The organism is Curtobacterium sp. PhB142 (assembly GCF_004341255.1).
In the GTDB taxonomy this organism is placed as follows: Bacteria; Actinomycetota; Actinomycetes; order Actinomycetales; family Microbacteriaceae; genus Curtobacterium.
Map to the genome: position 1 here is coordinate 226,534 of NZ_SLUT01000007.1, position 41,488 is coordinate 268,021.

Annotated in this window: 39 protein-coding genes (1 of these 39 cut by a window edge); 23 read left to right on the forward strand and 16 right to left on the reverse strand. The window is 69.4% G+C overall.

Annotated features, from left to right (window positions below; genetic code table 11):
• Both EDF31_RS15255 and EDF31_RS15260 read right to left on the reverse strand, forming a co-directional pair.
• On the reverse strand, window positions 1–1,786 hold the 5' portion of the coding sequence (locus EDF31_RS15255) for an MMPL family transporter (protein WP_131846732.1). The gene continues 911 nt to the left of window position 1, outside the view; 1,786 of the gene's 2,697 nt are visible here — the first part of the coding sequence; the start codon lies at window positions 1,784–1,786; the stop codon falls past the left edge of the window.
• A 75-nt stretch (window positions 1,787–1,861) separates the two neighbouring features.
• Entirely contained in the window at window positions 1,862–2,500 is a 639-nt protein-coding gene (locus tag EDF31_RS15260; protein ID WP_165901448.1) for a TetR/AcrR family transcriptional regulator, read from the reverse strand.
• Between the two features lie 196 nt (window positions 2,501–2,696).
• Here EDF31_RS15260 and EDF31_RS15265 point away from each other — a divergent pair, with 196 nt between their 5' ends.
• The 7 genes from EDF31_RS15265 to EDF31_RS20050 all read left to right on the forward strand — a co-directional run bounded on the left by EDF31_RS15265 (window position 2,697) and on the right by EDF31_RS20050 (window position 8,127).
• Window positions 2,697–4,178 (forward strand): mannitol dehydrogenase family protein, encoded by a 1,482-nt coding sequence (locus tag EDF31_RS15265; protein WP_131846776.1) that lies wholly within the window; start codon window positions 2,697–2,699, stop codon window positions 4,176–4,178.
• A gap of 96 nt (window positions 4,179–4,274) precedes the next feature.
• On the forward strand, window positions 4,275–4,775 hold the full coding sequence (locus EDF31_RS15270; RefSeq protein WP_131846733.1) for an AAA family ATPase: 501 nt from the start codon (window positions 4,275–4,277) through the stop codon (window positions 4,773–4,775).
• Window positions 4,772–5,479, forward strand: a complete 708-nt coding sequence (locus tag EDF31_RS15275) for a YafY family protein (RefSeq protein WP_131846734.1) — start codon at window positions 4,772–4,774, stop codon at window positions 5,477–5,479. The genes EDF31_RS15270 and EDF31_RS15275 overlap by 4 nt, the downstream gene beginning before the upstream one ends.
• Before the next feature lie 107 nt (window positions 5,480–5,586).
• The gene (locus EDF31_RS15280; RefSeq protein ID WP_131846735.1) at window positions 5,587–5,958 is read left to right on the forward strand and encodes a VOC family protein; all 372 of its coding nucleotides are present in this window, start codon (window positions 5,587–5,589) and stop codon (window positions 5,956–5,958) included.
• A gap of 38 nt (window positions 5,959–5,996) precedes the next feature.
• Window positions 5,997–6,725 (forward strand): alpha/beta fold hydrolase, encoded by a 729-nt coding sequence (locus EDF31_RS15285; protein ID WP_131846736.1) that lies wholly within the window; start codon window positions 5,997–5,999, stop codon window positions 6,723–6,725.
• The gene (locus EDF31_RS15290; protein WP_131846737.1) at window positions 6,722–7,573 is read left to right on the forward strand and encodes an MBL fold metallo-hydrolase; all 852 of its coding nucleotides are present in this window, start codon (window positions 6,722–6,724) and stop codon (window positions 7,571–7,573) included. The genes EDF31_RS15285 and EDF31_RS15290 overlap by 4 nt, the downstream gene beginning before the upstream one ends.
• Window positions 7,570–8,127, forward strand: a complete 558-nt coding sequence (locus tag EDF31_RS20050) for a TetR family transcriptional regulator (RefSeq protein WP_165901449.1) — start codon at window positions 7,570–7,572, stop codon at window positions 8,125–8,127. Before EDF31_RS15290 ends, EDF31_RS20050 begins: the two co-directional genes overlap by 4 nt.
• Before the next feature lie 180 nt (window positions 8,128–8,307).
• Here EDF31_RS20050 and EDF31_RS15300 read toward each other — a convergent pair whose 3' ends face one another.
• Together EDF31_RS15300 and EDF31_RS15305 are read right to left on the reverse strand one after the other, a co-directional pair.
• On the reverse strand, window positions 8,308–8,874 hold the full coding sequence (locus EDF31_RS15300; protein WP_131846739.1) for a GNAT family N-acetyltransferase: 567 nt from the start codon (window positions 8,872–8,874) through the stop codon (window positions 8,308–8,310).
• 9 nt (window positions 8,875–8,883) lie between these two features.
• Complete coding sequence (locus tag EDF31_RS15305; RefSeq protein WP_131846740.1) at window positions 8,884–9,879, reverse strand: alpha/beta hydrolase; 996 nt, start codon at window positions 9,877–9,879, stop codon at window positions 8,884–8,886.
• Window positions 9,880–9,992: 113 nt separating this feature from the next.
• On the opposite strand from EDF31_RS15305, the gene EDF31_RS15310 reads away from it, so the two are divergent.
• From EDF31_RS15310 to EDF31_RS15325, 4 genes are read left to right on the forward strand one after another with little or no spacing between them, the layout of a single operon-like run.
• Window positions 9,993–10,904 (forward strand): ABC transporter ATP-binding protein, encoded by a 912-nt coding sequence (locus EDF31_RS15310; protein WP_131846741.1) that lies wholly within the window; start codon window positions 9,993–9,995, stop codon window positions 10,902–10,904.
• Window positions 10,901–11,752, forward strand: coding sequence for an ABC transporter permease subunit (locus EDF31_RS15315; RefSeq protein ID WP_131846742.1), 852 nt, complete (start codon window positions 10,901–10,903; stop codon window positions 11,750–11,752). Before EDF31_RS15310 ends, EDF31_RS15315 begins: the two co-directional genes overlap by 4 nt.
• Complete coding sequence (locus tag EDF31_RS15320; protein WP_159572310.1) at window positions 11,749–13,035, forward strand: histidine kinase; 1,287 nt, start codon at window positions 11,749–11,751, stop codon at window positions 13,033–13,035. The genes EDF31_RS15315 and EDF31_RS15320 overlap by 4 nt, the downstream gene beginning before the upstream one ends.
• Window positions 13,032–13,688: a response regulator transcription factor gene (locus EDF31_RS15325; RefSeq protein ID WP_131846744.1), complete on the forward strand. Its 657-nt coding sequence runs from the start codon at window positions 13,032–13,034 to the stop codon at window positions 13,686–13,688. The genes EDF31_RS15320 and EDF31_RS15325 overlap by 4 nt, the downstream gene beginning before the upstream one ends.
• Here EDF31_RS15325 and EDF31_RS15330 read toward each other — a convergent pair.
• Window positions 13,685–13,876: a hypothetical protein gene (locus EDF31_RS15330; protein WP_123938330.1), complete on the reverse strand. Its 192-nt coding sequence runs from the start codon at window positions 13,874–13,876 to the stop codon at window positions 13,685–13,687. The genes EDF31_RS15325 and EDF31_RS15330 overlap by 4 nt on opposite strands.
• A 224-nt stretch (window positions 13,877–14,100) precedes the next feature.
• On the opposite strand from EDF31_RS15330, the gene EDF31_RS15335 reads away from it, so the two are divergent.
• On the forward strand, window positions 14,101–14,967 hold the full coding sequence (locus EDF31_RS15335; protein ID WP_131846745.1) for a pentapeptide repeat-containing protein: 867 nt from the start codon (window positions 14,101–14,103) through the stop codon (window positions 14,965–14,967).
• Between the two features lie 6 nt (window positions 14,968–14,973).
• On the opposite strand, the gene EDF31_RS15340 is transcribed toward EDF31_RS15335, so the two are convergent.
• Window positions 14,974–15,903 (reverse strand): NADP-dependent oxidoreductase, encoded by a 930-nt coding sequence (locus EDF31_RS15340; protein ID WP_207896241.1) that lies wholly within the window; start codon window positions 15,901–15,903, stop codon window positions 14,974–14,976.
• 92 nt (window positions 15,904–15,995) lie between these two features.
• On the opposite strand from EDF31_RS15340, the gene EDF31_RS15345 reads away from it, so the two are divergent.
• On the forward strand, window positions 15,996–16,502 hold the full coding sequence (locus EDF31_RS15345) for a MarR family transcriptional regulator (protein ID WP_131846746.1): 507 nt from the start codon (window positions 15,996–15,998) through the stop codon (window positions 16,500–16,502).
• The gene (locus EDF31_RS15350) at window positions 16,499–16,747 is read left to right on the forward strand and encodes a hypothetical protein (protein ID WP_131846747.1); all 249 of its coding nucleotides are present in this window, start codon (window positions 16,499–16,501) and stop codon (window positions 16,745–16,747) included. The genes EDF31_RS15345 and EDF31_RS15350 overlap by 4 nt, the downstream gene beginning before the upstream one ends.
• 4 nt (window positions 16,748–16,751) lie before the next feature.
• Here the strand turns inward: EDF31_RS15350 and EDF31_RS15355 are convergent, their stop codons facing one another.
• Window positions 16,752–16,991 carry a hypothetical protein gene (locus EDF31_RS15355; RefSeq protein WP_123938326.1) on the reverse strand — a complete coding sequence of 80 codons (240 nt, stop codon included), beginning with the start codon at window positions 16,989–16,991 and terminating at the stop codon, window positions 16,752–16,754.
• A gap of 62 nt (window positions 16,992–17,053) precedes the next feature.
• On the opposite strand from EDF31_RS15355, the gene EDF31_RS15360 reads away from it, so the two are divergent.
• Complete coding sequence (locus EDF31_RS15360) at window positions 17,054–18,010, forward strand: phosphotransferase (protein ID WP_131846748.1); 957 nt, start codon at window positions 17,054–17,056, stop codon at window positions 18,008–18,010.
• Here EDF31_RS15360 and EDF31_RS15365 read toward each other — a convergent pair.
• Window positions 18,007–18,237 (reverse strand): hypothetical protein, encoded by a 231-nt coding sequence (locus EDF31_RS15365; RefSeq protein ID WP_131846749.1) that lies wholly within the window; start codon window positions 18,235–18,237, stop codon window positions 18,007–18,009. The two genes, EDF31_RS15360 and EDF31_RS15365, sit on opposite strands and share 4 nt — an antisense overlap.
• A gap of 42 nt (window positions 18,238–18,279) precedes the next feature.
• Between EDF31_RS15365 and EDF31_RS15370 the strand changes: the two genes are divergently transcribed.
• The 3 genes from EDF31_RS15370 to EDF31_RS15380 all read left to right on the forward strand — a co-directional run bounded on the left by EDF31_RS15370 (window position 18,280) and on the right by EDF31_RS15380 (window position 25,884).
• Window positions 18,280–18,717 (forward strand): NUDIX domain-containing protein, encoded by a 438-nt coding sequence (locus EDF31_RS15370; protein WP_131846750.1) that lies wholly within the window; start codon window positions 18,280–18,282, stop codon window positions 18,715–18,717.
• A gap of 406 nt (window positions 18,718–19,123) precedes the next feature.
• Window positions 19,124–22,600, forward strand: coding sequence for an RHS repeat-associated core domain-containing protein (locus EDF31_RS15375; RefSeq protein ID WP_165901450.1), 3,477 nt, complete (start codon window positions 19,124–19,126; stop codon window positions 22,598–22,600).
• Between the two features lie 1,229 nt (window positions 22,601–23,829).
• Complete coding sequence (locus EDF31_RS15380; RefSeq protein ID WP_243650086.1) at window positions 23,830–25,884, forward strand: transglycosylase domain-containing protein; 2,055 nt, start codon at window positions 23,830–23,832, stop codon at window positions 25,882–25,884.
• 99 nt (window positions 25,885–25,983) lie between these two features.
• Here EDF31_RS15380 and EDF31_RS15385 read toward each other — a convergent pair whose 3' ends face one another.
• From EDF31_RS15385 to EDF31_RS15400, 4 genes are read right to left on the reverse strand one after another with little or no spacing between them, the layout of a single operon-like run.
• On the reverse strand, window positions 25,984–26,994 hold the full coding sequence (locus tag EDF31_RS15385; RefSeq protein WP_131846752.1) for an ABC transporter substrate-binding protein: 1,011 nt from the start codon (window positions 26,992–26,994) through the stop codon (window positions 25,984–25,986).
• An 11-nt stretch (window positions 26,995–27,005) separates the two neighbouring features.
• The gene (locus EDF31_RS15390; RefSeq protein ID WP_131846753.1) at window positions 27,006–27,875 is read right to left on the reverse strand and encodes an ABC transporter ATP-binding protein; all 870 of its coding nucleotides are present in this window, start codon (window positions 27,873–27,875) and stop codon (window positions 27,006–27,008) included.
• Complete coding sequence (locus EDF31_RS15395) at window positions 27,872–28,948, reverse strand: iron chelate uptake ABC transporter family permease subunit (protein ID WP_243650087.1); 1,077 nt, start codon at window positions 28,946–28,948, stop codon at window positions 27,872–27,874. Before EDF31_RS15395 ends, EDF31_RS15390 begins: the two co-directional genes overlap by 4 nt.
• Complete coding sequence (locus tag EDF31_RS15400) at window positions 28,945–30,024, reverse strand: iron ABC transporter permease (RefSeq protein ID WP_243650088.1); 1,080 nt, start codon at window positions 30,022–30,024, stop codon at window positions 28,945–28,947. Before EDF31_RS15400 ends, EDF31_RS15395 begins: the two co-directional genes overlap by 4 nt.
• 28 nt (window positions 30,025–30,052) lie before the next feature.
• Between EDF31_RS15400 and EDF31_RS15405 the strand changes: the two genes are divergently transcribed.
• The gene (locus tag EDF31_RS15405) at window positions 30,053–30,892 is read left to right on the forward strand and encodes a siderophore-interacting protein (protein WP_131846755.1); all 840 of its coding nucleotides are present in this window, start codon (window positions 30,053–30,055) and stop codon (window positions 30,890–30,892) included.
• A gap of 183 nt (window positions 30,893–31,075) precedes the next feature.
• On the opposite strand, the gene EDF31_RS15410 is transcribed toward EDF31_RS15405, so the two are convergent.
• From EDF31_RS15410 to EDF31_RS15420, 3 genes are all read right to left on the reverse strand, one after another.
• Window positions 31,076–31,990, reverse strand: coding sequence for a carbohydrate ABC transporter permease (locus EDF31_RS15410; protein WP_123938319.1), 915 nt, complete (start codon window positions 31,988–31,990; stop codon window positions 31,076–31,078).
• 1 nt (window position 31,991) lies between these two features.
• Window positions 31,992–32,963 carry a sugar ABC transporter permease gene (locus tag EDF31_RS15415; protein ID WP_111086244.1) on the reverse strand — a complete coding sequence of 324 codons (972 nt, stop codon included), beginning with the start codon at window positions 32,961–32,963 and terminating at the stop codon, window positions 31,992–31,994.
• An 84-nt stretch (window positions 32,964–33,047) separates the two neighbouring features.
• Entirely contained in the window at window positions 33,048–34,403 is a 1,356-nt protein-coding gene (locus EDF31_RS15420; protein ID WP_111086245.1) for an extracellular solute-binding protein, read from the reverse strand.
• Window positions 34,404–34,711: 308 nt separating this feature from the next.
• Between EDF31_RS15420 and EDF31_RS15425 the strand changes: the two genes are divergently transcribed.
• The gene (locus tag EDF31_RS15425) at window positions 34,712–36,217 is read left to right on the forward strand and encodes an alpha-N-arabinofuranosidase (protein WP_131846756.1); all 1,506 of its coding nucleotides are present in this window, start codon (window positions 34,712–34,714) and stop codon (window positions 36,215–36,217) included.
• Between the two features lie 505 nt (window positions 36,218–36,722).
• Here EDF31_RS15425 and EDF31_RS15430 read toward each other — a convergent pair.
• Window positions 36,723–37,757, reverse strand: coding sequence for a LacI family DNA-binding transcriptional regulator (locus EDF31_RS15430; protein ID WP_131846780.1), 1,035 nt, complete (start codon window positions 37,755–37,757; stop codon window positions 36,723–36,725).
• Window positions 37,758–37,948: 191 nt separating this feature from the next.
• On the opposite strand from EDF31_RS15430, the gene EDF31_RS15435 reads away from it, so the two are divergent.
• The 3 genes from EDF31_RS15435 to EDF31_RS15445 all read left to right on the forward strand — a co-directional run bounded on the left by EDF31_RS15435 (window position 37,949) and on the right by EDF31_RS15445 (window position 41,316).
• Complete coding sequence (locus EDF31_RS15435) at window positions 37,949–38,896, forward strand: sugar ABC transporter permease (protein ID WP_131846757.1); 948 nt, start codon at window positions 37,949–37,951, stop codon at window positions 38,894–38,896.
• Window positions 38,893–39,882: a carbohydrate ABC transporter permease gene (locus tag EDF31_RS15440; protein WP_207896243.1), complete on the forward strand. Its 990-nt coding sequence runs from the start codon at window positions 38,893–38,895 to the stop codon at window positions 39,880–39,882. Before EDF31_RS15435 ends, EDF31_RS15440 begins: the two co-directional genes overlap by 4 nt.
• Window positions 39,883–39,981: 99 nt before the next feature.
• On the forward strand, window positions 39,982–41,316 hold the full coding sequence (locus EDF31_RS15445) for a sugar ABC transporter substrate-binding protein (RefSeq protein ID WP_207896245.1): 1,335 nt from the start codon (window positions 39,982–39,984) through the stop codon (window positions 41,314–41,316).
• Window positions 41,317–41,488: the final 172 nt, after the last annotated feature.

The following is a 41,488-nucleotide window of genomic DNA, read 5'->3' on the forward strand; positions in this document are numbered from 1 at the left end:
TGATGTCGCGGTCCGACGAGGTACCGATCGGCAGGACGGCCTTGACGTCGTCGTTCTTCGCCAGGGCCTCGCCGATGGTGACCTCGGTCGCGGTGACGTCGGACTTGCTGATCGACTCCGGCAGGGTCGCGACGACGAGCAGCGGGCCGTTCTGGCCGGCGCCGAACTCCTCGTCGAGGGCCTTGTACGCCTTGTACTGGCTCGAGTCGACGGACTCGGACGCACCGGTCGGCAGGCCGAGGCGCATCTGCGTCGCCGGGAGTGCGATGACACCGAGCACGGCGACACCGGCGACGAGCGTGACGATCGCGCGCCAGGTCTTCATCGGCTTGTTCGGCACCCGGGTCGAGCCGGTGTTGCCGATCTTCGCGCGCTCCTTCTTCCGCAGGATCCGCATCCCGATCAGGGACAGCAGCGCCGGGGTGAACGAGGTGGCGATGAGGATCGCGAAGAACACCGCGACCGCACCGACCGTGCCCATGAGCCCGAGGAACGGGATGCCGGTGATGTTCAGCGCGAGCAGCGCGACGATGACGGTCGCACCGGCGAACACCACGGCGTTGCCCGAGGTGCCGTTCGCGAGGCCGATGGACTCGTGCACCTGCATGCCCTGCTTCAGCTGGGTGCGGTGTCGGTTCAGGATGAAGAGCGAGTAGTCGATGCCGACCGCCAGGCCCAACATCACCCCCAGCACCGGCGTGACCGAGATGAACTCGACCAGGCCGGAGAACGACAGCGAGGCAAGTGACGCCACGCCAACGCCGAGCACGGCGCTGACGAGCGGGATCGCCGCACCGATGATGGTGCGGAGCATCAGGAAGAGCACGAGCGCGGCGATGATGACGCCGACGATCTCGCCCGGGCCGAGGATCGACGGCACGCCCTGCGCGATGTCGTTCGACACGTAGACGTTCACGCCGCTGATGTCGGCCGAGTCGGCGTCGTCCGCGATGGCGGTCTTCGTGTCGGCGGGGACCTCGTAGGTCGACTTCGTGAACTGGACCGTGCCGATGGCGGCGCTGCCGTTCGACGACACGAAGCGGACGTCCTTCGACAGGTCGAGGAGCTTCGAGCCCTGCTCCAGCTCGTCGGCGCTGTCGTCGAGCTTCTTCGTGTTGGCGTCGATCGTCTTCTGCGCGTCGGCGATCTGCTGCTCACCGGCGTCGATCTGCGCCTGCTGGGCGTCGATCTGGGCCTGCGCCTGCTGGAGCTGCGCCGCCGCGGCCTGCGCCTGCGCTGCCGGGACCGCTGCGGAGCCGGCTGCCTGCGCCTGGGCCTTCTGCGCGTCCAGCTGCGCCTGCGCGTCGGCGATCTGCTGCTTGCCGGACGTCAGCTGCGCCTTCTGAGCGTCGAGCTGGTCCTGTCCGGTCTCGAGCTTCGCGCGGCCGTCGGTGATCTCCTTGCGGCCGTCGACGATCTTCTGGCGCTGCTCGTCGAGCTGGTCCTGGGTGTCGAACCCGCTCGTCGCGCCCTTGACGCCGTCGAGCTTCTCGACCTTGGTCAGGAAGTCCGCGACCTCCGACTTCTGCGCGTCGGTGAACGCCTTGCCGTTCTTCGTCTCGAAGACGATCGTGCCGTTGCCGCCGTTCGCGGACGGGAACTTGTCGGCGAGCTCGTCCTGCACCTGACTGGTCTTGGTGTTCGGGATCGAGATCGCCGACGAGATCGTGCCCGAGAACAGGCTGTAGGTGACGCCGGCGACGGCCATGATCACCACCCAGGTGATGATCACGAGCCAGTGGCGTCGTGCGGAGAACCGTCCGAGACGGTAGAGGAGACCGGCCATGCGGTTGCCCCGTTCCTTTCGTTGCAGGTGCTGTGTGGAGCGGGGTGCGCCGGTGGACCCCTGGGGAGGGAAGCGTCAGTCGGTGGGCATGTAGCCGCTGCGGACGCTGTGCACGAGTCGTGCCAGCAGGGCGTCCCAGTCGGCGACGGACTGCTCGTCGATCGCGGGGCCGGAGGTGGCCAGCCAGTGTTCCGCGATCACGACGATGCCGCTCATGAGCGACTCGACGAGCAGGGCGGCGTCGAGGGGATCCGCCGCCGGGTAGCGGCGTGCCACCTCGTCGCGGAGTCGTTCGGTGACCCGGGAGAACGCCGTCTGGGTGAGGACCGCGGCCTTCGGGTCGTCCTTGCCCGGGTCGCCGAGGATCCGGTACATGCTCGAGATCGCGGCTGCCAGGTCGGCTCCGCGTGCGGCGGACTCGAGCTCGTCGAACATCGAGGCCCGGCTGCCGTCGCCGACCGGGGTGCGTGCCATGTCGGCGAGGAACCGGTCGATGATCACGGACAGCTCCTGCTCGCACACGGCCAGCAGGACCTCGTCGAGCGACGCGAAGTGGTTGAACACCGTCCGCCGCGCGATGTCGGCCCGTGCTGCCAGGTCGTCGACGCTGAACTCACGGCCGCCGCGTTCATCGACCAAATCACGTGCGGCCTGCAGGATCGCCGCACGGTGCTTCGCCTTGAGGGCGGCGCGGCGGTCGGTCGTGAGGGTCACGAATGAGAACACTAGGTGCATCGATGCACTCGGTGCAACAACTACGAGTGCATCCTCAGGTTCGTACCCCGCGGTGGAAACTCGGTTCTGAACAGATGTGCGCATGGTTGACTGCACCCAGCACGACCGCCGGTGCGACCGCCGGCAAGACCGCCAGAACGACCGCCAGAACGACCGCCGTACGAAGGAGTACCCGATGCCCGTCCGCCTGTCCCCGGAGACCCTCGACGAGATCGCCGCGAGCGGTGTCGCCGTTCCGACCTACGACCGCAGCGGGATCACCGCCGGCATCGTGCACTTCGGCGTCGGCGGCTTCCACCGCGCGCACCAGGCGATGGTGATCGACCGGTTGCTCCAGCAGGGCGAGGCGCGCGAGTACGGCATCTGCGGCGTCGGTGTCCTCGAGCAGGACCGCCGGATGGCCACGGCGATGGCGGAGCAGGGCGGCCTCTACACGCTCGTCCTCAAGCACCCCGACGGCACCCGCGAGTCCCGTGTCGTCGGCAGCATCGTCGACTACCTGCTCGCCGTCGACGACCCGGACGCCGTCGTCGAGAAGATGGCGCACCCGGACACCAGGATCGTCAGCCTGACCATCACCGAGGGCGGCTACAACTTCGACCACGTCACCGGCGAGTTCGTCGCGGACGAGCCCGGCGTCGCGGCCGACCTGCGCGGCGACGGACCACCCCGCACCGTGTTCGGCCTGGTCGTGGCAGCGCTGCAGCGGCGCCGGGAGCGCGGGCTGGAACCGTTCACCGTGATGTCGTGCGACAACATCCAGGGCAACGGCCACGTCGCCCGCGACATGTTCACCGCCTACGCACGCCTGCAGGACCCGGCGTTCGCCGACTGGATGGACGAGCACGTGTCGTTCCCGAACTCGATGGTCGACCGCATCACGCCGGTCACCGCCGACGAGGACCGCGCCTGGGTCCGCGACGAGCTCGGCATCGAGGACGCCTGGCCCGTCGTCGCCGAACCGTTCTTCCAGTGGGTGCTCGAGGACGACCACCCCGCCGGACGTCCGCCGTACCAGGACGCCGACGTGCAGATCGTCGAGGACGTCGAGCCGTACGAGCTGATGAAGCTCCGGTTGCTCAACGCCTCGCACCAGGGCCTGTGCTACTTCGGGTACCTGTCCGGGTACCGCTACGCGCACGAGGCCACGCAGGACCCCGCGATCGCCACGTTCCTGCGTCGCTACATGGACGAAGAGGGCTCGCCGACCCTGCACCCCGTGCCCGGCATCGACCTCGAGGACTACAAGTCCACCCTCATCGAGCGCTTCCAGAACCCCGAGGTCCGCGACACCCTGGCCCGGCTCTGTGCCGAGTCGAGCGACCGGATCCCGAAGTGGCTGCTACCGGTTGTCCGCGACAACCTCGCCGCCGGCCGGCCCGTCACGTTGTCCGCCGGCATCGTCGCGTCGTGGGCGCGCTACGACGAGGGCACGGACGAGTCCGGCGAGCCGATCCAGATCGTCGACCGGCTGGCCGAACCGCTGCACCGCATCGCCCTCACCCAGCGCGACGACCGGCTCGCCTTCATCGCGAACCGGCAGGTCTTCGGCGACCTGATCGACGACGAACGGTTCGTCGCGGCGTACCGCGACGCCCTCGACGGGCTCATCGCCGACGGCGCCCACGCGACGGTCGAACGCTTGTCGCGTTCCTGACGCGGGTCGCGCCCTGCGCGTGACCGGACGGCGGACGGGAGGCCCGGTGCGAGCTGGCGCCGCGCCTCCCGTCCGGTGCCCGGTAGCGTCGAGACCATGGCGACGATCGCGCTCATCAGTGGCGCTCCCGGGAGTGGCAAGACGACGCTCGCGTCGGCGCTCGCCGCCGAACTCGGCTGGCCGTGCGTCGACCGCGATCAGCTGTACGCCGGGTTGATGGCCGGTGCCGACCTCGGTCGCGACGAGGTCGTGCCGCACGGCGTCCGGTTGTTCTGGACTGTGACGGCGCACCTCGCGGCAGCCGGGTGCAGCGTCATCGCCGACGCGACGCTGTACCGCGGTCAGTCCGAGGCTGACGTGCGCTCTGCCCTGGTGTCGGTCGGGGACGTGCGGAACCTGCACTGCCGATCCGCGCTGGCGTTCGACCGGTTCGTCGCCCGCGGTCACCCACAGGAGCTGAACGACCGGGTCGCACGCAACGCGCCGGTCGTCACCGAGCCGCTCGACCTCGGGGTCCCACGCCTCGACGTGGACACGACCGACGGCTACGACCCAGAGCTCCCGCGGGTCGTCGACTGGTTGCGTGCTCCGTCGTGAACCGGACCGACCGCCTGTACGCGCTCGTCGAGGAGCTCCGCGCCGCGGCACCCGCGCTGCGGAGCGCGCGCCGACTCGCCGAGCGGTTCGGGGTCAGTGTGCGCACGGTGGAGCGGGACCTGCTCTCCCTGCAGCAGGCCGGCGTGCCGATCTGGGCCGAGCCAGGGCGGACCGGCGGGTACACGATCGACGCCCGTGCGACGCTCCCGCCGCTCGGGCTGACCGTCGACGAAGCGCTCGCGGTGGCGATCGGCCTCGGCACGCTCGGCTCCAGCCCGTTCCGCGACGCGGCGCGCAGCGCTGCCCGCAAGGTCACCGCGGTGCTCGCCGAGGACGACGCCCGACGGGCAGTGCGACTCGCGAGCCGCGTGCACCTGCTGGAGTCGGGGGAGCGCACGCCTGCTCCCACGGCGCTCGCCGGTGCGCTGGCGGGTGGGCGCGTCGTCCGGATGCGGTACCGCGACGCAGCGGGCGCGGAGACCGACCGCATGGTCGAACCGCTCGGGTACATCGGGAAGGGCGAGGACTGGTACCTCGTCGCGTGGTGCCGGTTGCGCGATGGCGTCCGTGCCTTCCGCGGAGACCGGGTGCTGGCGGTCGAGGAGACCGACGAACAGGCCCCGCCCCGGGTGGTCCACCTCGACGAACTCGACATCCCGCACGGCGTCCTGCGCCCCGTGCTCGGGGACCTGCTCGGGGACTGAACCGCCAGATCCGCTTGCTCATTGGCCGAAACACCGACAGGACGGTGTCGCGGTGGTCGCGCATGCTCGACGAGTCCGGTCACGGTGGCCGGCCAGGAGGGCTTCCCATGCAGTTCGCATCCATCCGGATCATCACCGACGACCTCGACGGGATGGTGCGGTTCTACGAACGCGTCACCGGGACCGAGGCGCGGCGGCCCGCACCCGTCTTCGCCGAGATCGTGACCGGCGGCGCCGTGCTCGCCCTCGCGACCCCGGCGACCGTGGCGATGCTCGGACCGGCCGCGCCCGAGCCCCGCACGAACGGCAGCGTGTTCCTCGAGTTCGTGGTGGACGACGTCGATGCCGCGTTCGCGGGGTTGCGTGGTGCCCTCGACGACGTGGTGCTGCCGCCGACGACGATGCCCTGGGGGAATCGATCGGCGCTGTTCCGCGACCCCGACGGCAACCTCGTGAACCTCTTCAGCCGCCCTGCCTGAGCATGTATTCTGTCAGTCACTGACAGAATCGAGTGCACATGCAGCTCCACGTCGAAACCCACGGACACGGCCCGGTCCGGGTCGGACTCGTGCACGGCATCCTCGGATCGGCGCTGGTGTGGCGCGACCTCGTGTCCCACGCCGATCCGGACCGGTACACGTTCCTCGTGCCGGACCTGCGGGGTCACGGCGAGAGCGACCGCGCGGCGTCGTACACACTCGCCGCGTTCGCCGACGACCTCGCCGAGACGCTGCCGCAAGGGCTCGACGCCGTCGTCGGACACTCGCTCGGCGGGCGGGTGCTGTTCGACGCCGTCGACCGGTTGCGCCCGGCCCGCGCGGTGTACCTCGACCCCGGCTTCCACCTGCGGGCACCGGGGCGGAGCGTGCTCGGGCGGGCGTTCTGGGCGCTGCCCGGGCTGCAGCCGCTGCTCGTGCAGGCGTACGACCGCACCGATCCGCGGTGGGGGCCGGCGAACGTCGCCCGGGCCGAGGAGAGTCACCGGCACTGGGACCGCACGATGCTGCGCGACGTCCTGCGAGCGGTCGCGACGACACCGGTCGCTCCGGCGGCCCCGTTCGTGCCGTCGACGCTCGTGCTCACCGACGACGGTCGACACGTCGTGCCGGCGGCCGAGGTACCGGTCTACGAGCGCCTCGGGTGGGACGTCGAACGGGTGCGCGGCGTGCACCACGACCTCGCGATGGAGGACGCCGCGCGCACGATGCGCCTGCTCGACGACGTGCTCGGCGGGGCGCACGCATGAGCGTCACCACGGTGTTCGGTGGGGTGTCCAACGTCCTCGTCTCCGACGGCACGACGTCACTGCTCGTGGACGGCTTCTTCAGTCGTCCCTCGTTCCCGCGGCTGATGCTCGGCCGGCTCCGACCGGACGTCACCCGGATCGAGGGCGCCCTCGCACGGTTCGACGTCGACCACCTCGATGCCGTGCTCGTCTCGCACTCGCACGCCGACCACGCCCTCGACGCGCCCGTGGTCGCGGACCGGACCGGGGCGGAACTCGGCGGCTCGGCGTCCACCCGGATGATCGCCACCGGGTACGGGCTCGACCGCGTGCCCTTCCGGGAGCTCCACGACCGCGAGTCGTTCGCGGTGGGGGCCTTCACGGTCACGCCGCTGCACGCGCTGCACAGTGACGGCGATGCGGTGCCGGGCGAGATCACCGAGCCGGTCACCCTGCCGGCCCGGATGCGCGACTTCCGGACCGGCGGGTGCTCCTCGTTCCTGTTCGAGCACCCGGACGGATCGGTGCTGGTCCACCCGACGGCGAACTTCATCCCGGGATCCTTCGCGGGACTCCTCGCCGACACCGTCTACCTGGGTGCGGGCGCCGCCGGTGCGAAGCCGACGGCCTGGATCGATCAGTACTGGCAGGAGACCGTCGGCGCCCTGCACCCGAGCGTCGTCCGGCCGGTGCACTGGGACGCGTTCTGGCGTCCGTTGACCCGTCCGCTCAGGCCGCTGCCGAAGAAGCTCGACCGCCTCGACGTCACGATGCGCGCGTTCACACGCCTGGCGGACGCCGACGGTGTCGACCTCCGGCTGCCCGAGCTCTGGCGGCGCGAGACCGTCTCCACGCGGTCCGCGCCGTGACCGGGGTCCGGGCGCAGAACCGGCGGGCGACGGAGTGTGCCGTCGAGGACGCCGCGGTCGCGCTGGTCGGAGCGCGCGGGTTCGACGTCGTCACCGGGGCCGAGATCGCGACCGCGGCCGGCATCACCGAGCGCACGTTCTTCCGGTACTGCGCCGCGAAGGTGGACGCGTTCCTGTTCGTCTCGCGCGACGTGCACGACGCCGTCACTGCCGCGGTGACCGCCCCGGTGCCGTTCGATGCGCTGACCGAGGTGATCGCCGGGGTGCTCGTGACGTTCGAACGCGACCGCCCCGACGACCTCGACCGCCTGGTCCGGGTGCGCGCGCTGCTCGTTGCCGATCCGGCGCTGCTGTCCGCCGTGCTCGAGCGGGACGCCGCGCAGACGCTGGAGCTGCAGTCGGCGTGGCAGGGCGCCGACCGGTTCGCGGTGCCGTTGGCCCTGCTCGCGCTGCGCGCCGCGTTCGACGAGTGGGCGGAGCGCCCCGCGGGGGAGTCGCTCAGCGCGGCGTTCCGGCGGACGTGCGCCGCGCTGCGGACGGCCACCGGCGGCTGATCGCGCGCGTCACGCCCTGGACGCAGCCACCAGCCCCAGCGGAAGAGCCGTGGCGGGCGCCACCCGGGCCTCCCGTCCGCTCTGGATCGCGACCCGGGTCGCGCCGCGCCGGCGCGGGGCGTTCGTCTCGTGTGGTGACGGTTCTGGTTCACGTTCCCCGTGGATCACGAACCAGAACCGTCAGTCGTCAGGAAGCACGTCGTCTTCCCACGGCACCGGCGTCGTCTCGCCCGTCTCCCAGTCGTGGCGCAGGATCCCGTACCCGACCGACGCGACCGCGCGGCCGCCCTCGATCGGCCACCCCTCGCGGTAGTGCGCTTCCTTGACCCACCCGGCACGCACGAAGACCCGGCGCATGGCCGTGTTGTCCTCGCGGGTCTGGCCCTCGAAGCGGGTCACCGACGGCAGGGTGCCGAAGACGTGGTCAGTGACCGCGCGCAGTGTCGGGACGCCGAGGCCGCGACCGCGGAACGCGCCGGCGATGCGCAGGTCGAACAGCGGGACCGGGTCTTCCAGGTCCTCGAGCCGGACGAACCCGATGCGGCCGTGCTCCGTGTGGTCGACCCAGTACGAGTCGTGCTCGTCGTCGCGGTAGGAGCCGGAGTCCACGGCCTGGACGGCCTCTGCACGGCTCCACGTCCGCCGCACGTGGAACGGGAACTCCTCGGTCGACAGGAAGTCGACGAGGGCGTCGTGGTCGATCCCGATCGGGTCGAGCCGGGTCAGCCGGACGGAGTGCTCGGTCATGCCGTCACGCTAGCGGGGGCGCAGCGTGGTGGCCCAGCGTCCGATCGTGTCGTACGCCTGCTCCCGCACGTCGGGCGCGGACAGCACCACGTCGTGCACGGCTCCGGGCAGCCGCCGGACCGTCACCTCGTTGCCGAGCGACAGGGCTCGGTGGGCCACCGTGTCGACGTTCAACGCGACGTCGGCGTGTGCCATGCCGGGATCCCACCGGGGTTGCAACATGCTCTTGTCGCTGAGCATGACGAGGACGGGGACCTGGATGTCGAGCCCGTGCTCGACCGTCTCCTGCCCCGCGAAGACCGCCGCGAGCCAACCGGGGTGCAGGGGGAACCCGCGTTCCGGTCGCCACTGCTGGTCGTACGTCCACGAGCCCTCGCCCGCGGCCGACACGGTGCGCGTGTAGAAGCCGGGGTCGACGGCGGGCATCGGGGCGAGGGGGTTCCGCTTGGCGCCGAGCTTGATGACGGGCGCGACGATCGCCCGGCCCACGGCGGTCGCCTGGAACTCGAGCCACGGACTGTTGAGGACGACGCCGTCGACGAGTTCGGGGTGGCGCGCAGCCCACAGCGACAGCGTCAGACCGCCGGTGGAGTGCCCCATCAGCACGAGCCGCCGCTCGCCGGGGCCGGGGTGCTCGGCGGACACCGCGTCGAGCGCCGCGGCGATGTCCTCGTCGTACACCGCCAGGTCGTCGACGTTCCCCGGGGTCTGCTGGGGGCGGAGGCTCCGGCCGTACTTCCGCAGGTCCAGTGCGTGGAAGCGGGCACCGAGCCGTTCGATCCGCTCCGCCAGCTCGGTCTGGAAGAAGTAGTCCGACCACCCGTGCACGTACAGCACGTCGGTGCCGTGCAGTGGCCCGCGCCCGTGCAGCAGCAGGTCCGTCGGGGTGTGCCGACGACGGACGAGGGTGGCGACGACCGGCCCCTCGGAGTCGGTGCCGAGCGGCAGTTCGAGTCGCTCGTAGGGCGCTCCGAGGACGTCCTCGTGCCACCGCTGGACGACCATGACCCCACCGTATCCGGCACCGCTGCGGGTGGTACCGGGGTACCACGGTCGCTCCGCGGAGATCGTCTGCGACGGCGATGTGGTGGACCTGGTCGTCTCCGTACCGTTGCCGCATGATCGAGATCCAGAACCTCTCCAAGCGCTACGGCGAGAAGGTCGCCGTCGACGACGTGTCCTTCACGGTGCGCCCCGGCGTCGTCACCGGCTTCCTCGGTCCGAACGGCGCGGGCAAGTCCACCACGATGCGCGCCGTCGTCGGACTCGACCGGCCGACCTCGGGCACCGCCCACGTCGACGGACGCCCCTACCGCGAGCTGCGCGACCCGCTGCGTCGCATCGGCGCACTGCTCGAGGCCAAAGCGGTCCACAAGGGACGCAGCGCCTTCGACCACCTGTCGGCGCTCGCCGCGACGCACCGGATCCCGACGGCCCGGGTGCACGAGGTCATCGGGATGACCGGCCTCGAGAACGTCGCGAAGAAGCGCGTCGGCGGGTTCTCGCTCGGCATGGGGCAGCGGCTCGGGATCGCGGCGGCACTGCTCGGTGATCCGCAGACGCTGATCCTCGACGAGCCGGTCAACGGCCTCGACCCCGAGGGCGTCGTGTGGGTGCGTCGACTCGCCCGCAGCCTGGCCGCCGAGGGACGTGCGGTGTTCATCTCGAGCCACCTGATGAGCGAGATGGCCCTGACCGCTGACCGCATCGTCGTGATGGGTCGCGGCCGGGTGCTCGCGGACATGGACATCGCGGACCTGGTCGCCGCCGCCACGGAGCGGTCGGTCACCGTGCGGACGCCGGAGCCCGAGCGGCTCCTCGACGCGATCGCCGGACCGGACGTCACCATCGGCTACGAGGGCGACGGGTCGCTGCAGGTCCGTGGCCTCGGCGCCGAGCAGATCGGCGAGGCAGCGGGTGCCGCGGGCATCGTCCTGCACCAGCTGGCCACCACCGAGGCGAGCCTGGAGCAGGCCTACCTCGAACTCACGCACGACCAGGTCGAGTACCGATCGGAGGTGGCCCGATGAGCGCGGTCACGAGCAACGCCGTGCCTCGGCACGAAGCGTCCGGCGTCCACTTCTCCGGCGTCCTGCGCTCGGAGTGGATCAAGCTCCGCTCGCTGCGGTCGACGGCGTGGAGCTTCCTGCTGGTGCTCGTCCTGCCGATCGGCATCGGTGTGCTCCTGGCGGCCTTCGCGGACAACGGCGGTCAGGGGCTCACGGGTGATGCGGCTCGGAACGCGCTCGTCCTCTACAGCACGAGCGGCACGATGCTCTCGTCGCTGATCGTCGCGGTGATCGGCGCCCTCGTCGTCACCGGCGAGTACGGCACCGGCATGATCCGCTCCTCGTTCGCGGCGGTCCCACGGCGGTCGGTCGCACTGGCGGCGAAGGCGATCGTCCTCGCCGTGGCCGTCTTCGTCACGAGTGCCGTGAGCGTCTGGGCCACCGCCTTCATCAGCCTGCCCATCGCCGCGGGACGGAACGTCGAGGCGTCGTTGGACGCGAGCGTCGCGATGCCGTTGCTCGGCGCCTCCGTCTACCTGACGCTCATCGCGCTGCTGGCCTTCGCGGTCGGTGTGGTCCTGCGCTCCACAGCTGGCGCGATCGCCGGGGTCCTCGGCCTGATGCTGGTCGCTCCGGTCGTCGTGCAGCTGGTGCAGTCGTTCACCGGAGCGGACTGGCTCGGCACGCTGACGAACCTGCTGCCGCAGAACGCCGGGCAGCCGCTCATGCAGTTCGGCACCGAGGTGACGTCGGGGTGGCACGACGGCGTCCTAGCCTTGGGGGGATGGAGCGGATTCGCGGTACTGCTGGCCTGGGTGGTCGTCGCATCGGTGACGGCGCTCGCCCTGGTCGAGAAGCGGGACGCGTGACCCCTGCCGACCTCGCCCCCGGTGCCGTCCAGGACGGTGCCGGGGGCATCGCCCTGCCCGACGCACCCGGCCGGCTCCGGCGGTTCTGGGCGCGCCACCCGGTCATGACCGACGCGCTGCTCATGGTCTTCTGGGGTGCGATCGAGGTCGTCGTCGCGTTCCGGAGTGCGTGGCAGGTCGACGGGAGCCCCGCCGCGCGGGTCACGGTCGTCGTCCTCGTGGTCATCGCCGTCTCCGGCATCCCGCTCCGGCGCACGCACCCCGCGGTGACGGCGGTGCTCGGGCTCGCGTCCGTCGTCGCGATGACGTGGACGGAAGCGGGGTACTCGCCGGTGCTCTTCACCGTGTACGCCGCGACCGTGTGGTGGTCGCGTGCCGCCGGGTGGTGGACGGCCGCGGTCGCCGTCGTGCTGGCCGCGGGGGCGACGGCGCTGCGCGTCTTCGTGGTCGCGCCGGGGTCCGGAGGACTCGCGGACGTCCTGTACCCGCAGCCCACGACGTTCCTGCTGGCAGCGGTCCTGATCGGCGTCAACGTGTCGAACCGCCGTCGCTACACGCAGGCGCTCATCGACCGCGCGCACCAGCTGGCCCGGGAGCGCGACCAGCAGGCGCAGCTCGCCACCGCCGCGGAGCGGGCCCGGATCGCGCGGGAGATGCACGACATCGTGTCGCACTCGCTCACGGTGATGGTGCGGCTGGCCGAGGGCGCGGCGGCCGGGGCGTCCGCTGGTGCACCCGCCGGTTCGGCGGGGTCCGCTGCCGCTGCCATGCGCGGAGTCGCCGATGTCGGCCGTGGCGCGATGGGCGACATGCGCCGCATGCTCGGGGTGCTCGGAGGCGACGGCGAACCCGCGCTCGCGCCGCAACCGGGCATCCACGACGTCCCGCAGCTCGTCGACCGGTTCCGCGCGCTGGGCACCCCCGTCGCCCTCGAACTCGTCGGCGTCGTCCCCGACGACGACGCCCTGCAGCTCGCCGTGTACCGGGTCGTGCAGGAGGGCCTCACCAACACCGCCCGGCACGCGCAGCGCGTCCGATCGGTCGACGTCCGCGTGGCAGCGTCCGCCACCGAGGTCACCGTGGTCGTCACCGACGACGGACGGACGGGAGGCCCGACTCGGCCAGACAGGTCGGCCCACGCCCCAGCGGGGTCGGGTCGAGGGCTCATCGGGATCGACGAGCGCATCCGCGCGCTGGGTGGGCAGGTGCGCGCGGGCTTCCGCGACGGCACCGACGGTTGGCAGATCCGGGCGACGATCCCGGTCAGGACGGAGGACCGGTGATCCGCGTGGCGATCGTCGACGACCAGCAGCTCATCCGGACGGGGTTCCGACTGCTGCTCGAGGCACAGCCCGACATCGAGGTCGTCGGCGAGGCCGGCGACGGCGGTGCGGGTGTTCGGCTCGTGCGTGCCCTGCGTCCGGACGTCGTGCTGATGGACGTCCGGATGCCCCACGTCGACGGCGTCACGGCGACGGCCGCGATCGTCGAGCAGGTCCCCGACACCCGGGTGCTCGTGCTGACGACCTTCGACCTGGACGAGTACGCGTTCGGTGGTCTGCGTGCCGGGGCGAGCGGGTTCCTGCTCAAGGACGTCAGCGCCGCGCAGCTCCTCGACGCCGTCCGGTCCGTGGCAGCGGGAGAGGCCGCGGTCTCACCGCGGGTGACGCAGCGGATGCTCGAGCTCTTCGGCTCCGTGCTGCCGGACGACCGGCCGGCGGGTCCGGACCCGCTGGAGCCCCTGACCCCGCGGGAGCGCGAGGTGCTGCTCGCGATGGCCCGCGGGTTGTCGAACCCCGAGATCGCCGCACACCTGGTGACGAGCGAGTCCACGGTCAAGACGCACGTCGGGCGGGTGCTCGGCAAGCTCGGGCTGCGTGACCGGGTGCACGCGGTGATCTTCGCCTACGAGCACGGCCTCGTGCCGCGGTCCTAGCTGCGCGGGGCCCTCGCGAAGAAGAGGGTGATCGCGCCGAGGGCGATGGACGCGACGATCAGCACCCAGGCGAGCACGGGGATCAAGCCGTCCCACGGTGTGAACAGGAGCACGATGCCGATCACCAGCACGACGGCGGCGGCGATCAGCACGAGGCGGTGCGGTCTTGCCGGGTGGGTTCGGGTCACACGTGCACCGTACGCGTCGGGACTGCGGACGGGCGCAGTCGCGCGCCGCTAGCCTGGCCGCGGTGACACGTTCTCCCGCTCTGTGACCCAGAGCCCATCCAGCGACACCGGTTCGCTCCTCGGACGAGGGGCAGTGATCTCGTGCGCCCGGAACGGGGACTCCCGACGGAGTTCCCCAGCACCCCGGCGCCCTGTCGAGACCACTCCAGAGAGACCGTTCGTCCATGTCATCGTCTTCTTCTTCTTCTTCTCCTTCTTCTTCTTCTCCCGCCGACCGCTCGCGGCTCCGCGCTTCGTGCGGTGACTGCTTCGCCCTCTGCTGCACCGCCTTCGGGTTCCAGCGGTCCAGTGACTTCCCGATCGACAAGCCGGCCGGCACCCCGTGCCGAAACCTGGCCGACGACTTCTCCTGCACGATCCACCAGGCGCTCCGTCCGCGGGGCTTCACCGGATGCACCACGTTCGACTGCTTCGGGGCCGGCCAGTACGTCTCGCAGGTCCTGTTCGACGGCACGAGTTGGGTGGACCAGCCCGACTCGAAGCCCGAGATGTTCCGGGCCTTCGCCGTCGCCCAGCAGCTCCACGAGATGCGCTGGTACCTGGCCGAGGCGGTGACTCGCTCGACCGCTCTGGGGTCAGCGGATGCACCGACCGTGCTCCAGCACCGTGTCCAGCAGGTCCTCGACGGTGAGTTGGCCGGCGTCCTCGCGGTGGACGTCGAGTCGCTCCGGTCCGAGGTCCGTTCCGTCCTGATCGACGTCAGCTCGGAGGCCCGAGGTGGGTACCCCGCCGCCGGCGACTCGGCCGATGACCTGCACCCGTCGACCGACCTGGCCGGCCGCGACCTGCGATCTCGCGTCCTGATCGGCGCCGATCTGCGCGGTGCGGTCCTGATCGCCGCGGACCTGCGGGGATGCGACCTGTCGGGCACGGACCTGCTCGGGGCGGACCTGCGCGATGCCCGGCTCGGGGGAGCGGACCTGTCGAACGCGCTGTTCCTCACCCAGCCGCAGGTGAACGCCGCGCAGGGCGATGCGTCCACGGTGCTGCCCGACGACCTCGACCGTCCAGGGCACTGGCCGCTCCCGTGATCCGGGTCAGGGCAGGACGATGACCTTGCCGGCGATCCTCCCGGCTGCGCCCTCGGCGTGCAGCGCCGGCAGGTCGGCCAGGGAGATGCGCCGCGTGACCTCGACCGTCAGGGCACCGTCGTCGACCAGCGCGACGAGTTCCGCCAGGCGTTCCCGGTTCGGCAGGACGAACACGGTCGACGCGCGCACGCCTCGGGACTCGTCACCCGGCGTGGCCATGAACGCCGTCGTGCTCACGACGACTCCGCCGTCACGGACCGCAGCAACATCCGCCGCGAACTGCTCGGGCTCGATCGGCGCCAGGTTGAGCAGCACGTCGACCTGACCGTCGAGGGCGTCGAGCAGGTCGGTGGCGGTGTGGTCGATGACCTGGTCGGCACCGGCCGCGCGCACGGCATCGGCACTGCGGGGGCTGGCGGTCGCGATGACGTGTGCTCCGGCGCGCTTGGCGAGCTGGACCGCGTACTTGCCGACGACCCCGCCGGCACCCACGACGAGCAGCCGCTGTCCGGCGGTGAGCCGGCCGTCGTCGAACAGGGCCTGCCAGGCGGTCAGCGCGACGGACGGCAGCGCGGCCGCGTCGGCCAGTGGGATGCTCGTCGGCGCTGCGACCACGGCGTCCGCCGGTGCGACGACGTACTCGGCTGCCCCGCCGTCGCGGTCCATCGGCAGGAACGCGATCACCGCGTCGCCCACGGTCAGACCGGTCACGCCCTCGCCGATCGCGTCGACGGTACCGGAGACGTCGTAGCCGGGGACGTGCGGCAGCTGGATCGGGATCGGCAGGAAGCCTGCCCGCATGCCGTTGTCTGCAGCGTTGTACGCGGTGGCCGCGACGCGGAGTCGCACCTGACCCGCTGCCGGGGTCGGCTGCTCGACCTCGCCGTACTGGAGGACCTCGGGTCCGCCGACTTCGTGGAACTGCACTGCCTTCATGGTGATGCCCTCTCGTATTTGCTTCGAATTCGAAGCGCTTGCTGGAGACGCTAGCACTGCTTCGAACTCGAAGCAACAGGTAAGGTGGCTGCATGAGTGACGCCCCCACCGCACTGACCCCGACGCAGCTCGGCGCCTACTTCGCGCTGACCGAGGTGAGTGCGCTCCTGCGCCCCGCGGTCGAGAGGCAGCTCCGCGACGTCGGCGGGTTGAGCACCGTGCAGTTCCAGCTCCTGGCGCGGCTGGGGGATGCTCCGGACGGGCACCTGCGCATGACGGACCTGGCCGACGGTGTCGTGTACAGCCGCAGCGGGCTGACCTACCAGGCGCAACTGCTCGAACAGCGCGGCCTCGTCACGAGGTCCCCATCGCCGGACGACGACCGCAGCACCGTCGTCGCGATCACCGACGCGGGGCGCGAAGTCCTTGCCGACGTGTTCCCCGGCCACATCGGCACCGTGCACGGACTCCTGTTCGCACCGATCACGGACGACGACGCGAGTGACCTCGCCCGGGTCCTCGGACGCATCAGCGAACACCTGCGAGCGAACCCACCGCGGTCGGCGTCGCGACGATCCGTGAAGGGGGCGTCCGCGTGACCGTCGGAGCGCGCGCCGCTCGGTGGATCATCGTCGGCTCGGTCGTCGTCGGACTGGCGCTGACCGTCTACGCGACCTCGTACTGGCTGTTCCCGACGTCGTTCCAGCTCCAGGAGCGGTTGCCCGACGGATCGATCAACCCGCGCGCATGGGCCGACCTGCTCGTGTCGTACATCCTCGCGCTCGGCTGCTTCGCGGTCGCCGGATGGGTGGGCGTGCAGCGGCTCCGCACCCGCCGCCGCTGAGGCGTCAGCTGCGCGTGCGTGACCGTCGCCGCGACACGGTGCCGACGACGAGCGTGGCGACGCCGAGCGCGATCCCGATCAGACCGAGCAGGTAGCCGAACAGCATCAGGATTCCGCCGCCGATGTTCGCACCGCCCCCGGTGTCGTTCGCGAGCGACCACCCACCGATCCCGACCGACAGGAAAGCACCCAACAGGAACACCGTGCACATCACGTGCAGGACCCTCGTGCTCTGGGAGGTCATGGCGACTCGCTTCCGTGCGTGGACCGGTACCGGATGGTAGCGCGACCTGCGAGGGTGGAGCGATGACCCTCGAGATGCTCTGGGAACGAGCTGATCCAGCGCAGGTGCTGCGGAGCCGCTTCGGGTTCACGGACGTCGCCGCTGCCGATGACTGGGTCATCCGGACGCTCGAGCGGTGGTGGAACGTGCGCGTCATCGCCTGCGAGCGCATCGTGATGAGTGACCACAACGCGCTCGCCTGGGTCTCGACCGCTGGCGGCCGGATGCTCCTGAAGTGGTCGATCGCACCGGAGGGGTTCGAGCGATTGGTGTTCGCGGCGGACCTCACGACGTGGCTCGCGGAGCGCGGCCTGCCCGTTTCCGCCCCGGTGCCGACGCCCGACGGACGGGTGCAGGTCGAGGAAGACGGGGTCTCGATGGGGCTCCAGCACGTCATCGGCGGAACCCTGCTGGACGTCCGCGATCCGGCACAGGTCCACGCGGCCGGTGCGACGCTGGCCCGCATCCACGACGCCCTGCGCGACAGCCCCGATCGGGCGCGCGCAGCCGGTGTGCGCCCACCGCCGACCCCGCTCGTGCAGCAGGTCGCGGGATGGCTCGAGGCTGCGCCGATGCACTTGCCGGAGCGTGTCCAGCGGACGCTTCGACGCCGGCTCGGGGCCGCGCCCTCCGACGACTTGCCGGTCCAGATCGTGCACGGCGACTACCGAGCGGCGAACGTCCTGTGCGCTGACGCGGACGTCGTCGCCGTCATCGACTTCGAGGACCTGCGCCTCGATCACAGGATCGTCGAGCTGGCACGCTCGGCCGTCCTGCTCGGGACGCTCTTCCACGACTGGGGCCCGGTCCCCGCGGCCGTCCACCGGCAGCTGCTCGACGGCTACCGCTCGGTGAGCGCGCTCACTGCCGACGAGCTCGCGTGGTGGGACGTCCTGGTGCTCTGGAACACGATGCTGTTCGTCCCGCCGGGGGACGACCCCACCGGGTGGGGCGCTGCCGCCGGGGCGCTCGCCGGTTAGCGGACGACGCGCTTCGCCGCCCGGGCGACGGCCACGAGCGCCGCGACCCCGAGTGCGATCCCGGCGATGCCGACGACCATGCCGCCCATGTACATGAACCCCGCGGCGAAGTTCACGCCGGTGCCGTCCGGAGTGAGGATCGTCCAGACGGAACCACCGGCGGTGAGCAGGAAGCCCAGACCGAGGAAGACGATCGCGAGGGTGACGATCGAGCGGATGTGGTGCACGGTCTGAACCTACCGAACCCGCGCCGGTGGCAGAGTGGCGTGATGGGGAGCATCCGGAACATCTCGGTCGGGCTGCCGACCAAGGACGGCCACGTGCTGCTGTCCGAGTCGTTCGACCAGACGCGCTGCCTGCGCTTTCACCGTGCAGTCGGCGGCGGCATCGAGTTCGGCGAGACCGCGGTCCAGGCGCTCCGTCGCGAGTTCCGCGAGGAGCTGGACGTCGCCCTCGACGAGGTCCGGCTGCTCGGTGTCCTCGAGAACCTGTTCGAGTACGAGGGGCAGCCCGGGCACGAGTACGTCCACGTGTTCGCCGTCCGGTCGGCGGAGCTGGACGCGGTGCCGCTGGACGCTGAACTCGTGGTGCTGGACGAGGGTGGCCCGGTGCGCTGGGTACCCGTCGACACGGACGTCCCGGTGTTCCCGGACGGCGTGCTCGACCTGCTCGCGGGTTCCGTCCCGATGGAGTCCTCGGCCAGCTGATGTCACGACCTCGTCGCCCCTCGGTTGCCGGCGGTGCACCCCTCATCGCCCCAGCACTCGGCGGCCAGCTTATTGAGTGCAGGTGTGGCCGGGATCGCGTTCACAAACGATCGTTTCTGACCAGGTGCGCCAGCGACGTCGACGCGCCGGGTCTAGACCTGTTCAAAACCCGTTGCTGTGAGCAGCTTCGCTTTGTGTCGCCCGTCTGGCTTTGCTTCGTGTCGGGCTCGCGGTGAGCTGTTAGCGTCTGCAACGTTTGTTGATCGACCCTCGAATTGGGGGGCGTCGACCCGTTTCGTTAGCGGGCTGAACCATCCAGGCTGGGGCTGCTTCTGCTTCTAGGGGAACTCGGGGTAAATTCATGCGCCGTCGCATGCTTTCGTACAGCGCGATCTCATGTATCGCTGTGATCGGCATCATTGGGGCGGGGTTGTCACCGGCGCACGCTGACACTGATCCCCGGCGTGGTGATCTGGCAGCGCCCCAGGGTTTTGACTCCAGCGATGTTTACACGCCCTCGTCGGCGTCGAAGCTAGCGGCGGTTCCTTCCCCGGAAGCGCCGTCCGAGAGCTGGTCCTCGGTCGTCGCTGAGGAAGCAGCCTCCAGCGAGACGCAGGCGAAGACGAACGCGCGGCAGCGTTCTGCTGCGGCGTCCGTGGATAGGACGACGGGCTGTTACGTCTGGGGCACGGGCGGCGGGCAGCTGTCGTATTACCCGATGGACAAGACCGAGTTGTCAAAGACCGAAGTCGCTCAGGTCAATCTGTCCAACGGCAATCTGCTCGTGTCAGCGAACGATGGTGTTGTCAGCGGACCCGGTGTCGCCGCGAGCGTTTCGCGTTGGTACAACGATCCCGCATTCGGTGGATTCGCCGGCCCGTGGGGCGGCGGATGGCAGTCGTCGCTTTCAAGCTGGAGCCAAGGCTTGTGCGTGTCGGATGACAAGAAGACTGTCGACTTCATCGGGAAGTCCGGCTACATCGGCCGCTTCACTCGAGGATCGGCAACGGCTACGACCTTCACTTCCCCGACTGGCCTGAACGCGACGATGACCTACTCGGGCGCGGACAGCAACTACGCGTACACGGTGCAGTTCAACCAGTCCGGTGAGCAGCTGAAGTACTCCTCGACTGGTTTCCCGACAGCGGATCTTGACCGGAACGGGGTCGGTCTGACCTTCGCGTACACGGACTCCAGTCACCCGTACTCGATCTCCAAGATCACCTCCACCTCTGGCCGCAGCCTCACTGAGAGCTCCGCCAGCGGAGCCGATCCCTTCGTGACTGGATACACCGACTTCACCGGGCGCAAGATCGCGACCTACGAAGACACACGGTCCGGCAACGGCGGCCAGCCGTACGTGAACTCCTTCACGAACGCTGCCGGGGCGAAGGAGACCTACACCTACGAGACGATCAACGGTGTCTCGCAGAACCGGCTGCTCAGTATGCGACTGCCGGCCGGTAGTGGGTCGGGGGCGTCCAATGACGACGAGCTGGTGAAGTTCACGTACGACACCAGTCACCGCGTGACCGCGATCACCCGCAGCAGCGTCGGGAACACCTCGGCGGCAGCGGTGACGAAGTACGCGTATGGCTCGGGGACCACAACAGTCACCGACCCGAACGGCCACAACACCGTGTACACACTCGACAACCAGGGGCGCGTGGTTTCCACGAAGGACGCCAACGGGCACACCCGGTCGCAGACGTACACGCCGAACAGTGACATCGCAACGTCCACCGATGCCCTCGCGTCCGGCTCGACTCCCGGCAACACGGTCACCCGCACCTACGACGGAATGAACAACCCCAGCGGTGTTTCGCTCCCGACTGGCGCCGCAGCCAGCGCCGTGTACGCGCAAGGTTCCTCCTGCCCGGATGCGGGCGGTGGGAACCCGTACCTGGCGAAGTGCTCCACCGATGACGCGGGAAACACCACCTCGTACGCGTACGACGCCGCAGGCAATCAGACCTCAGCGACGGACACCAGCGGCGGCAAGTCGGACGTTGAATTCAGCTACGTCTATGAAGATGCGTCGCGTTCGAAGTGTGGCGGTTTCGCTGGCCAGGTTTGCTCCGCGACCGACGGCAACGGCGGCACGACCACCTACACCTACAACACTGCTGGTGACCTCGCGAAGGTCACCCCGCCGGCACCAATGGCCGCAACGTCCTACAGCTACGACGCGCTCGGGCGTGTGACGAGCGTGATCAACCCCGCGGGTGACAACCCCACCTACGAATACGATGCGCTCGACCGCCAGCTTGCCCAGCACTTCAACGACAATTCTGGGGATTACACCACGACGTACTTCCCGTCGGGCCTGGTGAAGTCAAGCTCCGATACCCTCGGCGGATCGATCCAATACACCTGGGATGTGTTCGGACGGCAGCTCCAGCAGCGGGGCGTGTTCAACACCCAGGTTGACTCGTACACCTACGACAAGGCCGGGAACGTCCTCACGTTCACGGACGCGGGTGCCACGACGAAGTACGTGTACGACGCGACGAACAAACTCGTTCAGGTGATCGAGCCCGGCGGTTCCTGCACGAGCGGGACGACAGCCCCGGCCGCAGCGTCTGGCTGCGTGAAGCTCACCTATAACGCCAACGGGCAGGAAACCAAGCGGACGCTTCCCGGTGGTGCGAGCGTCCTCACCACGTACGACGCCGCGGGACGCGAGACCCGCGTCACGGCGAAAGACAAGTCCGGCGCCACAGTGTCGGACGTGGGCTGGCAGTTCAACTACCACAACTCCACCACCGCCTCGGCCGACCGCGGCAACGTTCAACGCCGTATCGCGTACAAGGAAGTCGGGCTCACGGCCGGAGCGACGACTGATTACACCTACGATTCTCGGAACCGTCTGTCCAACGCGGCGGAAACCGTTGCCTCCGGCACTGACGCATCCTGGTCCTACGGCTACGACGCCAACGGCAACCGCACCACCGACGCCCGGACCGGCACCGTCGGCATCACCGCCGGCGTGACCACGTTCTCGTACAACGCGAACAACCAGATCACTAGCACCAGCGCTGACACCACAGCGTGGACGTACGACGCCGCCGGCAACGAAACCACTAACGGCATCACCGGGAAGACGAGCGTCTACAACACCGCTCGAGGCACTACCGCCGCGATCGGTCCGAGCCAGTACTACCCGTTCGGTCCCGGGAACACGAACATCACACAGCGTTTCTCGCCCGACACGAACTACGTCAACACCGCACTCGGCCTGACAAGCGAAGCGCAAGGCTCCACCACTACCGCCTACACACGGACACCGGCAGGAGCGCCGCTCAGCAGCCGAACGGGAACCGGTCGGGCGTACTACATCACCGACAACCTCGCCTCCGTCATCGGCATGTTCGATGCGAACGGCAACTACCTCGGCGGCTACTCCTACAGCCCCTACGGCGAAACCCGAGCCGCCACCAACAACGCCACCGTCAGCTCCAACTCGCTGCGCTACATCGGTGGATACTGGGATGCCAGCGCCAAGGTCTACCACCTGGGGGCCCGCTACTACGACCCGAGCATCGGGCGCTTCACCCAGCAAGACCCGACAGGTCAAGAAGCTAATCCGTATGCATACGCAAACGACGATCCGATCAACAGTTCGGACCCCAGCGGTACAAGCGCAGTCGACCGCTTGGTTCGAATTCTGGACCTCGTCCTCAAGGGTTACGCCGTGTCTGAGGTATTGACGTCAGGGGACATCGCTACGTTTGCAACCGGCGTAGTGGTTGATGGCTTGTGTTCAGCGGCGCTTGCGGCGGTTACCGGAGGCGTCGGAGTGGTGGTCGCTTTCGGGTTCTGCACCGCCGTTTCAGCTACGATCACTGCGGCGGTATCGAACGCCATCGAGGGCAAGCCGTGACTGGAGAGAAATGCGCCAATTCAAAGATCGTGGTTCGTGGCTGTGGGCACTGGGGCAGGCTATCCTGGGATGCATTGCTGCCCCCATTGCCGCTGTGGCCCTGATTATGATCGGTTCCCAGAAACTTGCCGTAGATGTCAACGCCAACGGAATATTCCTTCTAGTGCTAGGAATAATCTTCGGTATCTGTTTCCCGTTAGCGATATGGCTGATCATTCGTATTGTGAAACTTAAGCCGTGAAATTGTAGCTGGGTTGATCCTGGCTCTTCCGTCGCAATTCAGCGCGACCTTGCCGCTGTGCCCACTGCGTGTGTCGTTACCGATCTCTGCACGACGGCCGACGTCGCGGCGACCATCGCTACGCTTGGAGGAGCTGTCGCGGCGGAACGGTTCTGCCTCGCCTCCCGAAACTCGACGGGCGCGAGTCTGGGCACTCATGGCAGTGATCGTAGGTGTACTCGCAATCATTGCCGGCATCCAGGAGATCTCCGGGGGGTCCAGACAGTTGGTGAGGTCCGTCCGGCTTGGGAAACGAGGCTGGAGCGGCGTAGCCACTCAACTGAAGAGCGCCTATGTCAGCGTGCCCAGGAGCGTGTGCGCCAGACAGCGACAGTGGTCGCATGACCCTACGGTTGCGAGACGTCGCGTCGGTAGCACGGCCGCGGCGTTCCGACTCGCGGAATCCGGGGGTGCGGCGGTTCTCACAACCAAGTCTCGCAAGTGTCCTCGGTGATGGGTTCACCATGGTGGCTTGCGAGACGAGCGTGGCGACGCACAGCTGATCTGGCTCGCCGGAGCTTCCAGCAGTGGGACACGGCTCGGCGAGCGAGATACGTCACCGCCACGGGCGCGCGCCGCGACGAACGACGTCTCGATCGGAGTGCGCCGGAGCTCGTGTTTCCCGTGCGGCGTTCGGGTGCTCGTCCGAAGCCCGGCGGACATCCGCCCGACCGCGAGTCGCGCACCACTCTGCAGCTGGTCACGAGGAATGGTCGTGGGAGCGCGGCGACGAGACGCGCAGAGACGGGCACTCTCGGAGCCGCCCGTCATCGTCCGGAGGGCCGAGATCGCCCCCACTGACGTCACGATCCCGTCACGACGGGCGCATTCCCAGCGGACACGGCGGTGTTCCGCGGCGAAGTCCCGGCGACCGCCCGAGATCGGCTGGGACGCTCCCGAACTACCGCACCAGATCGGTGCGGTGATGCACCACGGGGGATCCAGAGCGATGACGATGAGACGTGCAGGGGGAGCCGCGCTCGGCTTCGTGGGCGGCAGTGTGCTCGCAGGGTTGATGGTCGGGGTCGGCGTGACGCCGATGATCGCGGTCGCCGGAGTGAGCACGACGTCGGCGATCGGGGTGTTCGAGTCGCTGCCGGAGCACATCGAGATCGGGGACCTGCCGCAGCGCAACCAGGTCTGGGCGTACCGCGGTGGCGAACCGGTGCACCTGGCGAACGTGTGGGCGCAGGACCGGCAGGAGCTGTCGTTCGACCAGATCAGCGACCAGCTGAAGCACGCTGCGGTCGACGGCGAGGACAAGCGGTTCTACGAGACCGGTGGTGTGGACGCGACATCGATGGTCCGCTCCCTGGTGAGCGTCGCCGCGTCGCAGGGCGAGGGCGGATCGGGTGGCTCGACGCTCACGATGCAGCTCGTCCGCAACATCAAGATCCAGCGGGCGAGCGAGCTGCCGACGCTCGAGGAGCAGAAGGCCGGGTACAAGGAGGCGACGAAGCGGTCGCCGCAGCGGAAGCTCGCCGAGATGAAGCTCGCGATCGGCCTGGCGAAGAAGTACACCAAGGAGCAGATCCTGACGGCGTACCTGAACATCGCCTACTTCGGCGACCAGACCTACGGCGTGCAGTCGGCCGCGCAGCACTACTACGGCAAGTCCGCCACCGACCTGACCCCGGCCGAGGCGGCATCGCTCATCGCGATCGTGCAGTGGCCGGAGCGCCGCGACCTGTCCACGCCGGACCACTACCGCGACAACGCCGCGCGGCGGAACGTGATCCTCCGGTCCATGCACGAGCAGGGGCACCTGACGACCGACGAGTACCGCACGGCACGGCTGTCGCGGCTGGCCGATTACGTGCGCATCACCGCGCCGCAGCAGGGGTGCGAGGCCGTCGAGACCGGGGCGGAGTTCTTCTGCGACTACGCCAAGCGAGTCGCCGCACGGCTGCCGCAGCTCGGCGCGACGAAGCAGCAGCGCGCCGATGCCTGGCGGACGGGTGGGTACCGCATCCAGACGACGCTCGACCTCGACCTGAACGCGAAGCAGAAGGACCTGCTCGACCGGTACGACCCGAAGACCGAGACTCGTCTCGCGCTGGGCGCGACGCTGAACACCGTCGAGGCGGGCACCGGCCGGGTGCTCACGATGGCGCAGAACACCGACTACGACCGGTCGGAGCAGGCGCCACCGACGGCGACGTCGCTGAACTACGCCGTCGACCAGGCCGACGGAGATTCGACGGGCTTCCAGACCGGCTCGACGTACAAGATGTTCACGCTGCTGGCGTGGCTCGAGGCCGGCCGCAGCCCGGACACGGTCGTGAACGGCACCCCGCACCCGCAGAGCACGTGGACGGCGTGTGGCGAGCAGACGACGGCCTTCTGGCAGCCGAAGAACGATTCGCCGGGCCAGAAGGGGCCGTACTCGGTCCGCTCGGCCACGGCCCAGTCCGTGAACGCCGCCTACCAGTCGATGGCCGCGCAGCTCGACCTGTGCGACATCCGCGACGTCGCGAAGCGCCTCGGTGTGCACCTGGCCGCCGGCGGCGAGCTGCCGTGGAACCCCGCGTCGCTGCTCGGTACCGAGAGCATTGCGCCGCTGACGATGGCGGCGGCCTACGCGGGCGTCGCGAACGGTGGTCGGTACTGCGCGCCGGTCGTCATCGACCAGGTGACCGCACCGGACGGCACGGAGCTCGGCGGGCAGCCGCGCACCTGCTCGCAGGCCGTCTCGCCGCAGACTGCGGCGACGGCGTTCGAGGTCATGCAGGGTGCGTTCCGAGGCGGCACGGCGAGCGGCGGCCAGACCCCGGACGGCACCACGCTGTTCGGCAAGACCGGGACGGCCGACGCCGCCGACCAGGTGTGGTTGGTCGGCGGGAGCTCGCGTGCTGTGACCGCGTACTGGCAGGGCAACACCGACGGCGGGAAGCACAACCTGCGGTACTACTCGAACGGTCAGGGCGGCACCTACGCGGGGTCCCGCGCCGCGGTCTGGCGCGATGCGCAGACCGCGGTGAACGCCGCCTTGCCGGTGGGCTGACGACACCAGGCGGGGCACGTGCACGAGAACGCACCACGGACAGACGGGAGGCCCGTTGCCAGCTGGCAACGGGCCTCCCGTCCGATCGTTGGTTGCGTCCTAGGACAGCTTCTTGCTGTCCTCGAGCCAGCCCGCGAGCTGCTTCATGTAGTCGGCCTGCGAGGCGTAGTCGAGCGCCGGGAAGGTGAAGCTGTGCACCTGGCCGGCCTCGAGCGCCGCGTTGTCGGCGAAGGTCGGCTGCTTCTCGAGGTCCGCGACCTGGTAGCCCTGCTGCGACAGCAGCAGGACGTCGGCCTTGATCTGGCCCGCGTTCTCCCACGAGTAGATGCCCCAGTAGAAGCCCTTCGGCTTCGGGTTCACGAAGTCGACACCGAACGACGAGTACATCTGCAGCAGCGGCTCGTCGGTCGGGCGCGTGACGTAGGCGCCGTCACCATCGGCGTACATGGAGACGACCGACAGGTCCTGCTCCTTCGCGACCTTCTCGAGCTCGTCGCCTGCGGTGTCGAAGCGCTTCTCGGCGGCCTCGATCGTCGACTCCTTGGCGCCGAGGGACTCGCTCAGGTCGGCGATCTTCTCGATGACGTCCTCGCCCTTGCCGCCCCACTTGACCTGGACGACCGGCGCGATGGCCTCGATCTGCTTCTCCTGCTCGTTGTCCTTGAAGCCGTAGCCGGGCTGCGTGTCGTCGAGCGTGCCCTTCTCGTCGGTCGGGTAGACCGAGGTCACGACGAGGTCGGGCTTCAGCGCGGCGAGCTTCTCGAGGTCGATGTCGCCGTACCCGGTGCCGAGCTGCGTGATGCCGTCGGTGTCCAGGTCGTCGAACCGGGCGTCCTTCGCCATGGTCAGCTGGCCGAAGGTGCCGACCGGCTTCAGGCCGTACTCGATGAACGAGATCGCGATGTCGTTCAGCACGACGACGCGCTTCGGCGTGTGGTCGACCTTGACGGTCGTGCCGGTGGCGTCCTCGTAGGACCAGGCCTTCGATGCCGCGGTGTCGCCGTCGGAGTCGTTCGAGTCGGTGCTCGAGCAGCCGGCGAGGAGGAGGGCCGAGACGGCCACGGAGGTCAGGAGAGTGGCTCGGAGGGAGCCGCGTCGGGAGAGCTTCACGTTAGGAGAGGCTAACCTAAGTTTGCGGCACCCGCTAGTTCGACGTCTGGTTCGGCATGCGGCGCCGGGTCGTGCTCGTCGGCCTCGGGCACGATCATCGGCGCCCCGGTCACGGGGTCCGGGAACACGCGCGCGTGCAGCCCGAAGGCGTGCTCGAGCAACGCGGGGGTCAGTACCTCGTGCGGTGCCCCGTCGGCAGCGACGCCGCCGTCGTGCAGGACGACGAGCCGGTCGGAGAACCGGGCCGCGAGCGACAGGTCGTGCAGGACCATCACGATGGTGGAGCCCTGCTCCCGGTTGAGTCGGCGCACCAGGCGCAGGACCTCGAGCTGGTGCGCGAGGTCCAGGTAGGTCGTCGGTTCGTCGAGCAGCAACGTGTCGGCCTGCTGCGCCACCACCAGGGCGATCCATGCACGCTGTCGCTGGCCACCCGACAGGCTCGCGACGTCGCGGTGGGCGACGTCGGTCAGACCGGTCGCCGCGATGGCCTGCTCCGCCACGTCGGCGTCGTCCGCGGTCCACGGCTTCGCCCACGACTGGTGCGGGTTGCGGCCGCGCATCACCAGGTCGAGCACGCTCGTGCCCGCAGGAGCGACGGGGGACTGCGGCAGGATCGCGAGCTTCCGCGCGACCTGGCGGTTCGGTTCCTTGCGGATCGGGGCACCGTCGAGCAGGACCTCGCCGGACTGCGGCTTCAGCACGCGCCCGAACGCCTTGAGCAGGGTCGACTTGCCGCAGCCGTTCGCGCCGAGGAACGTCGTCACGGTGCCACGCTCGATGCGCAGGTCGAGATCGGTCAGCACGGGGTGCCGGTCGTAGCCGACGGACAGGCTGCGGGCTTCGAGGACCGGGGTGGACGGGGGTGTCGACGGGGGAGTCATCGGGACATCTCCTTGCGGTGACGGATGAGGAGCCAGATCAGGTACGGGGCGCCGATCACGGTCGTGATGATGCCGACGGGCACCTGCCACGGGAACGCCGATCGGGAAAGCAGGTCCGCCGCGAGGACCAGCGCGGCGCCGAGCAGGCCGGCGAGCAGCAGCGGTGGCCGGTTCGTCCCGGCCAGCCGGAGTCCGACCTGCGGTACCACGAACGCGACGAAACCGACCGGTCCGGCGGCGGCGACGGCGGCGGCGGTGAGCACGACGGCCAGGGCGATCACGAGCAGGCGGTGCCGCTGGACGGCGAGCCCCACCCCGGTCGCGACCTCGTCACCGAGCTGTCCGATGCCGAGCGCCGCACTCGTCGCCAGGGCGATCGGCACCGCGACCGCGGCGACGATGAGCAGCGGCCAGACGCTCGACCACGAGGTGCTCGACAGGCTGCCGACGAGCCACTGCGACGCCGCGGTCGCGATGGTGATCTTGGCGCGGACGAGCAGGTAGCTCGTCACGGCGTCGAGGGTCGCGCTCACGCCGATGCCGACCAGGATGAGCCGGTAGCTCTGCACCCCGCCGCGCCAGCCGAGCCCGTAGACGACTGCGGCGGCGACGAGCGCGCCGATCGTCGCAGCCACCGGGATCCCGCCGCTGAGCACGATCGAGGACACCGAGTACGTGCCCCCACCGAGCACGATGGCCGCCACGGCGCCGACGCTCGCGCCCGAGGTCACGCCGATGATGTCCGGGGTGCCCAGGGGGTTCCGCGTGAAGGTCTGGGTCAGTGCGCCGGCGATGCCGAGGGTCAGCCCGACGAGCGCTCCGGTGAGGACACGGGGCAGCCGGAGGGTGGTGATGATGAAGCCGTCCGGGCCGGTCTCGAGCCCGACCAGGGAGCGGAGCACGGTGCCCGGGGCGATCCAGGTCGAGCCGATCGCGACACCGAGGACGACGAGCACCAGGACCAGACCGAGAGCGGCGACCGTGTACCAGAACACCCGCGGGCGCCAGGCGAGGCCGATCGGGCCGATGCGGACCCCCGAACGGCCGGGCGCACGGACCGCTGCGCCCGTCACAGGGACACCAGCGATCGGCGACGGGCGACGGCGACGAAGACGGGGCCGCCGATGACGGCCAGGACGATGCCGACCTCGACCTCCGAGAACCCGCCGATGAGCCGCCCCACGACGTCGGCGAGCAGCACGAGCGCCGCTCCGACGAGCCCGGAGACCGGCAGGGTCCACCGGTGCCCGGTGCCGACGAGGGCTCGGGCGACGTGCGGCACGGTCAGGCCGACGAAGCCGATCGGCCCGGCGGCGGCGGTCGCACCGGCTGCGAGCAACGTGATGGCCCCGAGCCCGACGAGCCGCGCGACGAGCACGTTCTCGCCCAGGCCCTTGGCCAGGTCCGAGCCGAGCCCGAGCGCATCGAGTGCCCGGACGTTCAGGATCGCGAGCACCAGCCCGGCGACCAGGAACGGCCACACCGCGCCGAGGATGTCGAGCTGCCGTGCAGCGAGGGAGCCGACGACCCACAGCCGGTACGCGTCGAGTGAGTCCTGGTCGGTCAGGACGACGAACGAGGTCAGCGCGCCCAACAGGGCCGAGACGGCGGCGCCCGCCAGGGCGAGGGGGACCGGGCTCGCCGTTCCGCTGCCCGCGATGGTCACCGAGAACACCACGACGCTCGCGACCAGCGCGCCGCCGAGGGCGAACCACACCGTCGCGCCGGTGCTCGTGACCCCGAACACGTAGACGCCGAGGACGACGGCGAGTCCGGCGCCCGACGAGACCCCGAACAGTCCGGGGTCGGCGAGCGGGTTGCGCGTGTGCCCCTGCATCAGGAGCCCCGCGATCCCCAGGGCCGCTCCGACCGCGGCACCGATGAGCGTGCGCGGGACCCGGGAGCCCCAGACGATCGCCTCATCGGTGGTCGACCCGGTCCGGAAGAGGCCGTCGAGCACCCGGTCGACGCCGATGCGGTTGCTGCCGAGGAGCATGCTCGCGACCGCCACCAGGACCAGCACGACGACCAGTCCGGCGATCACCAGGACGCGGCGACGGACGGCGGTGCGGTGGATACCGAGGGCTGCTGACGCATCGGCGGTGCGGGCCTCCGAGACGGAAGCCAGGGCAGGGGAGGGGGCTGGCACGGAGAACATCTTAGGTTAGCCTTGCCTCATGGCGAAGACTCCGCGGCTCCTGCCCGAGAATCCCCGGCTCTTCCGTGCCCGGGTCCTGCGGACCGAGCGCACGACGCCGTCGATGCAGCGTGTCACCGTCACCGGCGACGACCTGCACGAGTTCCCGTTCCTCGGCTTCGACCACTGGTTCCGCCTGTTCACCGGGCGTCCGGACCAGGACGCGTTCCGGATGCCGGACCTCGACGGCAAGAAGTGGTGGCCGACGTTCCTGGCCATCCCCGAGGACGTCCGCCCGCACTGCGCGAACTACACCGTCGCCGCCTTCCGCCTGATGCCCGACGGCACCGCCGAGATGGACGTCGACTTCGTCGTGCACACCGACGCCGACGGCGAGCCCGAGGGCCGTGCCGCCATCTGGGCCTGCGGTGCCCGCCCCGGCGACCAGCTGGCGATGCTCGACCAGGGCTGCATCTTCGACTGCCCGGACGACACCAGCGAGATCGTCATCGCGGCCGAGGAGACCGGCCTGCCCGGCGTGCTCGGCATCGCCGCGTCACTGCCCCGGGACGCCGTCGGCCGCATCATCCAAGAGGTCCCCACCGCCGGCGACGTCCGCGAGATCGACGCACCCGCCGGGGTCGCGGTCACGTGGATCGTCCGCGACGAGGTCGACCACCACGCCGTCCCGGGCCGCGCCGCGCTCGCCGAACTGCAGCGGCACGTGCCCGTCGACGACCGCGGGTACGCCTTCGTGGTCGGCGAGTCGACCCTCGCCACCGAGGGCCGCCGGCACCTGCACCGTGCGGGTCTTCCGAAGGCGCGCATCACGTTCTCCGGCTTCTGGAAGCACGAGGCCAAGGAGTCCGTCTCCGCCTGAGCGGTGCCCGTTCCTTCCCATGACGCGTGCGATGCCTGGCGCTTCCGGGCGTACCGTCACGAAACTTCTCGGCAGGTACGCCCGATCTCGCCAGGTACGCCCGCTTCCGCCACGCGACCAGCACGACGGACGGGAGGCCCGTGGCGACATCGCCACGGGCCTCCCGTCCGTCGTGGGGTTGCGTCAGCCCTTGAGGCCGGAACCCGTCACGCCCTCCACGATCTGCCGCTGGAAGATCAGGTAGAGGATGATCAGCGGCAACGCCGCCAGGATCGCTCCGGCCTGGATGTCCGCGTAGCGCTGACCGAAGCTGCCCTGGACCGTGGCGAGCCCGACCGGGATCGTCATGAGGTCCGGGTTCGACAGCACGAACAGCGGCAGCAGCAGGTTGTTCCAGACACCCACGAACGTCAGGATCGTCACCGCGGCGATCACCGGACGCGACAGCGGCAGGATGACCGACCAGTAGATCTTCCAGATGTTGGCGCCGTCGATGCGAGCCGCTTCCTCCAGCTCCTTCGGGATGCCGTCGAAGAACTGCTTGAAGATGAACACCGCGATCACGGCGGGCACCTGCGGGAAGATGACCGACCAGTAGGTGTTCAGCAGGCCGACGGCGTTGAGCTCCTGGAAGATCGGGATGATCAGGACCTGCGTCGGGATCATGATCCCGAGGATGATGAGCAGGAACGCGATGTTCCGACCGCGGAACACGAGGCGGGACAGCGCGAACGCCGCCATCGAGGCGAACATGACCGTCAGGACGGCCGTGATCACGCTCGTGATGGCGCTGGCGAGGTACCAGTTCCAGATGTCACCGGCCTGGAACAGTGCCGCGTAGGAGTGCAGCGTCGGGTTCCAGTTCGACAGGATCGAGTTCGCGCCGAGGGCGGCGACGCCGTTGTCGGACAGCGACGTCTTCAGGGCGAACAGGCTGGGGATGAGCCAGATGATCGCGAAGACGATCAGGATGATCCCGGCGACCAGGTTGAAGCCCTTGCCGGAGACGCCGATCTTGGCGGCGTTCGCGGGGGCGGCGGCCGAGACGCCGGTGCGGAGCTTGGCGCGGCCGGTGGTGATGCTCTCGGTGGCGGTCATGTCAGGCCCCGATCTCTCGCTTGGCGGCAGCGCGCTCGACGAGCTGCCGGATGACCGCGATCGCGACGATCACGATGAACAGGAGCACCGACGCTGCCGAGGCGGCACCGAGTCGGTTGTCGGTGAAGCCGACGCCCGTGATGAGCTGCAGCGAGACCTGGGTGGAGATGCCCGGTCCGCCGTTCGTCATCAGGTACACCTGGTCGAAGATCTTCAGGCTCGCGATGATCTGCAACAGGATGACCAGCGTCGTGGTGCGGCCGAGCAGCGGCAGCGTGATCGACTTGATCTGCTGCCAGTTCGACGCGCCGTCGACGGCGGCCGCTTCGTACAGTTCGCGCGGGATCTCCTGCAGACCGGCCAGGTAGAGCACGAAGTTGAAGCCGAGGGTCCACCAGACGGTGGCGATCGCGACACCGATCATCGCGGTGTTCGGGCTGGACAGCATGCCGGAGCCCGGGGTGAGGCCGATCGCCGACTGCATGCTCGCCCACAGGCCGGTCGCCGGCGTGAAGATGAACACCCAGATGAGCGAGATCGTCGCCGACGGCAGGATGAACGGCAGGAAGAACGCCAGTCGGAAGAACCACTGGCCGCGGTTCATCCGGTTCGTCAGCACGGCGAAGACGAACGCCAGGATGACGAGCGGCGGCGTCGTGTACAGCGTGAACTGCAGCGTGTGCCAGAGCGACGACCAGAAGTCGGAGCGTCCGAGCATCTCGGCGTAGTTCGCGAACCCGGCGAAGCTGCCGAGGCCCGTGCGGACGGTCGAGGTGTTGAAGAAGCTCGAGACGATCATCCAGACCGTCGGGCCGAGCAGGAAGGCCGCGTAGAACAGGCCGAACGGGGCGAGGAAGAGCCAGCCGCTGCGGCCCTGGCCACGGGTGAGGCTGGTGCCGTAGGTGCGGTTCCGGCGCGGACGCGACGCGGTGGCCGCGTCCGTGGGCCGGTCGAGGACAGGTGCTGTGGTCACGTCATCGTGCCTTTCGCGCGGTGTTCACGGCGATCGCGTGGGTCGTGTGCCCGGAGCGTACGAGCCGGGCGGTCATGTGCCCGGTCACAGCGGGCTCGGGGTGTTCAGGTAGGTCGCGAGCTGCGACTTGATGGCACTGAGCGCCTGTGCGGGCGACGAGCTGCCCTGCTGCACGAGTGCCAGCTGGGCGCCGACGGTGCCCTCGAAGGTCGAACCGGAGCCTCCGTACCAGGCGGGGTCGTCGAACACGGCGGTCTCGGCTGCGGCCGCGTAGTTCGACTGGGGCTTGAGCTCCTTGTAGGCGCTGCTGTCGAAGGTCGGGATGTAGGCGGGGACGTGCCCGCCCTCGGCCCAGGTCAGGCTCTGCTCGAGCATCTGCTTGATGAAGAGCATGTGCTGCTTGCGCTGCTCCGGCGTGCGGTCCTTCTTCGGCAGCACGAAGGTGTGCGAGTCCGCCTGCGTCGCGGGCTTGTCGTAGAGCTGGGGGATCGGGGCCATGCCGAACTTCAGTCCCTTGATGGACTGCGCCGTGCTGATCTCCCACTCGCCCTGCATGAAGAAGCCGGCCTTGCCGTCGAACATCAGGGACTGTGCCGTGGCGTAGTCGAGCGCCTTGTTCATCCAGCCCTGCTTGACCCACTTCTGGGTGCGGCTGGTGACCTCGTTGTAGGCGTCCTCGTTGACGGTGAGCTTCGCGCCGCCGTCACTGATGAAGGGTGTCGCGTCGTTGATCTGGTTGTACATCGTCCAGAAGAAGCGCCACGGGGTGGCGGTCTCCGGCACGACGTTGGCGACGTTGAGCGCGGTGCCGCCGGTGACCTTCGCGACCGCGGCGAGGGCGCTCTCGAACGTGTCCATGCCGGACAGGTCCTTGAGGTTGCCGTCGCTGTCGAGCAGGCCCGCCTTCTTGCACACGTCAACGTTGTAGAAGAGCACGAAGGGGTGGGTGTCGAGCGGGATGGCGATGTTGTTGCCGTCGGTCTTCTGCGCCGTCCACGCCTTCTGGTTGAAGTCGGCGGCGCTGAGGCCGACGCTCGCCAGGTCCTCGGACGTGATCGGGTCGAGCAGGTCGCCGTCCCACAGCGGCTTCGCGCGGGTCAGGTGGGCGACCGCGACGTCCGGCGGCTTGTTCCCGACGGTGGCCAGTGTCAGCTTCGAGTAGTACGGGTTGCCCCACGCGAACGTGGTGGCCTGCAGCGAGCTCGATCCGCCGTGCTGCTTCGCGTAGCCGTCCTCCATCGCCTGCATGCGGAGGCCGTCACCGCCGCCGAAGAGGTTCCAGAAGACGAGCGTCTCGGGGTTGAGCGCACTGCCGGCCAGGCCGGCTGCGATCGGGCTCGAGCACGCGGCGAGCGGCAGGACCGTCGCGGCCGCCGCTCCTGCGGCGAGGAAGCCGCGGCGCGAGAGGCGCGACGCGGGTGTTGCTGGGCGGTTCGGCATGGCATCACTCCATCGGGATGGGCCGGGCTCGGGAGCAGGGTCGGTGCTCCCGCCGGAGCATCGCTGCTCCGTTCGCGGAACACTGCTGCTCCGTGCACGAGAGCCGTGGGTCGGTGCTCCGTGAGCGCTCACATTAGCGCTCGCGAAGATCATCCGCCACCCCTTTCGCGTCGCCGTGGAACCCGGTAGCGTTTCGGTCAGGTGAGCGCTCACTTTCGTGACGGTCCGCTTCGCTACCCCTGGCGCCGGACCGAGCACGCGCACCGCACGACCCGCAGTACCCGCTCTCGCACGATCGAAGGAGATCCATGCCCCGCACACACCTCGTCCTCGACGCCGCGTTCACCGTGGGGCCGGTGCGACGTCGCCTGTTCGGCGGGTTCGTCGAGCACCTCGGCCGCCACGTCTACGACGGCATCCACGAGCCCGCGCACGAGACCGCCGACGAGCACGGCTTCCGGAAGGACGTCGTCGAGCTCGTCAAGGAACTCGGCGTCTCCGCCATCCGCTACCCCGGCGGCAACTTCGTCTCCGGCTACAAGTGGGAGGACGGCGTCGGCCCCGTCGAGCAGCGCCCGAAGCGCCTCGACCTGGCCTGGCACTCGACCGAGACCAACGAGGTCGGCCTGCACGAGTTCCAGCACTGGCTCGACCAGGTCGGCTCGGAGCTCATGCTCGCCGTGAACCTCGGCACACGCGGCACCGCCGAGGCGATCGAGCTGCTCGAGTACGCGAACATCGACGCCGGCACCGCACTGTCCGAGTACCGCAAGTCCAACGGCCGCCAGGAGCCCTTCGCCATCAAGATGTGGTGCCTCGGCAACGAGATGGACGGCCCGTGGCAGCTCGGCCACAAGAACGCCGAGGACTACGGCAAGCTCGCCGCCATGACCGCGAAGGCCATGCGCCAGATCCAGCCCGACCTCGAGCTGGTCGCCTGCGGTTCGTCCGGAGCGTCGATGCCGACGTTCGGCGAGTGGGAGCGCACCGTCCTCGAGCACACCTACGACGACGTGGACTACATCTCGGCGCACGCCTACTACGAAGAGGGCGACGATCTGCCGTCGTTCCTCGCCGCTGGCGTGAACATGGACCACTTCATCAAGACGGTCACCACCGCCGCCGACCACGTGCAGGCGCAGAAGAAGTCCAACAAGCGCATCGACATCTCGTTCGACGAGTGGAACGTCTGGTCGATCACGAAGTGGAACGAGCAGCAGAAGACCTTCGGGCCGCAGAACTGGCCGGTTGCCCCACGCCTGCTCGAGGACGTCTACACCGTCGCCGACGCCGTCGTCGTGGGTGGGCTGCTCATCTCGCTGCTCCGGCACGCGGACCGCGTCGCCTCGGCCTCGCTCGCGCAGCTCGTCAACGTGATCGGCCCGATCATGACTGAGCCCGGCGGCCCGGCCTGGCGCCAGACGACGTTCTTCCCGTTCTCGCTGACGTCGCGCCTGGCGAACGGCACGTCGCTGCAGGTCAAGGCCTCGGGCGACACCGTCGACGGCGGCAAGTACGGCGAGGTGCCGGTCGTGGACTCGGCCGCCACCGTGACCGAGGACGGCAAGGCAGCGGTCTTCCTGATCAACCGCCACCCGTCCGAGTCGACCACCGTCACGATCGACCTCGCGGGCCTGGCGGCCTCGGGTGACGTCCGTGCCGAGGGCATCTGGGACGACGACATCCACGCCGTGAACGACCTCTCGTCCACCGAGCGCGTCGGGCTCCGCACGAACGAGACGGTCAGCCGCGATGGCGACACCATCACGATCGAGCTGCCGCCCGTGTCCTGGACCGCCGTGTCAATCGGCTGAGACGCCTCGGCGTGCGCTGCGGCGGGCGTCGAGTGAGCACAGAGGACGTCGGGCGCTCGCGCCCGACGTCCTCTGCTCGTTCGTGCGCGGCGCGTGCGCGTGCGCGTGCAGGGTGCGTGTCGCGTGTCGTGTGTCGGCCTGGTCCGGTCCGGTCCGGTCCGGTCCGGTCCGGTCCGGTTCGGTTCGCGAAAGCGACAGTCTCCCGGCATGCTGCGGCGTCCGGTCCGTGAAAGCGACAGTTCTCCGCAAATGGTTGGCGGGACACTGTCGCTTTCGCGGGTGTGCCCCGGGCGGCGGACGGGAGGCCCGTGGCGGGCTGGCACCGCGCCTCCCGTCCGCCTGTTGGTCGCGAAAGCGACAGATGTGCGGCCCGCTGCGCCGTCCGGTCCGCGAGAGCGACAGTTCTCCGCGGAAGGTTGGCGGCACAGTGTCGCTTTCGCGAACCGGGGCCGCGAACCGGGGCCGCGAACCGGGCGCCGCGAACCGGCGGCCGAGCCCGGTGGCGTCAGCGCGCGGCAGGCGGCGGCGCGGTGCTCGCCCGCTCCACCAGGCGCACGGGCACCAGGTCGGGGGCGGAGGACACGGACTCGCCGTCGATCTGGGCGAGCAGGTTCGCGACGGCTCGGCGCCCGACCTCGTCGAAGGACTGGTGCACGGTGGTGAGCGGCGGCCAGAAGGAGTCGGACTCGGGGGAGTCGTCGAAGCCCACCACGCTGAGCGACGACGGCACGGACCGCCCGAACTCGTGCGCGGCGCGGAGTACCCCGAGCGCGGTCTGGTCGTTGGCGGCGAACACGGCGGTGATGTCCGGGCGTGCGGCGATCTCGAGCCCCGCCGAGTAGCCGTGCTCGGTCGTCCAGCCGCCGTGGAACACCGGCGGGACGACCCGTCCGGCGCGCGACAGGGTGTCCTGCCACGCGGCCAACCGGCGTGCGGCGGAGTACGACGAGGTCGGTCCGGCGACGTGCCAGACGGTCTCATGGCCGAGGTCGAGCAGGTGCTGGGTGGCCTGGCGCGCGCCGTCGGTCTGGTCGGTGTCGATCGCCGGGTGGTCGGTGCTGCCGGTGGAGTCGATGATGACCATGGGCACGCCGTCGGGCAGCACGACCTCGGCCGTGTCGATGATGTGCGACTCGATGATGATCACGACGCCGTCGACGGCCTGTTCGTGCAGGCGGGAGAACGCGGAGCGCACGCCTTCTTCGGTGCGCGAGGCCATCGGCAGCAGCGTGATCGTGAAGTCGGCGGTGCCGGCGGCGTCGGCGATCGCCTCGAGCGTGCGCATGTTGCCGAAGGACGCGAGCGTGAACATGATCACGCCGATGGTGCGGAAGCGCCCCGATCGCAGGGCCCGTGCGGCACGGTTGGGCCGGTAGCCCAGGGTGTCCATCGCGCGCTGCACGCGGTCGCGGGTGTCCGGGCTGACGTTGTCGAACCCGCGGGCGACGCGCGAGACGGTCTGCATCGAGACCCCGGCGGCGTCGGCGACGGCGGCCATCGAGGGGGAGCGGCGGGTGCCGGCGGGGGACTCGGTCGTCATCGGCTCGAGCTCCTTCCGTTGCGGGATCACGCAGTCTGCGTTCCCGGACGCTAGCGCATGTTGACGTTGCCATGCTATCGTCCTGACGTTCGATGTTGACGTCAACATCTGCGACCGCCAGAGCGCCCGCCACCGGGCCCGGGTCGCGGCCGAGACACCGGACACCCGAACGCAGCAGACGAAGGAGTCACATGAGCACGCTCGCAGCGCGGCCCGGCGAGGCAGCCGCAGCGCAGCCGGCAGCCCCCCGCCCGGCAGGTCGCCGGACCAAGGCGCGGGGGCGCTACACCGGCTGGCTGTTCGTCGGACCCTTCGTGGTCGTCCTGATCGCCATGCTCATCGTCCCGATCGGCTACGCCCTCTGGCTCAGCCTGTTCCGCGACCAGCTCATCGGCGGCAACCAGTTCGTCTGGTTCGCCAACTACGTTCAGCTCTTCCAGGACGCCAAGTTCTGGTCCGGCTTCGGTCGGGTCGCGATCTTCCTGGTCGTCCAGGTGCCGATCATGCTCGGGCTCGCACTCGTCGCCGCCCTCGCACTCGACAGCGCACGGCTCTGGGGCACGTCGTTCTTCCGCATCGCGGTGTTCCTGCCCTACGCCGTCCCCGGTGTCGTCGCGGCCCTGATCTGGGGCTTCATCTACGGCAACCAGTTCGGTCTGACCGGTGCGGCGAACGACGCGCTCGGCATCGACCTGCTGCAGCCGTTCAGCCCCACCTGGGTGCTGACCTCCATCGGCAACGTGGTCACGTGGGAGTTCCTCGGCTACAACATGCTGATCTTCTACGCCGCACTCCGCACGGTGCCCGGTGAGCTGTACGAGGCCGCCGAGCTCGACGGCGCCGGCCCCCTGCGCACGGTCTTCTCGATCAAGCTCCCGGCCCTGCGCGGCCCCATGGTCATCGCCACGATCTTCTCGATCATCGGCAGCTTCCAGCTCTTCAACGAGCCGAACCTGCTGAAGACCCTGGCCCCGAACGTCATCGGCAGCGCCTTCACCCCGAACATGTACGCCTACTCGCTGTCCTTCAGCGGCCAGCAGTTCAACTACTCCGCCACCGTCGCGATCGTGATGGGCGTGATCACCGCGGTGATCGCCTACGTCGTCCAGGTCCGCGGAACCCGCCAGGAGAACCGATGAGCACCATCCAGCACCCCGCGACCGGCGCCGCCGGACCGGCCACGGTCACGGAGGCGACCACGACGCAGCGCGACCCGCGCACCCGCTCGACCCGGGCCTCCCGGAAGGCCGAGCGGAAGGCCGAGCAGCACGTCGACGGACGCAAGCCGAAGCGTTCCGGCCTGCTGACCGTGGTCATGGTCGTCTTCGTCGTCTACTCGTTCGCGCCGCTGTTCTACCTGCTCGTGAACAGCACGAAGACGCAGGCGTCGCTGCTCTCCACCTTCGGGCTCTGGTTCGGCGGGGACTTCAACCTCTGGCAGAACATCGTCGACACCGTCACCTACAACGACGGCATCTTCCTGCAGTGGTTCGGCAACACGCTGCTCTACGTGGTCGTCGGTGCCGGTGGCGCCACCCTGCTCGCGACCGTCGCCGGCTACGGCATGGCGAAGTTCCAGTTCCCCGGACGCCGCGCGGTGTTCGCCATCGTGCTCGGTGCCATCGCGGTCCCCGGCACGGCCCTGGCGGTCCCGACCTTCCTGCTCTTCTCGCAGGTCGGCCTGACCAACACCCCGTGGTCGATCATCCTGCCGTCGCTCATCAGCCCGTTCGGCATGTACCTGATCTGGACCTACGCGGTCGACGCGATCCCCGCCGAACTCCTCGAGGCCGCTCGCATGGACGGCGCCGGCGAGTTCCGGATCTTCTTCACCATCGCGCTCCGCCTGCTCGCTCCCGGTGTCGTCACCGTCCTGCTCTTCGCGGTCGTCGCCACCTGGAACAACTACTTCCTGCCGCTCATCATGCTGAGCGACCCGAAGTGGTACCCCCTGACGGTCGGCCTGAACCAGTGGAACGCCCAGGCCACCGGGTCCGGCGCGCAGCCGATCTACAACCTCGTCGTCACGGGATCGCTCCTCACGATCATCCCGATCGTGGTCGCGTTCCTCTTCCTCCAGCGCTTCTGGCAGTCCGGCCTTGCGGCCGGATCCGTCAAGGCCTGATCCGTCGGACGGGAGGCCCGTGGCGACCCCGCCCCGCGCCCTCCGGTCCGGAACACAGCAGCACGACCCCCTCTCCACGAAGAAGTGAAAGGCACCCCCATGAACAAGCGTCTCCGGCGCGGGCTCAGCGCCCTCGCCATCGGCGTCACCGCCACGATCGCCCTCGCCGCCTGCGCGACCGGCGGCTCGTCGTCCGGTGGCTCGTCCGACGACATCACCAAGGCACTGAAGGACGGTGGCACCCTGACCTACTGGTCGTGGACCCCCTCCGCCAAGGCCCAGGTCGCCGCGTTCGAGAAGCAGTACCCCAAGGTGAAGGTCAAGCTCGTCAACGCCGGCACCGGCGCCGACCAGTACACCAAGCTCCAGAACACCGTGAAGGCCGGCTCGGGCGCCCCCGACGTCGCCCAGGTCGAGTACTTCGCGCTGCCGCAGTTCGCCCTGTCCGACTCGCTGCTCGACCTGTCCGGCTACGGCTTCGACTCGCTCGAGGACAAGTTCGCGAAGAGCACCTGGAGCTCGGTGTCGATCGACGACAAGGTCTACGGCCTGCCGCAGGACTCCGGCCCCATGGCGCTGTTCTACAACGAGACGGTCTTCGACAAGCACGACATCGCCGTGCCGAAGACCTGGGACGAGTACGTCGCCGCCGCGAAGAAGCTGCACGAGGCCGACCCGAACGCCTACATCGCGGCCGACTCCGGCGACGCCGGCTTCACCACGAGCATGATCGCCCAGGCCGGCGGTACCCCGTTCACCACCGACGGTGACAAGGTGACCATCAACCTGCAGGACGAGGGCTCGAAGAAGTGGACGAGCACCTGGAACGAGCTCGTCGAGCAGGGCCTGCTGTCGAAGACCGTCGGCTGGACCGACGACTGGTACAAGCAGCTCGGCAACGGTGAGATCGCCACGATGATCACCGGCGCCTGGATGCCCGGCAACCTGGAGTCCGGCGTCGCCCAGGCCTCGGGTGACTGGCGCGTCGCCCCGATGCCGACCTACGACGGCGGCACCGCCCAGACCGCGAACAACGGCGGCAGCGCCGAGGTCGTCATGAAGCAGTCGAAGAACCCGGCCCTCGCCGCGGGCTTCCTGAAGTGGCTGAACTCGTCCAAGGAGTCGACCGGCGTCTTCATGAAGTCCGGTGGGTTCCCCTCGACGACCGCTGACCTCGACTCGTCGGCCTTCCTCGACGAGAAGCCGTCCTACTTCGGTGGGCAGCAGATCAACAAGGTGCTCGTCGACGCGTCGAAGTCCTCGGACAACGACTTCACCTACCTGCCGTACCAGGTGTACGCGAACAGCGTCTACGCCGACACCGTCGGTCAGGCGTACGAGAACGGCACCTCCCTCGACGCCGGCCTCGAGGCCTGGCAGAAGGCCCTCGCCAAGTACGGCAAGGACCAGGGCTTCACGGTCTCGACCAAGTAGCACCGGCACCAACTCCCCGGGGTCGGGGGGGGGGGGGGGGCCCCCCCCCCCCCCCCCCCCCAACAAAAAAAAAAACAAAAAAACCCACCCCCCCCCCCGACACCACCCACAAAAAACAGGACACCATCGGCGGGCCCCCCCGGGCCGCCCCCGCCCCCCGGGGGGAACACCC

Bases quoted from the DNA above. Each gene is read 5' to 3' on its own strand.
- EDF31_RS15265 (WP_131846776.1), top strand. From the start codon at position 2,697: ATGCCCGTCCGCCTGTCCCCGGAGACCCTCGACGAGATCGCCGCGAGC.
- EDF31_RS15270 (WP_131846733.1), top strand. From the start codon at position 4,275: ATGGCGACGATCGCGCTCATCAGTGGCGCTCCCGGGAGTGGCAAGACG.
- EDF31_RS15280 (WP_131846735.1), top strand. From the start codon at position 5,587: ATGCAGTTCGCATCCATCCGGATCATCACCGACGACCTCGACGGGATG.
- EDF31_RS15285 (WP_131846736.1), top strand. From the start codon at position 5,997: ATGCAGCTCCACGTCGAAACCCACGGACACGGCCCGGTCCGGGTCGGA.
- EDF31_RS15290 (WP_131846737.1), top strand. From the start codon at position 6,722: ATGAGCGTCACCACGGTGTTCGGTGGGGTGTCCAACGTCCTCGTCTCC.
- EDF31_RS15300 (WP_131846739.1), bottom strand. From the start codon at position 8,874: ATGACCGAGCACTCCGTCCGGCTGACCCGGCTCGACCCGATCGGGATC.
- EDF31_RS15305 (WP_131846740.1), bottom strand. From the start codon at position 9,879: ATGGTCGTCCAGCGGTGGCACGAGGACGTCCTCGGAGCGCCCTACGAG.
- EDF31_RS15310 (WP_131846741.1), top strand. From the start codon at position 9,993: ATGATCGAGATCCAGAACCTCTCCAAGCGCTACGGCGAGAAGGTCGCC.
- EDF31_RS15315 (WP_131846742.1), top strand. From the start codon at position 10,901: ATGAGCGCGGTCACGAGCAACGCCGTGCCTCGGCACGAAGCGTCCGGC.
- EDF31_RS15335 (WP_131846745.1), top strand. From the start codon at position 14,101: ATGTCATCGTCTTCTTCTTCTTCTTCTCCTTCTTCTTCTTCTCCCGCC.
- EDF31_RS15340 (WP_207896241.1), bottom strand. From the start codon at position 15,903: ATGAAGGCAGTGCAGTTCCACGAAGTCGGCGGACCCGAGGTCCTCCAG.
- EDF31_RS15345 (WP_131846746.1), top strand. From the start codon at position 15,996: ATGAGTGACGCCCCCACCGCACTGACCCCGACGCAGCTCGGCGCCTAC.
- EDF31_RS15355 (WP_123938326.1), bottom strand. From the start codon at position 16,991: ATGACCTCCCAGAGCACGAGGGTCCTGCACGTGATGTGCACGGTGTTC.
- EDF31_RS15360 (WP_131846748.1), top strand. From the start codon at position 17,054: ATGACCCTCGAGATGCTCTGGGAACGAGCTGATCCAGCGCAGGTGCTG.
- EDF31_RS15370 (WP_131846750.1), top strand. From the start codon at position 18,280: ATGGGGAGCATCCGGAACATCTCGGTCGGGCTGCCGACCAAGGACGGC.
- EDF31_RS15380 (WP_243650086.1), top strand. From the start codon at position 23,830: ATGACGATGAGACGTGCAGGGGGAGCCGCGCTCGGCTTCGTGGGCGGC.
- EDF31_RS15390 (WP_131846753.1), bottom strand. From the start codon at position 27,875: ATGACTCCCCCGTCGACACCCCCGTCCACCCCGGTCCTCGAAGCCCGC.
- EDF31_RS15405 (WP_131846755.1), top strand. From the start codon at position 30,053: ATGGCGAAGACTCCGCGGCTCCTGCCCGAGAATCCCCGGCTCTTCCGT.
- EDF31_RS15410 (WP_123938319.1), bottom strand. From the start codon at position 31,990: ATGACCGCCACCGAGAGCATCACCACCGGCCGCGCCAAGCTCCGCACC.
- EDF31_RS15420 (WP_111086245.1), bottom strand. From the start codon at position 34,403: ATGCCGAACCGCCCAGCAACACCCGCGTCGCGCCTCTCGCGCCGCGGC.
- EDF31_RS15425 (WP_131846756.1), top strand. From the start codon at position 34,712: ATGCCCCGCACACACCTCGTCCTCGACGCCGCGTTCACCGTGGGGCCG.
- EDF31_RS15430 (WP_131846780.1), bottom strand. From the start codon at position 37,757: ATGACGACCGAGTCCCCCGCCGGCACCCGCCGCTCCCCCTCGATGGCC.
- EDF31_RS15435 (WP_131846757.1), top strand. From the start codon at position 37,949: ATGAGCACGCTCGCAGCGCGGCCCGGCGAGGCAGCCGCAGCGCAGCCG.
- EDF31_RS15440 (WP_207896243.1), top strand. From the start codon at position 38,893: ATGAGCACCATCCAGCACCCCGCGACCGGCGCCGCCGGACCGGCCACG.
- EDF31_RS15445 (WP_207896245.1), top strand. From the start codon at position 39,982: ATGAACAAGCGTCTCCGGCGCGGGCTCAGCGCCCTCGCCATCGGCGTC.